At 67.2% G+C, this 55626-nt stretch carries 59 protein-coding genes, 1 tRNA gene and 1 pseudogene (1 of these 61 only partly in view); 30 read left to right on the forward strand and 31 right to left on the reverse strand.

Annotation, left to right across the window (positions count from 1 at the left end; genetic code table 11):
• Nucleotides 1-127: 127 nt before the first annotated feature.
• Nucleotides 128-271 (reverse strand): hypothetical protein, encoded by a 144-nt coding sequence (locus GWG54_RS12580; protein ID WP_008420527.1) that lies wholly within the window; start codon nt 269-271, stop codon nt 128-130.
• A gap of 108 nt (nt 272-379) precedes the next feature.
• Between GWG54_RS12580 and GWG54_RS12585 the strand changes: the two genes are divergently transcribed.
• Entirely contained in the window at nt 380-1363 is a 984-nt protein-coding gene (locus GWG54_RS12585; protein ID WP_312854287.1) for a DUF5787 family protein, read from the forward strand.
• A 181-nt stretch (nt 1364-1544) separates the two neighbouring features.
• On the forward strand, nt 1545-2816 hold the full coding sequence (locus GWG54_RS12590) for an NRAMP family divalent metal transporter (protein WP_167938106.1): 1272 nt from the start codon (nt 1545-1547) through the stop codon (nt 2814-2816).
• 10 nt (nt 2817-2826) lie between these two features.
• Here the strand turns inward: GWG54_RS12590 and GWG54_RS12595 are convergent, their stop codons facing one another.
• From GWG54_RS12595 to GWG54_RS12630, 8 genes are all read right to left on the reverse strand, one after another.
• On the reverse strand, nt 2827-4029 hold the full coding sequence (locus tag GWG54_RS12595) for a M20 family metallopeptidase (protein WP_167938107.1): 1203 nt from the start codon (nt 4027-4029) through the stop codon (nt 2827-2829).
• 2 nt (nt 4030-4031) lie between these two features.
• Nucleotides 4032-5477, reverse strand: coding sequence for an APC family permease (locus tag GWG54_RS12600; RefSeq protein WP_167938108.1), 1446 nt, complete (start codon nt 5475-5477; stop codon nt 4032-4034).
• An 81-nt stretch (nt 5478-5558) separates the two neighbouring features.
• Complete coding sequence (locus GWG54_RS12605) at nt 5559-6287, reverse strand: helix-turn-helix domain-containing protein (protein ID WP_209438426.1); 729 nt, start codon at nt 6285-6287, stop codon at nt 5559-5561.
• Nucleotides 6288-6334: 47 nt separating this feature from the next.
• Entirely contained in the window at nt 6335-7159 is an 825-nt protein-coding gene (locus GWG54_RS12610; RefSeq protein WP_167938109.1) for an MBL fold metallo-hydrolase, read from the reverse strand.
• Between the two features lie 69 nt (nt 7160-7228).
• Entirely contained in the window at nt 7229-7552 is a 324-nt protein-coding gene (locus GWG54_RS12615; protein WP_167938110.1) for a hypothetical protein, read from the reverse strand.
• Nucleotides 7553-8015: 463 nt separating this feature from the next.
• Nucleotides 8016-8435: a DUF2237 family protein gene (locus GWG54_RS12620; RefSeq protein WP_167938111.1), complete on the reverse strand. Its 420-nt coding sequence runs from the start codon at nt 8433-8435 to the stop codon at nt 8016-8018.
• A gap of 56 nt (nt 8436-8491) precedes the next feature.
• A complete protein-coding gene (locus GWG54_RS12625; protein ID WP_167938112.1) occupies nt 8492-9280 on the reverse strand; it encodes a PHP domain-containing protein in 789 nt (262 codons plus the stop codon).
• 48 nt (nt 9281-9328) lie between these two features.
• Complete coding sequence (locus GWG54_RS12630; RefSeq protein WP_167938113.1) at nt 9329-10711, reverse strand: ATP-binding protein; 1383 nt, start codon at nt 10709-10711, stop codon at nt 9329-9331.
• Between the two features lie 110 nt (nt 10712-10821).
• On the opposite strand from GWG54_RS12630, the gene GWG54_RS12635 reads away from it, so the two are divergent.
• Both GWG54_RS12635 and GWG54_RS12640 read left to right on the forward strand, forming a co-directional pair.
• Complete coding sequence (locus GWG54_RS12635) at nt 10822-11190, forward strand: universal stress protein (protein WP_167938114.1); 369 nt, start codon at nt 10822-10824, stop codon at nt 11188-11190.
• Between the two features lie 2 nt (nt 11191-11192).
• Entirely contained in the window at nt 11193-11756 is a 564-nt protein-coding gene (locus tag GWG54_RS12640) for a GNAT family N-acetyltransferase (RefSeq protein ID WP_167938115.1), read from the forward strand.
• 20 nt (nt 11757-11776) lie between these two features.
• On the opposite strand, the gene GWG54_RS12645 is transcribed toward GWG54_RS12640, so the two are convergent.
• Nucleotides 11777-12235, reverse strand: a complete 459-nt coding sequence (locus GWG54_RS12645; RefSeq protein ID WP_167938116.1) for a universal stress protein — start codon at nt 12233-12235, stop codon at nt 11777-11779.
• 160 nt (nt 12236-12395) lie between these two features.
• Here GWG54_RS12645 and GWG54_RS12650 point away from each other — a divergent pair, with 160 nt between their 5' ends.
• Both GWG54_RS12650 and GWG54_RS12655 read left to right on the forward strand, forming a co-directional pair.
• Nucleotides 12396-12842, forward strand: a complete 447-nt coding sequence (locus tag GWG54_RS12650) for a universal stress protein (protein WP_167938117.1) — start codon at nt 12396-12398, stop codon at nt 12840-12842.
• 51 nt (nt 12843-12893) lie between these two features.
• Complete coding sequence (locus tag GWG54_RS12655; RefSeq protein ID WP_167938118.1) at nt 12894-14150, forward strand: DHH family phosphoesterase; 1257 nt, start codon at nt 12894-12896, stop codon at nt 14148-14150.
• 42 nt (nt 14151-14192) lie between these two features.
• Here the strand turns inward: GWG54_RS12655 and GWG54_RS12660 are convergent, their stop codons facing one another.
• The 3 genes from GWG54_RS12660 to GWG54_RS20875 all read right to left on the reverse strand — a co-directional run bounded on the left by GWG54_RS12660 (nt 14193) and on the right by GWG54_RS20875 (nt 16195).
• Nucleotides 14193-14891 carry a hypothetical protein gene (locus GWG54_RS12660; RefSeq protein ID WP_167938119.1) on the reverse strand — a complete coding sequence of 233 codons (699 nt, stop codon included), beginning with the start codon at nt 14889-14891 and terminating at the stop codon, nt 14193-14195.
• Nucleotides 14892-14941: 50 nt separating this feature from the next.
• Nucleotides 14942-15370, reverse strand: coding sequence for a DUF5807 family protein (locus tag GWG54_RS12665; protein WP_008420549.1), 429 nt, complete (start codon nt 15368-15370; stop codon nt 14942-14944).
• Nucleotides 15371-15811: 441 nt separating this feature from the next.
• Nucleotides 15812-16195: a hypothetical protein gene (locus GWG54_RS20875; protein ID WP_245242804.1), complete on the reverse strand. Its 384-nt coding sequence runs from the start codon at nt 16193-16195 to the stop codon at nt 15812-15814.
• Nucleotides 16196-16501: 306 nt separating this feature from the next.
• Between GWG54_RS20875 and GWG54_RS12680 the strand changes: the two genes are divergently transcribed.
• The 4 genes from GWG54_RS12680 to GWG54_RS12695 all read left to right on the forward strand — a co-directional run bounded on the left by GWG54_RS12680 (nt 16502) and on the right by GWG54_RS12695 (nt 21277).
• Nucleotides 16502-18172 (forward strand): type II/IV secretion system ATPase subunit, encoded by a 1671-nt coding sequence (locus GWG54_RS12680; protein ID WP_167938120.1) that lies wholly within the window; start codon nt 16502-16504, stop codon nt 18170-18172.
• A 1-nt stretch (nt 18173) separates the two neighbouring features.
• Nucleotides 18174-19940, forward strand: coding sequence for an archaellar assembly protein FlaJ (gene flaJ / locus GWG54_RS12685; protein ID WP_167938121.1), 1767 nt, complete (start codon nt 18174-18176; stop codon nt 19938-19940).
• Between the two features lie 65 nt (nt 19941-20005).
• A complete protein-coding gene (locus tag GWG54_RS12690) occupies nt 20006-20431 on the forward strand; it encodes a FlaD/FlaE family flagellar protein (RefSeq protein ID WP_167938122.1) in 426 nt (141 codons plus the stop codon).
• Between the two features lie 360 nt (nt 20432-20791).
• Complete coding sequence (locus GWG54_RS12695; RefSeq protein ID WP_167938123.1) at nt 20792-21277, forward strand: helix-turn-helix transcriptional regulator; 486 nt, start codon at nt 20792-20794, stop codon at nt 21275-21277.
• Between the two features lie 18 nt (nt 21278-21295).
• Here GWG54_RS12695 and GWG54_RS12700 read toward each other — a convergent pair whose 3' ends face one another.
• Both GWG54_RS12700 and GWG54_RS12705 read right to left on the reverse strand, forming a co-directional pair.
• Nucleotides 21296-21733, reverse strand: coding sequence for a hypothetical protein (locus GWG54_RS12700; protein WP_167938124.1), 438 nt, complete (start codon nt 21731-21733; stop codon nt 21296-21298).
• A gap of 27 nt (nt 21734-21760) precedes the next feature.
• Entirely contained in the window at nt 21761-22153 is a 393-nt protein-coding gene (locus GWG54_RS12705) for a 30S ribosomal protein S6e (protein ID WP_167938125.1), read from the reverse strand.
• A gap of 106 nt (nt 22154-22259) precedes the next feature.
• Between GWG54_RS12705 and GWG54_RS12710 the strand changes: the two genes are divergently transcribed.
• The gene (locus GWG54_RS12710; RefSeq protein WP_167938126.1) at nt 22260-22538 is read left to right on the forward strand and encodes a hypothetical protein; all 279 of its coding nucleotides are present in this window, start codon (nt 22260-22262) and stop codon (nt 22536-22538) included.
• 50 nt (nt 22539-22588) lie between these two features.
• Nucleotides 22589-23293, forward strand: coding sequence for a TetR/AcrR family transcriptional regulator (locus tag GWG54_RS12715; RefSeq protein ID WP_167938127.1), 705 nt, complete (start codon nt 22589-22591; stop codon nt 23291-23293).
• Between the two features lie 237 nt (nt 23294-23530).
• On the opposite strand, the gene GWG54_RS12725 is transcribed toward GWG54_RS12715, so the two are convergent.
• A complete protein-coding gene (locus tag GWG54_RS12725) occupies nt 23531-24265 on the reverse strand; it encodes a helix-turn-helix domain-containing protein (protein ID WP_167938128.1) in 735 nt (244 codons plus the stop codon).
• An 88-nt stretch (nt 24266-24353) separates the two neighbouring features.
• Here GWG54_RS12725 and GWG54_RS12730 point away from each other — a divergent pair, with 88 nt between their 5' ends.
• From GWG54_RS12730 to GWG54_RS12750, 5 genes and pseudogenes are all read left to right on the forward strand, one after another.
• Nucleotides 24354-25466: an MBL fold metallo-hydrolase gene (locus GWG54_RS12730; RefSeq protein ID WP_167938129.1), complete on the forward strand. Its 1113-nt coding sequence runs from the start codon at nt 24354-24356 to the stop codon at nt 25464-25466.
• Between the two features lie 3 nt (nt 25467-25469).
• A complete protein-coding gene (locus GWG54_RS12735; protein WP_167938130.1) occupies nt 25470-26759 on the forward strand; it encodes an MFS transporter in 1290 nt (429 codons plus the stop codon).
• Nucleotides 26760-27017: 258 nt separating this feature from the next.
• Nucleotides 27018-27185 (forward strand): annotated as a pseudogene (locus tag GWG54_RS20880) (MBL fold metallo-hydrolase); the annotation flags it as partial.
• Nucleotides 27186-27354: 169 nt separating this feature from the next.
• On the forward strand, nt 27355-27900 hold the full coding sequence (locus GWG54_RS12745; protein WP_167938131.1) for a hypothetical protein: 546 nt from the start codon (nt 27355-27357) through the stop codon (nt 27898-27900).
• A gap of 3 nt (nt 27901-27903) precedes the next feature.
• Nucleotides 27904-28413, forward strand: coding sequence for a hypothetical protein (locus GWG54_RS12750; protein WP_167938132.1), 510 nt, complete (start codon nt 27904-27906; stop codon nt 28411-28413).
• A gap of 141 nt (nt 28414-28554) precedes the next feature.
• Here the strand turns inward: GWG54_RS12750 and GWG54_RS12755 are convergent, their stop codons facing one another.
• Nucleotides 28555-29064, reverse strand: coding sequence for a plasmid pRiA4b ORF-3 family protein (locus GWG54_RS12755; protein ID WP_167938133.1), 510 nt, complete (start codon nt 29062-29064; stop codon nt 28555-28557).
• Between the two features lie 103 nt (nt 29065-29167).
• On the opposite strand from GWG54_RS12755, the gene GWG54_RS12760 reads away from it, so the two are divergent.
• The 6 genes from GWG54_RS12760 to GWG54_RS12785 all read left to right on the forward strand — a co-directional run bounded on the left by GWG54_RS12760 (nt 29168) and on the right by GWG54_RS12785 (nt 35874).
• Nucleotides 29168-30397: an MBL fold metallo-hydrolase gene (locus GWG54_RS12760; protein ID WP_167938134.1), complete on the forward strand. Its 1230-nt coding sequence runs from the start codon at nt 29168-29170 to the stop codon at nt 30395-30397.
• A gap of 79 nt (nt 30398-30476) precedes the next feature.
• A complete protein-coding gene (locus GWG54_RS12765) occupies nt 30477-31025 on the forward strand; it encodes a flavodoxin domain-containing protein (protein ID WP_167938135.1) in 549 nt (182 codons plus the stop codon).
• A 167-nt stretch (nt 31026-31192) separates the two neighbouring features.
• The gene (locus GWG54_RS12770) at nt 31193-31597 is read left to right on the forward strand and encodes a hypothetical protein (protein ID WP_167938136.1); all 405 of its coding nucleotides are present in this window, start codon (nt 31193-31195) and stop codon (nt 31595-31597) included.
• Between the two features lie 31 nt (nt 31598-31628).
• Nucleotides 31629-32756, forward strand: a complete 1128-nt coding sequence (gene solA, locus GWG54_RS12775) for an N-methyl-L-tryptophan oxidase (RefSeq protein ID WP_167938137.1) — start codon at nt 31629-31631, stop codon at nt 32754-32756.
• 93 nt (nt 32757-32849) lie between these two features.
• Nucleotides 32850-34286 (forward strand): amidase, encoded by a 1437-nt coding sequence (locus tag GWG54_RS12780; protein ID WP_167938138.1) that lies wholly within the window; start codon nt 32850-32852, stop codon nt 34284-34286.
• 247 nt (nt 34287-34533) lie between these two features.
• Complete coding sequence (locus tag GWG54_RS12785) at nt 34534-35874, forward strand: RNA-guided endonuclease TnpB family protein (RefSeq protein ID WP_167938139.1); 1341 nt, start codon at nt 34534-34536, stop codon at nt 35872-35874.
• Nucleotides 35875-35926: 52 nt separating this feature from the next.
• Here GWG54_RS12785 and GWG54_RS12790 read toward each other — a convergent pair whose 3' ends face one another.
• Entirely contained in the window at nt 35927-36847 is a 921-nt protein-coding gene (locus tag GWG54_RS12790) for an LLM class oxidoreductase (RefSeq protein WP_167938140.1), read from the reverse strand.
• A gap of 137 nt (nt 36848-36984) precedes the next feature.
• On the reverse strand, nt 36985-38940 hold the full coding sequence (locus tag GWG54_RS12795; RefSeq protein ID WP_167938141.1) for an aconitate hydratase: 1956 nt from the start codon (nt 38938-38940) through the stop codon (nt 36985-36987).
• A 253-nt stretch (nt 38941-39193) separates the two neighbouring features.
• Between GWG54_RS12795 and GWG54_RS12800 the strand changes: the two genes are divergently transcribed.
• From GWG54_RS12800 to GWG54_RS12825, 6 genes are all read left to right on the forward strand, one after another.
• A complete protein-coding gene (locus tag GWG54_RS12800) occupies nt 39194-39676 on the forward strand; it encodes a deoxyuridine 5'-triphosphate nucleotidohydrolase (protein WP_167938142.1) in 483 nt (160 codons plus the stop codon).
• Nucleotides 39677-39839: 163 nt separating this feature from the next.
• Nucleotides 39840-40304, forward strand: a complete 465-nt coding sequence (locus GWG54_RS12805) for a copper resistance protein CopD (protein ID WP_167938143.1) — start codon at nt 39840-39842, stop codon at nt 40302-40304.
• An 82-nt stretch (nt 40305-40386) separates the two neighbouring features.
• Nucleotides 40387-40818, forward strand: coding sequence for a hypothetical protein (locus tag GWG54_RS12810; protein WP_167938164.1), 432 nt, complete (start codon nt 40387-40389; stop codon nt 40816-40818).
• A 121-nt stretch (nt 40819-40939) separates the two neighbouring features.
• Nucleotides 40940-41839 carry a phosphogluconate dehydrogenase (NAD(+)-dependent, decarboxylating) gene (gene gnd, locus GWG54_RS12815; protein WP_167938144.1) on the forward strand — a complete coding sequence of 300 codons (900 nt, stop codon included), beginning with the start codon at nt 40940-40942 and terminating at the stop codon, nt 41837-41839.
• A gap of 104 nt (nt 41840-41943) precedes the next feature.
• On the forward strand, nt 41944-42258 hold the full coding sequence (locus GWG54_RS21180; RefSeq protein WP_167938145.1) for a HalOD1 output domain-containing protein: 315 nt from the start codon (nt 41944-41946) through the stop codon (nt 42256-42258).
• A 69-nt stretch (nt 42259-42327) separates the two neighbouring features.
• A tRNA-Arg gene (locus GWG54_RS12825) sits at nt 42328-42400 on the forward strand.
• Nucleotides 42401-42529: 129 nt separating this feature from the next.
• Here GWG54_RS12825 and GWG54_RS12830 read toward each other — a convergent pair.
• The 3 genes from GWG54_RS12830 to GWG54_RS12840 form a co-directional block, all read right to left on the reverse strand.
• Nucleotides 42530-44299: a Na+/H+ antiporter NhaC family protein gene (locus tag GWG54_RS12830; RefSeq protein WP_209438427.1), complete on the reverse strand. Its 1770-nt coding sequence runs from the start codon at nt 44297-44299 to the stop codon at nt 42530-42532.
• A gap of 301 nt (nt 44300-44600) precedes the next feature.
• The gene (locus tag GWG54_RS12835) at nt 44601-45842 is read right to left on the reverse strand and encodes a hypothetical protein (protein ID WP_167938146.1); all 1242 of its coding nucleotides are present in this window, start codon (nt 45840-45842) and stop codon (nt 44601-44603) included.
• 78 nt (nt 45843-45920) lie between these two features.
• Nucleotides 45921-46109 (reverse strand): hypothetical protein, encoded by a 189-nt coding sequence (locus tag GWG54_RS12840; RefSeq protein ID WP_167938147.1) that lies wholly within the window; start codon nt 46107-46109, stop codon nt 45921-45923.
• Between the two features lie 86 nt (nt 46110-46195).
• Here GWG54_RS12840 and GWG54_RS12845 point away from each other — a divergent pair, with 86 nt between their 5' ends.
• Complete coding sequence (locus tag GWG54_RS12845; protein WP_167938148.1) at nt 46196-46573, forward strand: DCC1-like thiol-disulfide oxidoreductase family protein; 378 nt, start codon at nt 46196-46198, stop codon at nt 46571-46573.
• A gap of 39 nt (nt 46574-46612) precedes the next feature.
• Here the strand turns inward: GWG54_RS12845 and GWG54_RS12850 are convergent, their stop codons facing one another.
• The 9 genes from GWG54_RS12850 to GWG54_RS12890 all read right to left on the reverse strand — a co-directional run.
• Nucleotides 46613-46786, reverse strand: coding sequence for a hypothetical protein (locus GWG54_RS12850; protein ID WP_167938149.1), 174 nt, complete (start codon nt 46784-46786; stop codon nt 46613-46615).
• Entirely contained in the window at nt 46783-47052 is a 270-nt protein-coding gene (locus GWG54_RS12855; RefSeq protein WP_167938150.1) for a hypothetical protein, read from the reverse strand. The genes GWG54_RS12850 and GWG54_RS12855 overlap by 4 nt, the downstream gene beginning before the upstream one ends.
• Before the next feature lie 170 nt (nt 47053-47222).
• Nucleotides 47223-48686, reverse strand: coding sequence for a lipase maturation factor family protein (locus GWG54_RS12860; RefSeq protein ID WP_167938151.1), 1464 nt, complete (start codon nt 48684-48686; stop codon nt 47223-47225).
• 53 nt (nt 48687-48739) lie between these two features.
• A complete protein-coding gene (locus tag GWG54_RS12865) occupies nt 48740-49165 on the reverse strand; it encodes a response regulator (RefSeq protein WP_167938152.1) in 426 nt (141 codons plus the stop codon).
• A 218-nt stretch (nt 49166-49383) separates the two neighbouring features.
• Nucleotides 49384-50025, reverse strand: coding sequence for a helix-turn-helix domain-containing protein (locus GWG54_RS12870; RefSeq protein WP_167938153.1), 642 nt, complete (start codon nt 50023-50025; stop codon nt 49384-49386).
• Between the two features lie 97 nt (nt 50026-50122).
• Nucleotides 50123-51733 carry an acetolactate synthase large subunit gene (locus GWG54_RS12875; RefSeq protein ID WP_209438428.1) on the reverse strand — a complete coding sequence of 537 codons (1611 nt, stop codon included), beginning with the start codon at nt 51731-51733 and terminating at the stop codon, nt 50123-50125.
• 25 nt (nt 51734-51758) lie between these two features.
• Entirely contained in the window at nt 51759-53156 is a 1398-nt protein-coding gene (locus GWG54_RS12880; RefSeq protein WP_167938155.1) for an NAD-dependent succinate-semialdehyde dehydrogenase, read from the reverse strand.
• A gap of 96 nt (nt 53157-53252) precedes the next feature.
• Nucleotides 53253-54407, reverse strand: a complete 1155-nt coding sequence (locus GWG54_RS12885) for a M50 family metallopeptidase (RefSeq protein WP_167938156.1) — start codon at nt 54405-54407, stop codon at nt 53253-53255.
• 64 nt (nt 54408-54471) lie between these two features.
• Nucleotides 54472-55626, reverse strand: the final stretch of a protein-coding gene (locus GWG54_RS12890) for a cation-translocating P-type ATPase (RefSeq protein ID WP_167938157.1). The gene runs 1320 nt beyond the window's last position; 1155 of the gene's 2475 nt are visible here — the last part of the coding sequence; its start codon lies beyond the right edge, outside the window; its stop codon occupies nt 54472-54474.

Below are 55626 nucleotides of genomic sequence, written 5' to 3' on the forward strand. Positions count from 1 at the left end.
ATGTTAATGGTTTCAAACTCAGATGTGCTATTGACTGTGGACGGAGGAGTCAATTGTTGGATTCATCCCCGCGCTAAAGCACGGGGCTTTCTCCTTGCCCTTCTGTAACGAGACTGCGGAGCGACGATCAGAACTCGTAGTGTGCGATCTCCCCGGAGCCGCAGCCGGAACACGCCTCGGCGTCGGCGGTCAGCTCCCGTCCACAGTTTCGGCACTCGTAGCGCGTCGTTTCGCCGCGGCCTCGAACACCCAGTGCATCGAGTACCCCCATACACCGCCCGGCTTCGATCCGGAGGGTGATTAATCCTGTTGTTTGGACTGACACTGTATCGCACCGAACCGACCGATCCGACCCCTTTTCTTTCCGTCGGCCGTCGTTGTGTCCGTGAGCGAGTTCGCGTTCGAACTCGAGCTGTGTGCCGCCCTCGAGGCCCGGAGCGATCGGCTCTACGCCCGCCAGCTCGGCGCGGGCGTCGCCGATCCGGGCGGTCGCGTCCTCGACGTCGTCGGCGTCGAGCCCGGCCCCGCCTTCGCGGACCGAGCGGCGATCACGGCCGAGTCGATCCCGGCGGCGGCGATCGACTCCCGCGTCGGCCCCGGCCGCGCGCGGTACTGGAAGGACGCCTTCGACTGCCACCCGAAGCGGGCCCGGCGAGCGACCGAGCGCGCGCTCGAGGTCGGCTTCTTCGAGCGCGAGCGCCGAAACGGACGGGACTACGTCCGGCAAGTCGCCCGGTATCCCGACTGGTACGGTCGCCTCCTCGGGATCGAGAACAAGCCCGATCTCGGCCGACCGGGTGATCTCGAGAGCCAGCTTCGAACCGACGTCAGCCTCGGCGTCGTCGACGGGGTCGTGCTGGCGACGGAGAGCTACGTAACCGGCGCCCACCGCAATCGGATCCCCGAGGAGGTCGGCATCTGGCGCGTCCACCGCGAGGACGGAGCGGTCCGCGAGATCGACGTGCTCCGGGAGCCGACGCCGCTGGCGGTCGCCGACCCCGGCGTGGAGCCCCTCGAGTCCCACCCCGGCCGAACCGACGTCGCGATCGCCTCGCCCGGGGCGAAGGCCCGCACCCGTCGCCGGATTGCCGAACGGGCCTACGGCAAGGGGTGGCGAACCTACGGGCTGCCCGACTGTGCGCGCTGTCGAGCCGACGACTCGAGCGGCGCGACGCTGCCGTACTGCGAGTGGGCGGATCGGGTCGTCGACGCCGAAAGCGACTGCGGGGCCGGCTGTCCCGGCTACGATCCCGCGCCGGCACCCGACGTCGACCTCGAGGCCGAACGGGATCGGCGGACCGACTGGATCGCCGATCCGGACGGGAAACGGCGAGCGCAATCGGGGTTAGAGCGGTTCAGCTAGACGAGAACCCCCGCGTTCACAAACCCCTCAGTTTCGGGTTTTCGGGCGCTGTTCCCATGGTGGGCTGGAACCTGAAACGCTGGCCCTTTTCCGTCCGGAGTCGCTATATTTGATTGAATTCGCAGTACTATCTCTGTAGGTTGATCGAACCGCCCGCAGATAACGACGGGAAATTTAATTCATGGGTACAACTGAAAGCTTTACGAGGAGAATTGGACAGGAAATATCGGAGGCGGTGAGCGAATACGGGCTGGCGTTCGTCATGGTCGCCAGTTACTTCGGCTCGGGCTCGGTGTACATCGCGAGCCAGGCCGGCCTCATGCACGGGTACACGCTGCTGTGGGCCGTCGTCGGCGCGGTGTTGCTCGGCGTGATGGCCCAGGACATGAGCGCGCGACTCGGCATTCACGGCAAGCCGCTCATGATATTCGTCCGCGAGAAAGTCGGAACGAAACTCGCGACGCTGATCGCCGTCTTCCTCTCGATCGGCTGTGTCGCCTGGACGCTCGGGCTCGTCGCCGCCGTCGGCGCCGGGGTCTCCTTCGTCACCGGCGGGGCCATCGCCTGGCAGCCAGTCGCCGTCGTCGCGACCCTGGTCGCCATCGGCGTCGGCCTGTTGAACTACCAGAAGATCGAACAGCTGATGATCGCGATGATGCTCTCGGTGATGTTGCTGTACCTCGTCGTCGCCGGTCCGAGCAATCCGGACCTCGGCGCCGTCGCGCTCGGGTTCGTCCCCACCTCGGACTCCCTCGGCGCGCTCGCGATCGCGGCCGGTCTGCTCGGCACGACCGCGCTGTGGCCCAACTTCTTCCTCGAGTCGATCCTCGTCGAGGAGAAGGGCTGGACCGACGAGAGCGACGTCTCCGACGCGCGTCGCGATCTGCTCGTCGGCTTTACCGTCGGCGGAATTACCACGGTCGCGATCCTGGTCGTCTCGGCTGCGGTGTTACAGCCGATGGGATTCACCGAGCTCGAATCGTTCATCACGCCCGGCGAGGCCCTCGTGGAGGTGCTGGGCACCTGGGCGATGGTGCTGTTCATCGCCGGCGTCACCGCCGCAGCGTTCAACAGCATCATCCCGATCATGTGGACGCCGGCGTACATCATCCCGCAGGCGATGGACATCGACGTCGATCAGGGCAGTCGCCTGTTCAAGCTCGTCTTCGTCGGACTGACCGCCACGGGATTCGCGTCGCCGATCGTCAGCAGCGTTCTGAACCTGTCGGTCGTCGACATGGTCATCCTCTTCCCGACGTACAACGGGATCTTCGGGCTCCCGCTGGCCGCGCTGTTGCTGTTCTGGGCCGTCAACGACCGCGAGACGATGGGCGAGTACCGCAACACGACCCTGCTGAACGTGGTCAACGCCACGCTCGTGTTGCTGGCGCTCGGACTGGCGCTCTCGTCGGTGCAGGACTTCCTCGGCCTGTTCTTCGGCGGCGGGTTCTAGCCTCGCCCGCTCACCCGAGGTAGTCCGACGCGGCCGTGACGAGGATGCGAGCCACGTCGACGACCTCGTCGGCGTAGACGAACTCGCCGGCCCCGTGGACGTTCTCCCCGTCCGGGCCGAGGATCACCGTCGGCAGCCCCGCGCGGTGGCCGAAGTAGTTGAAATCGCCGACGCTCGAGAAGTAGCCGATCGCGGGGCTCGTTCCAGTGACCGACTCCGCGCCCGCCTCGAGCGAGCGAACCAGCGGATGATCCTCGTCGGTGGTGTACGGACCGTAGTAGACGTCCGACGCGGGCGCCTCGCGGAAGCCGATTTCGACCTCGGAGTCGAGCTCGAGCCCGTCGGCGACGCGCTCGGCGTCCTCGAGGACGTCGTCGGGCCCCTCGCCCGGAACGACGTGGCGGTCGACGAGCAGGCGACACGCATCGGGAACCGACAGCGTCTCGCCCCCACCTTCGATCGACAGCGGGCAGACCGATCCCGCGCCGAGCTTCGGGTGGGTGCCGACGTCCATCTCCGCCAGCGCGGCCGCCAACCGCCCGGCGTCGACGACGGCGTTCGTTCCCTCGTGGGGCTTCGAACCGTGGGCAGCCCGTCCGCGGACGGCGATGTCGTAGAGGAATCGCCCGCGAGCGCCGAGCAGGAGCGCCGGATTCTCGAGGTCGGACTGGGCCAGGACGGGACCGGGCTCGGTGACGATCGCGGCGTCGCAGTCGTCGACCACCCCGTCCCGGAGCAGCTGGTTCGCGCCGAGCCCGTAGGGGCCTTCCTCGTCGACGACCGCCGTAAACAACACGTCGCCCCGCAGGTCGGCGTCGGCCAGCGCCCGGACGGCGACCATCGCCGCCGCGAGCCCGCCTTTCATGTCGCAGGCGCCCTGTCCGTAACACCGACCGTCCTCGAGGCGCCCCGACAGCGGGTCCTCGTCCCAACCGTCGACGATCTCGACCGTGTCGACGTGGGCGTTCAACAGCAGCGTCGGCGCGTCCGGATCGGATCCCTCGAGGCGCGCGAGGACGTTGTTCCCCTCGTAACCGGTGAGTTCCGGCTCCGAGACGGGATGGTACTCGGGCTCGAGGCCCGCCTCGGCGAGCCAGTCGTAGACGAACGCGACGATTTCGTCCTCCTCGAAGTAGGGGCTCTCGATTCGGACCAGCTGCTGCAGCAGTTCGATCGTCGCGTCGGGGTCGATTGCGTCGGGTGTTCCAGTCATGGTTAGTCGTCCGCCGGCTCGCGGCTGTCGGGAACGGTCGACTCGTCGGTGGCCCCGTGACCGCCGCGGATGTTCGGGTCGTACTCGTCGGTGGGGACCCCGGGCAGGGTGTCGAGGATCGAGCCGACGTCGGCGTCGGCCCGTCGGCCGAGGTACCAGTAGAGACCGAAGATCCCGAGTCCGATCGCGAGCCACGGCACGAAGACGGGCAGCGACTCGACGTAGGCCTGGGAGAGCAAGACGAGACAGCCGCCGAGGCCGATCAGCCCCGGGACGAACAGCAGCGCGCCCGGATCGAACGCCGCCTTCGATCGCAGCGTCGGCTTCCGGAGGTAGACGTACATCGCGGTCAGCGACGTCGCGCCGTAGGCGACCAGGTAGCTGAACGTCGAGATCGCGATCACCTGGTCGAGCCCGCTCGTCCAGAAGGTGAGCCCCGTCGAGACCACGAACAGCGTCAGCAGCGACCAGTGGGGCGTCCGCCAGCGGTCGTTGACCGCCGAGAACCGCGCCGGGAACACCTCGTCCCACCCCCAGCAGTAGGGGAGCTTGATGCCCGCGGCCATCACGGCGTGGACGCTCGAGGCGGTCGCGAGCAACCCGCCGAAGCCGACGACGGCGGTCGCGTTCAGCGGCAGGAACGTCTCGGCGGCGGTCGACAGCGGACGCTCGGAGTTCGCGAGGACGGTGTAGTCGCCGACGACGCCGTAGATGACCGCGGCGGTCCACATGTACAGCGCGATCAGGATCAGCGTCCCGCCGACCATCGCCAGCGGGAGGTTCCGGGAGGGATTTTTCACCTCCGCGCCGATCTCGCCGGCGACGGCGATCCCGATGTAGGCGTAAAACAGCGGCACCGTGGCGGCGAGCGCGCCGTCGAACCCGCCCGTGAAGAAGGGCGTGTAGTTCGCCGGCTCGACGGTGAACGAGCCCGGAACCACGAGCACCAGGATCGAGACGAGAAGCAGGACGAAGATCGCGTTCTGCGAGACGCTGTACCGGCGAATGCCGAGCATGTTGACCAGAAACAGCACTGCGATCAGCCCGGCGCCCGCGACGCGCGGATCGACCCCGGCGTAGAACACCTGCAGGTAGTTTCCGAATCCGATGGCCAGCACGGCGACCGCGGCCATGTACCCCAGCCACAGCGACCACGTTGCGACGAACCCGCCCAGACGATTTCTGAACGCCCGCGAGACGTACGAGTACGTCGATCCCGCTGCGGGGAAGATCGTCGCGAGCCAGCTGTAGTTGATCGCGATAGCCATCGCGACCAGTCCCGAGAGCGCGATCAGGAGGATCACGCTCGGCCCGGTCGTCGAACTGGCCGTGCCGATCGTCACGAACAGCCCGGCGCCGAGCGTCCCCGCGACGACGGTCGCGATCGCGGCGAACGGGCCGACGTCGCGCGAGAGGCTCCGTCCGGACTTCGAGTCGTCGCCTGTCATGCCACCGAATGGCACTGAGTTCGACTTATGCCCCCTCCCTAGATACCGCGGGTCGTCGCACCTACCGTGTCGGGGGACGGCTCACTCGGGGGGATCGAGCAGCTTCGCCTCCGCCTTCCGGAGGTGTTCCAGGAACGTCGACTCCGCGACGCCCAGTTCCGCGGCGAGCTCCGCGGCCGTCACCTCGCGGGGCCAGCGGTAGTAGTGGCGCCGGCGCGCGAGCTCGAACACCTCCCGCTGGCGCTCCGAGAGTCGATCAGTCCGGAACATCCCGTCGGCGACGTCGTCGCGAAGCGCCGTCATCGACTCGACGACGACGTCCGCCGACTCCGCCTCGCGGACCTCGTCCAACCGCTCCGCGACCGTCGTTCGGTCCTCGTAGGTCACGACCGTCCAGTGCTCGCGCCCGTCGGCGATGCGGACGGGTTCGTTGGGGATGAAACCCCGCGAGACCAGCGCGTCGTTGATGCTGTTCGCGAGGTCGTACTGGACGATGAGCCCCGTCGTCGCGTTCGCTCGCCCGGGCGTGGCCGCCTCGGTCGCGTGGTGTCGATCCACCGTCCAGACCGCGTTGACGAGCGGGGAGGCGTCGATCGCCGCGAGCAACTCCTCGAGTTCGGCGGTCGACCGGGCGTAGGCCGTGAACCGACCGGTCGCGGTCTCGTCGATTCGGTGGACGCCGTGACCGAGCAATCCCCCGGACTCGGCCGCCGTGACCTCGAGCGTCCAGCACTGGGGGTGCCAGATGTCGAGCTGTAGCCGCGAGCCGACGTCGGCGTCGGAGCGCTCGGTGGTGTCCGGTGACGGCAATATACTCCCGTCGTTGGCGCGCGAGCGGGATAAACCTGCCCCGGCGTTTAGAGGACGTACGTCTCGCCGTCGACCGCCAGGGGTTCCTCGAACGCCTCGTCGGCGGGGTAGTAGTGCGCGAGGTGGACGAGCCGAGTTCGGTCGGCCTCGAGTTCGTCGGCCAGCGCCAGCGCCCCCTCGCGGGTCATGTGTTTCGAGCCGAAGGTGTAGGGGGTTCCGTCGGGCCCCTCGTGGCGACCGCCTGCGGGGTGGGAGTTACACAGGTGAGCCGGGACGATCGCGTCGGCCAGCAGGAGGTCGGGATCCGCGAGGACATTCCGGGAACGGTCGGGAACGGCGTAGTTCGTATCGCCCGTGATCGAGAGCTTCGCACCCGTCTCGGGGTCTTCGATCGCGAGACCGTAACAGACCAGCGGCGGGTGCTCGACGGGAACCAGCGTCACGTCGAGCCCGCAGATCCGGATCGGCTCGAGCGGCGTCGTCGGCCGAACCGAGATCGTGTTCAGGTAGTGGTAGTCGTCGGCGACGGTCTCCGCGACGCTCTTTCCGGTCCGCGGGTCGGTCTCGTCGGCCGCGTACACCTCGAGCGAGTCGAACACCCGGAAGGCGTTGCCCAGGCCGTCGAGGTGGTCGAAGTGGATGTGGGTGACGACGCCGGCGTCGGGCAGCGGCACCTCCTCGCGGAGGAACTGGGCGCGAAAGTCGGGGCTGAAGTCGACTAGCAGCGACTCGTCGGTGCGCTCGTTCTCGACGTGGACCGAGAAGCGAGTGCGCTCGAGGCCGCGCTCCCGTGCGAGCCGGCAGGTCTCGCAGTCACAGCCCACCGTCGGCGTCCCGGTCGTGTCGCCGGTGCCGAGCAGGGTGACGCGCATCCCTACCGGGCCTCCCCGGGCGCGGCGCCGGTACGGTCGCGGCCCGCGCCCGGATCGGGTCTTCGCGGCCTACACATACACCTCCCCTTCGGCGAACGCCCGCTCGACGAACTCGTGGTCCTGGCGCTCCTCGTAGCGCTCGGCCGGAAGCACGTGCACCTCGAGGACGGTGCCGTGCTCGAGGCCGACCTCGCGGGCCAGCGCCTCGAGTTCGCGTTCGGGCTCGAGATCCTCGAGTACCAGTAGCAGCTCCGCCTCGCCGTGGACGCCCCGCTCGTCGCCGCGGACGGCGCTGCCGAACGCGACGAGGTGACGGATCGACTCGCCGTACTCGGCCTGCGCCCGCCGGGCGAACGCGTCGGCGGCGTCCGTCCGATTCGATCCATCGGTCATCTACCGGCCATTCGGAGCCGTCGTATAAAGGGCGTTCCCCGACCCGTCGCCAGTTCGGTCGGTTCCTCGAGTCGTCTCGCTCCCGTCGGAATTCGGGGCTCGTGTCATCTCCGAGTGCGAGTGGAACGTCCGGTGCTGTGTCTGCAGTGCCGATCAACCGCTGCTGGGTGGGACTGAAAGGGGCCAGGGGCTTTCGTGGTACTCTCTACGGAAGCAGGTCTGCTCGCACGAACACAGGGGCTCACCACGCCCTCCCCAGCCGATTTACTCACTCCCTGCGATCGTTCGCTCATCCCTCGCACAGTATCGTCGACTGTCCTCACTGGCGTTCGGACAGTCGACAGCGCACGCCACCGCAACGAAGGGAGGTCAATCTCTAGTGAGACGTAGTCTGCCTAGACGTAACGGGTATCCGGAGCGAAGTTACCCTCGAAAACAGGGAGACAGTAGAACGTGTCGCCGATCAGTTCGCCGAGTCCGAGACCGAATCGGAACCCGACTCCGACGGGTCGTCGTCCCGCGGATCGTACTCGTGTTCGCGGAGCAGATCCGGCTCGACGTCCCGGAGGACGGCCTCGTGGGTCGCCTCGAGTACCACCGGGGGCGCACAGCCCTCCTCCTCGGCCTCGAGCCAGCGTCCCAGACAGAGACACCAGCGGTCGCCGGGCTCGAGCCCGGGAAACTCGAGTTCGGGACGAGGGGTCGTGAGATCGTTGCCACGGGCCTTGCTGAACTGTAAGAACTCCTCGGTGAGGACGGCACAGAGCTCGTGACGGCCCCGGTCACCCTCGACGCGCCGACAGCAGCCGTCCCGCAGGAAGCCGGTGGTCGGGTCGGTGCTACAGGGCTCGAGCTCGGTGCCGAACACGTTCTGGTCGGTCATGTCGAACTCGTCGGACGGCGAGCGGAAAAGCGTGGTGTCGCCGACCTCGAGCCCGATTATCTCGCGTGGGACTCCAGGCTCGGTGGGCTCACTGGCTCGAGGTCCCGCTCGGTGAGGAACTCCTCGAGGAACGCCGTTCGCTCGCCGATCTCGTCCGGAGCGTGGGAGTCGGTGCCGAGGGTCACTGCGACGTCGTACTCCCGCAGCGACTCGAGGAACTCCGGATCGGGGTGGACGAGCGGGTCCTCGCGGGTCGCCCGCCCGGCGTTGATCTCGGGGACCGTCCGGGAGTCGGCGAACGCCCGCGCGACCCGCTCGTAGTGGTCGACCGTCGTCCGTCCCTGTAGCGGGGGTGTGCGCTCGATCAGGTCGAGGTGGGCCGCGACGTCGAACAGCTCCGAGTCGATCAGCGCTACGAGTCGATCGATGTAGTCGTCGACGACGTCGTCCCGTCTGGATTCGGACAGGTCCTCGAAGTTCGAGGCGACCTGGACGTTCTCGTCCTCGACGGCGTGGACGCTACCGATCGTATACTGGAAGTTCGCCTCCTCGAGGAAGGCCGCGATTTCGGGCTCGTCGCGGGGGTCGTAGTCCATCTCGACGGCGTCGTAGACGTCGACCGCGGCTCGTTCGCGGACCTGCTCGATCGCGTCACGTCGGCGCTCGTAGGTGAGATCGAGATTGAACCCGTAGCGGTTGCGGGTGGCGTTCGCCTCCGTTCGCGAACTGATCGTACAGTGGTCGGTCAGCCCGATCCCCTCGAGACACGCCTCCTCGGCGGCTCGGACCATCCCCGGCAGAAAGGAGCCGTCGGAGTAGTTGGTGTGGGCGTGGAAGTCGTACACACCGGTTCGAGGACGCCCGAACAGTTGGCCGTTGCGCTCTCGGTCGGGTCAGTGGTCGTGGTCGTGATCGTGACCGTCGCCGCCGCCGACGTCGCCGCCCGCGACGAGGGCGTCGTGGTCGCCGTCGATCATGTCCATATTCTTCAGGTTGTCCCGCTCCTCGAACTCCTCGACGGCGTTGAGCAGGTCGTCCTGGGTCAGCGCGGTCCGGTCTTCGGTCAACGCCTCGAGGACGGCCTCCCGGAGCACCATCCGGAGGTCGCTGCCGGTCATTCCCTCGGTAACCTCGGCGACGAGTTCGGGATCGAACTCGTCGATGCGCATCTGTCGGGTGATCACCCGCAGGATGTCGGCCCGCATGTCGTAGTCGGGCTTGGGGAAGTTGACGATCTCGTCGAACCGACGCCAGGCCGCGGCGTCTAACTGGTCGGGGTGGTTCGTCGCCCCGATCAGGAGCACGTCGTCCTGGATCAGCGAGATGTTGTCGATGCTCTTGAGCAGGGTATTCACTGCGCGCTTCAGGGCGGCGTGTTCGTCGCTGCGCCGCGTTTTGGCGACGAAGTCGAACTCGTCGATGAAGAGGATACACGGCGAGAGTCGCTTCGCGACCTCGAAGGTCTTGTCGACGTTTTTGGCCGTCTCGCCGAGGTACTGGGAGGTGATCATCGAGAGTTTGACCTCGACGAAGGGGAGATCCATGTCCTGGGCCAGCGCCTGTGCGGTCGAGGTCTTGCCCGTCCCCGGGGGGCCGACGAACAGCAGCTTCCCGATCTCGCGCAGGCCGATCTCCGCGAGGTAGTCGCGGTGTTCGATCGCCTTCGCGATCTTGTCGATCTCGGCCTCCTGGTCGGCGGTCAACACGAGGTCGTCGAGGGTGACGTCGACCTCCTCGGGCGCTCGGACGTCGACGAGATCGAGCATCTCCTCGTCTTCCTCCTCGTCGAAGTACTCCTCGAGCAGGCCGTCGATCCAGACCCGATCGGCCTGGATCGGCCGGTTTCGCTCGCGGGCCTCCTCGTGGGTGGCGTCGACGTCGTGCTCGTCGGCCTCGGCGAAGTGTTTCGCGAGCGTCGGGTTCTCGAGCAGGCGCTCGTCGTCGACCCGTTCGAGGTACCACTGCTCGGCCATCCCCTCCTCGGTGAGACTGATCGTCCCGGAGAACTCGTCGCGGTCGGTAAACATCAGCCCGGAGACCGCCTCCCAGGGGCGGTCGACCCCCGTCGCCTCGCGTGCGGTGCTGTTCGTCGCCGAGAGGGGCCGAGTGATCCCCCCGCGGGTACGGTCGTCCTCGCCGTCGCCGTCGTCGCTCCCGCCCGTCCAGAACACCCGTCGGTACGACGGCGGGAGATCGTTCTCGTCCAGCGTCCTGTCGTCGGAGTAGACGCTCGTCGTGAGCACGAACTCGACGACATCGAGCGCTGCGTCACTCATTCGGTCAACGTATTCTCCACGCGCCCTTAACGTCGTCGTCACGCGGCCGGCGTCCGGGGCGCGAAGCGGGCGGCACAACGGTTTTCGTCCACTAGCTCACACACGTAGCCATGAACGTGTTGCTGGGTCTCGCCGGAAGCGACGAATCGATCACGGCGCTGCGCCGCACCATCGACCGGACGAGCGAGATCGGCGACGATCTCACGGTCGCCGTCCTCGAGAAGGCCGACACGGAGCGCTCCCAGGAGGAGATGTACCGCCAGGCCGAGAAGCTGCTCTCGGAAGCCGACGTCGACGCCGAGCTCGAACGGCTCGAGGGCGATCCGGGCGCCTCGCTGGTCGACTACGCCGAACAGGGCGAGTTCGACCAGCTGGTCATCGGCGGGGGCACGATCAGCCCGATGGGGAAGATCCAGCTCGGATCGCTCACCGAGTTCGTCCTGCTGAACGCTCCGACGACGGTCAAGCTGGTGCGATAACGATGCCCGATCGAGTGTATCCCGACGCGACGTCGGGACCGTTCCCCGCCCCGCCGACGACCGACACCGACCAGTCGGACCGTGAGATCGAGTACCGTGCCGTCGAGGAGTTCGCCGGCGAGGCCCTCGAGGACACCGTCGAGATGTACGTCGAGTTCGATCCGACCGATCGCGCCCAGGGGATCCCGCCGACGGGCGAGGAACGGATCCGCAACTGGCTCGAGGCGATCGCCGAGAGCAGCGTCAACGTCGTCGCCCGCCACGGCGAGGACGTCGTCGGCCACGCCGTGCTCGTCCCCGACGTCGACGATCCCTCCGCGGTCGGCGACGTCGGCGAGATCGAGTGGGAACTGGCGATCTTCGTCCTGCAGGCCTACCAGGAGTCCGGCATCGGCACCCAGCTGCTCAAACACCTGCTGGGCCACGCCGACGAGCTGGGCATCCGGCACGTCTGGCTGACCGTCGAGCGCTGGAACACGCCGGCGATCGCGCTGTACGAACGGGTTGGGTTCGAGCCCACCGGGACGGAGAGCTTCGAGCAGGAGATGGGGATCCTGCTCGAGTAGCCGGCTGCAACCGCGCGGAGCTACACCGAGAGAACGGGCTGGCTCGCGTAGGAAAGGACGTACTCCGCGGCCTTCTCGAGTACTTCCGCCGGTGCGCCGGTCACGGGTTCGCGGGGCAGCACGATGAAATCGGCGTCGACGGCGTCGGCGGTGTCGAGGACGACGTTTCCGGGGTGACGGGTCTTTCGCGTCGTCGAGAACCCGTGGTCGACCGACGTCGACAGCGAAACGTCGGCGTCCGCGGCGATCCGACCGACGTCGTCGAGAAACCCCTGCGTGCTGTCGGCGACCTCGTCCTCCTTGACCGTGCCGGCGTCGAGCCCGCGGACGACGCCCCGCCCGAGCACGAACACCGCGTGCACGGATGCGTCGTACCGGTCGGCGACGGCGACGGCGTACTCGACGGCGGTCGCAGATTCCTCGCTCCCGTCGACCGGCGCGAGAACCGTGTCGACGGTAAACGACTCTCTGGCGTCCATACGCTCGAGTGTGTGTTCCGGCGTCAAAAAGACTCCCCCACCGATCCCGTCGCCGACGGCGACCTCGCCGAGCTCACCCGGGTTCGGTCGCCCCGTCGAACGAGCCCGAGCGCGCCACGCCAACGGGAGCGTTTAAGCCGCGGCGACCGTACGTGGGGGTATGTTCGAGACGGTCGTCATCGCCACGGACGGCTCCGACAGCGTCAACCGCGCGGTCGACGTCGCGCTCGACCTGGCCGAGAAGTTCGACGCCGAGATCCACGTCCTCTCGGTGATCGACGCCAGCGAGGTCGACGCCTCGCCCGAACAGCTCCGCGAGGAGCTGCGCACCGCCCTCGAGACGACCGCCGACGCCGCGCTCGCGTCCGTCGAGGATCGAACCGACGACGACGTGACGACCGCCGTCAGGGAGGGCCGACCCGCCGGGGAGATCTGCGAGTACGCCCGGGCGGTCGACGCCGACGTCGTCGCCACCGGAACCCGCGGTCGCCACGGCGAGAACCGCCTGCTGCTCGGCAGCGTCGCCGAACGCGTCGTCCGCCGCTCGCCGGCGCCCGTGATGACGGTCCGCCAGCTCGAGACGACCGACGAGGCCGCGGCGAGCTGATCGGGGTCGTCGATCGGCGGTTACTTCCCGCCAGCCCGTCCAGTGGTAGGTATGTACGACGAGCTCATCGACAGCGCCGACTTGCCGACCGCTCGCAAGTCGGTGCTTCCCGGAACCGGCTTCTTCCTCCCCGACGACCTCGAGGAGGATCTGGAGGACGAGCAGACCAAGGCGGCCCTCGAGGGCGCCGAGGTCGCGGTCGTCGCCGATCCGGACGCCGACGGGCTGGCCTGCGTCGCCCTGCTTCGGGAGGCCTACGGCGACGTTCGGAACGTTCCCGAGCGCGACGGGACGGCGGACGACGCGGATGCCGAAACGGCCGACGACGCCCACGAGGAGAACCTCGCGCTCGCCGCGGGGGAGGCCGAGGACCCGCTCGAGGAGCCCGAACCCACGCCCCACGAGGTCGCGCTCGTTCCAGCCAGCCCCCACGACGTCGAGGACGCGCTGGCGCGGGTCGCCGAGTACGGCGACGAGGGGATCGACCTGTTCGTCTGTGACCTCTGTCCCGACAAGTACGACTACGTCGAGGACGAGCTCGCGGCGGCGCTCGAGACGGCCGAACGGGTCTCGTGGTACGACCACCACCAGTGGGGCGACGAGGTCGCCGCGGCGGTTCGGGACGCGGGGGTCGACCTCGTCGTCGGGGACTCCGACGAGGAGTGTTCGGCCGACGTCGTCTTCCGCTCGCTCGAGTACGAGTTCTCCCCGATGTACGAGGAGCTGGCGGCCGTGACGCGGGACCACGACCTCTGGCTGCGCGAGGACCCGCGCAGCGACGATCTGGCGGACTACGCCTACTGGACCGATCCCGCCGAGTACGTCGAGGTCGTTCGGGAGTACGGCGTCGACCTGCCCGAGTGGGTCGGGGAGTTTCTGACCGAGCGTCGCGTCGAGAAGGAGGCGCTGATCGAGCAGGCCGTCGGGCGCGCGGAGTTCCGCGAGATCGAGGGCTACACGGTCGGGATCACCTACGGGCGCTGCTCGCAAAACGAGGTCGCCGAGGCGATGCGCGAACGGGGCGCCGACGCCTCGATCGTCGTCAAACCCGCGGGGTCGGCGTCGATCCGGGGGACCGACGAGTTCGAGCGCTGCCACGAGGTCGCGGGACAAGTCAACGGCGGGGGCCACCCGAAGGCCGCGGGCTGCAAACCGGACATCTACGACGACATGCTCGACTACGCGATGCACTGGACCTCGCGGGGCGCGGTCGCCAAGCAGGTGTTGCTGGACGCGTTCCGCGACGTCGCCGAATCGACGGAAGAAACGCCAGAGACGACCGACGACGCGGACGAGGAGTCGGCGTAGGAAGAGCAGATCGCCGTCAGTTCGTACGTCGTCGGTTCGCTGTTACTGCTGTGAGAGGACGTAGGCCCGGACGAGCTGCAGGACGTGGACGAACACCCCGGCGACGGCGACGTAGACGCCGATCGTCTGCAGGCCGACCGAGGCGTTGCGGTTGTCCCGAACCTGCCAGATCTCGTAGCCGAGTCGGAGGATAAAGCCGAGGAAGATCAGCGCGAAGCCGACCAGCAACAGCTCCGAGAGGACGAACGAGCCGACGAGGATCGCGACGATTCCGCCGAGGAACCCGTAGATGGAGAACCGCCCCCAGTGTTCGAACGTGATCGAGCGGGCGTAGACGTACCCCGAGATCAGGGCCAGCAGGACCGCGGTGACGATCGCCGTCGCGCCGAGGATCGTGACCCGCGTCTCCGCGGGCAGGAACGCGATGACGCCGGCGCCGAAGGCCGCGAACGCGACCTGGAGGATCCCCATTCCAACGAACGCCGTGCCCGTACTCCCGTTCTCGACGCCGCGCTCGGCGATCAGATCGCCGATCGTGATCGCCGCACCGTAGACGAGGACGCCGACGATCGGCACGGAGAACACGAGCCGGTTCACCTCCGCTATCGGCGTCGTCGCGAAGGCGTACATCAGCGCGACCGTGATCGCCATCAGGCCGCTCGCGCCGCCGATAACCGCCACCTCGCGGCGCGACAGTCCGAAGCCCCGGTCGGTCTCACGGCGGGTCTCGTAGGAACTCATCGGGCTCGAGTAGTCGGGCCGTCAGCAAAAGGCTGCTCCCCGCTCGGCGCCTACGAGTCCTCGACGTTCCAGCGGTCCGAGTAGGCCGTCCCGCAGGAACACTGCGCGTAGGCGTGGACGACCGCGCCCTCGGCGTAGATCCCGCCCACGTCCTCGTTCTGTTCCTCCGCGAAGGCGAACACGAACTGGGGCTCGTGGTCGCCGTCCGCGTCGGCGTCGGGACACTCTCCGCTGGTGAGGTCGTCGCCGATCTCGCTTTCGCGTTGCATCGCGGTCTTGGCGAAGCTCATCGCGTCGGTGTCGGTCGCGGCCTTGAATGCGTTACGGCCGCTCTCGCCGTCGACGATCATCACGATGCCGTCCTCGACGGGATCGCCGAACTTCTCGAGGCGGTCGTCCGCGACGTAGGAATCCGCCAGGAACAGCGCGACGTCGTCGGGGCGCTCCCCGGCCAGGAACTCCTCGCGTGGATCACTCATACCGCGCTATCGTCGCTCGAGCGGGAAAAAGGACGCGTCATCCCCTCGAGTCGAGGTCGGCGTGTTCGAGCATCAGCCCCAGGGTCTCCTCGGGCGGGCGGTCGTCGTCCAGCCGAGTGGCGTACCAGGCCAACAGCTCCGCGAACACCTCGCGGACGTCGCTCGAGGCCGCGCGGTAGCGCGCGAGTTCGCCGTCGACCTTCAGCGCGATCTCGACCGCGTGGGGCTCGGGGGGCGTCGGCGATGCCCTCGCCGACCGACTGACTCGAGCGATCGGTTCCGCCGCGACCGTCGGGTAGCGCCGTTCCCGACCGCTCGCCGTCGTCCTCCGAGCGCACCAGAAAGCGGTTCTCGCCCAGTTCGTCGACCGAGTCGTGCTCGAGCGAGAGCTCCTCGGGGGCGAGCCCGCCCTCGTCGCGTGGGGAGTCCTCGCTCATACGGTCAGTCGCTCTCGTTCTCGAGGCCGTCGTCGGTCGCGTTGGCGGTCCCGTTCGCGTCGGTCTCGTTGCCGACCGCCTCGACGTCGTCCTCGTAGACCTTGGTGTTCATGATGTTGCTCCAGAGGGTCACCCGATCCATGTCGATCCCCTGCCCGCTCTCGTTGCCGCCCGTTCCGTTGTCCGCGCTGGCGTTCGTCGTTTCGTTTGCGACCGACCCGTCGCTCGCGGTCTCGTTGCCCTCGGCGTCGAACCGCGTGACCCACTCGGTGTCGATCCCCCAGCCCAGCGCCTGGCCGTCGAAGGGGTTCGCGACCTCGCTGTAGAGGAACTCGACCGCCGAGCCCCGCCGGATCAACGCCCGCTTGTACACCTCGTAGATCACCATGATCTCCTCGTCCGAGGCCTCGACGTCCTCGGCCTCGGACTCGTAGGTCAGGTACAGTTCGTCCTCCTCGCGGGCGAGTTCCTCGACCGCGATCCCGTTGTCCTCGAGGAAGTAGTAGAACTCTTCGGGAGAGCCCTCTCGAGGTTCGGACGGTTCCTCCGGCTGAATCTGCCCGGACTGGCCGAGCAGCGACCCGAGACAGCCCGCGGTTCCGACGGTGGCGGTCGCTGCGGCTGTAGCCAGAAGGCGGCGTCTCGAGCGTCACCCCGTTCCCACACCGTGTGACAGCGGGCTGAGAGCTGCACCGTGGCTCGAGGCCGGCTCGAGGACGACCTCGCCGCCCTGGCCGACGACCACCCCCACCTGCGCGAGCACCTCGAGTCCTTCTCCGCCGAGTACGGCGAGTACCCGATCCTGATCGACGAGCCCGATCGGGAGTGGGAGTCGCCCCGACCGAACGTCGTCTACACCCCTCAAGAACCGATCTTCTGTCACGTCCACGGCGATATGGGTATCTCGACGACGTACTACTGCGTCGAACCGGTCCTCGACGACGGCGACGGTGAGCTGTACGGCAGGATCCGTCGGCGGATCCTCGACAAGAGCGTCACGCGGCCGGCGCCGACCGACAGCGAGGAGTTCGAGGAGCACATCGACGCGCTGCTGGACGAGGTCGTCGAGGTCGGCGCCGGGAGGACCGAGGAGTCGACCGGGCTGCTCGACGCCTTCGGGACCAGCACGATCGCGGTCACCGAGGAGCAGTTCTCCCGGCTTCGCTACCAGCTCCAGCGCGACATCGTCGGACTCGGGCCGCTGGAGCCGGTGATGACCGATCCGGCGAACGAGGACATCCACGTCATCGGGCCAGACCAGTGTTATCTGGATCACGGCACCTACGGGATGATTGAGGCGACCGTCGACTTCGGCGCGCCCGCGGAGTTCGAGCAGTGGCTGCGCAACATGGGCGAGCGAATGGACCACCCGGTTAGCGACTCCGATCCGGTGATCGACGCGACCCTGCCCGACGGCTCCCGGATAAATATCATCTACTCCGACGACGTCTCGGTGCAGGGACCGTCGCTGACGATCCGCCAGGGCGAGGAGATCCCGCTGTCGATCCTCCAGATCACGAAGTGGGGAACGCTCAGCCCGGAGCTGGCGGCCTATCTCTGGCTCTGTCTCGAGAACGAGCAGACGGTGTTCGTCGTCGGCGAGACCGCCTCGGGGAAGACGACGACGCTGAACGCAGCGCTCTCGTTTATCCCGCGGGACGCAAAGATCTACACCGCCGAAGACACCGCGGAAGTCGTCCCGCCCCACGACACCTGGCAACAGCTCCTGACCCGGGAGGGGTCGGGCGACGAGAGCGCCGACGTCGACATGTTCGATCTGGTCGCGGCCGCGCTTCGCTCGCGGCCGGACTACATTGTCGTGGGTGAGGTCCGGGGCGCCGAGGGGCAGATGGCGTTCCAGGCCGCTCAGACCGGCCACCCCGTCATGCTGACCTTCCACGCCAGCGACATCGTCTCGATGATCCAGCGCTTTACCGGGAGTCCGATAAACGTCCCGGAGACGTTCATGGACAACTGCGACGTCGCGCTGTTCCAGAACCGGGTCAAGCAGGGCGACGACGTCCTCCGGCGGGTCACCTCGGTTCAGGAGATCGAGGGCTACTCCGACTACGAGGGTGGGGTCGTCACCCGGCAGGCCTTTCGCTGGGATCCCAGGGACGACGTCGTCTCGTTTACGGGCCGGAACAACTCCTACGTCCTCGAGGAACAGATCGCAACGCTGCTGGGCTACCAGGACACCCGCCGGATCTACGACGAACTCGACCGCCGCGCGGAGATCGTCCGCCAGCTGATCGACGCCGACGTACTGGGCTACCACGAGGTCAACCGCGCGATCGCGGACTTCCAGCGCGACGGCCTCCAGGGACTGCCGATCCGGATCAGGGGGCTCGATCAGTTCGCGTAGCATGTCCTCGGAGACCCGCTCGTCGCCGGAGCTGACCGCCCGTTCCGCGCTTCGCGAGCTCGGAACCGCCTACGAGCGAATGGAGATGTCGACCGACCGGTATCTCCTGTTCGTCGTCGGCCCCGCGGTCGGGTTCCTCCTCGCGACGCCCCTGCTCGCGCTACTGGCGGGTCTCCCGTCGCTGCTTGCCGCTCCGCTCGTCCTGATCGGGCTGCTCGCGGTCGTCGTCGCGGTCAGCTACCCGAAGCTGCTCCAGGATCGCAAGCGAAAGCGAATCCGCCAGCGGTTCCACCTCTTTCTGACGCACATCACGGTGTTGTCGATGACGAACGTCAACCGCGTCGAGATCTTTCGCATCCTCGCCGCCGAGGAGGAGTACGACGCCCTGGCCGACGAGATGGGCCACCTCGTCGCGATAGTCGACACCTGGAACATGAGCCTCGACGACGCCTGCCGGATGCGGGCCAAACAGACCGCGAGCCCGCTGCTGTCGGACTTCCTCGAGCGCCTCGCGTACACGGTCGGGGGCGGCCAGCGAATCAGCGAGTTCCTGATCGACGAGCAGGACACGATCATCCAGCAGTTCGTCACCCGCTACGAGGCCGACCTGGCGAAACTCGACGTGATGAAGGAGCTGTACATGTCGATGATACTGTCGGTCGCGTTCGTCCTCGTGTTCACGATCGTGCTGCCGATCCTCGTCGGCGCGAACCCGACGCTGCTGATCGCCGGCACGATCGTCATGTTCCTGATCGTCCAGCTCGGGTTCGTCTACGCGATCCACCTCATCGCCCCCGCCGATCCGGTCTGGTACATCGAGGGCACCGCGGGCGCGGGACCGACGAGCGGGATGCGAACCGCGCTGGCGATCGGCTGCGGACTCAGCCTCGCGCTGGTACTCGCCGTCGCCGTCGCCCTGCTCGGGTTCGTCCCGGTACCGGACGCGGACGTTCCGCTGTCGATCCTGTTCGCGGTTCCGGTGACGCCCCTGTTGTACCCCGGCTGGAAGATGCGCCGCGAGGAACGGAAGGTGAAGACCCGGGACGGAGAGTTCCCGAGCTTCGTGCGGACGCTCGGCGCCGTCGAGAGCGTCAAACAGACCTCGACGAGCAGCGTCCTCTCGAGCCTGCGACACAAGGACTTCGGCGCGCTGACGGAGAACATTCACGCGCTGTACAAGCGCCTCAACATGCGAATCGACGGGATCCGTTCCTGGCGGCTGTTCGCCGCGGAGACCGGGTCGTACCTGATCCAGAAGTTCGGCGACATGTATGTCGTCGGCCGGCAGATGGGGGGCGACCCGAAGCTGCTCGGCCAGATCATCAGCACGAACTACAATCAGGTGCTGAAGGTCCGCGAGCAGCGACAGCAGGCGACGATGACGCTTATCGGCGTGCTGTACGGGATCACCGCGGCCAGCGTCTTCGCCTTCTTCATCGGGCTCGAGGTCGTCGACATCATGATGGATATCACGGCCGAGATGGAACTCGGAAACGCCGCCGACGCCGGCAGCGACGTCGCCGGCGGCCCCGCACCCGGCGACTTCACCGACGGACTGCTCCACACCGAGCAGTACGATATCCGCGCCATCGAGTACCTGTTGACTGGGACGATCCTGCTGAACGCGGCGCTGTCGGCGGCGATCGTTCGGCTTACCGACCGAGGCCACCCCGTCAGCGGACTGGTGCATTTCGTCCTGCTGACCTGGCTCGGCACGGTCGTCGCCGCCGTGACCCAGTACCTCGTCGAGTTCGTCGTCGCGGTCTGAGGATTCATCGTTCGTAACGGAACGAACATTCATGCGAACTTAGGTTCGAAAACCGATAGATACCGATGACAGACTCGACTTCCCACCTCGAGACGCTCGATCGCTCGACCGACCGAACGGACGCGACGATTCGGTGGGTCCGATTTCTCACCGATCGGTTCGGGACCACGGGCGCGCTCAACTGTCTGCGTTACTACGAGGAACTGGGTTGGATCGGTCCGCAGGTCCGCGAACGACTCGTCTCCTACGTCCGGGGGATGTCGCACGACGACGGAGAACGCCGGGCGGCCGACGCGCCGTCGGCGCTCGAGTCCCTCGGCGGAACGGTCTTCGACGCTCACGCGCGAAGCCTCACCTACGTCGCGCGGATCAACGGCGAGAGCCTGGCCGACGAGGCGCTGGTCGGGCGGATGGCGAACCAGCGGATCGAACGCCGATTCGACGGCGCCGAGCGACCGAACGAGCTCGCCGGCCTCGCCGAAGAACCGTAGTGTCGATTCCGCCTGGCGTCCGAACCGATCCCGTCGGGTGTACGTTCACGAAAACGTAGCTGTTCGCACATCCAGAAGTCAGCCTATTTCGTTAGACCGGATTATTTCCCCGAATAACCGTGTTACACGCCAGACCCCGGTTTCGTTTCCCCTAAACATATTAATTCTTGATTGTAAAGTATACTGGTATTTATTATGCTTCGATACTAGGGAATAGTAGTCGGATGGGTTACGCACCGATCGACCGACGCGAACGGAAGCGTCGCCACGGCGACCGCTCCTCGCGGATGACGCCGGCCGGCCGGCGCGCGCGCCGGCGCGGGCGACGCCGGCCCCGCCGCGACACCACCGTGGCTGCAAATGGGGAAACACAATCCCTCCCTCGCCGCCCCGGTCGCCGGCCCCCCCGGGACCCGCGCCGGAAGCGTTCGTCCTCTCGAAGCCGTCGACGCGGAGCCGACCGAACACGAACTCGAGGAACTGCTCGAACGGATACCCGACGCGCTCGCGACCGAGGAGGTCGCGTTCGACGAGTCGCTGGTCAAGGGAAACCTCGAGGAACTGCTGTTGGTTCTCGTCTCCGCTCGCGGGTCGACACACGGGAAGGAGCTGCTCGCGGACCTGAGCGATCTGTTCGACGCGCAGCTCAGCCCGGGAACGGTGTATCCGTGCCTCCACGACCTCGAGGACCGGGACGTCCTCGAGATGCACGCGAAGGTCCGGACCAAGGAGTACGCCGTCGTCGACGATGAGTACGTCCGCGCGACCCTCGAGCGGACGATGCGACAGCACCTGGCGTTCGGACTGTTACTGAAACGGTTTCTCTCCGAGCGACCGGAGTCGTAGCGGTCGGAGCCCGTTCCATCACTCCGGGTCCAGCCCGCTCGCGATGTCGCTCAGGCTGTCGCTCGGCGGTTCTCGGGCGTCGTAGAAGTTCGTCTCGCCGGGTTCGCGGAGCCCGTAGAGAAAGTCGGATTCGACGACGTCGATCAGCACCGACCCCCCCGAACGGATGCCGTGGTCGTCGATCCACTCCTCGAGGCGATCGGCTCCCTCGCCCGGGTTCCGGGCGAGCTCCGGGGTATCGTAGACGCCGGGAACGGAGAGTTCCTCGCCCGTGAGCGCGCGCTCGACGCGGGCGAACCGTTCGGTGCCGTCGAGGTCGATTCGGACGACCTCGTCGGGGACGAACGCGTCGCGGTCCTCGGCCGGAACCTCGAGTTTGCTTCCCGTCGCGGTCTCCGTACGCGTCGAGCGGACGGTCCGAACCGACGGATGATCGCTCGAGACTCTGTCTGCCATCGGTGAGTAGAGAAAACGGCGGGGTCGTTACTCGTCGTCGTCGCCCAGCAGCTCGTCGATATCGCTGCTACCGGACTCGACGACCGAGGCGTTGATCTGTGCGACGGCGTCGGAGACCTCGCTGCCGCGAACGGTGACGCGTCGACGCTCGCCGTCCCGGGTGGGCTTGTAGCCGACCTGGCGGCCCTTCATCAGGACCTCCTCGAGGTTTGGCCCGGCGACGTCGGGGTTGAGCGGTCGGCCGGCCTCGTCGGAACCGCCGGTGATCTCGAGGGTGTAGCCGTCGAGACCGACGGCGCCGCCGTCGACTTCCTCGCCGATCGACTTGCCGATGAACCGGTTCGCGTCCTGATCGTCCGCTTCGAGCTGGTAGGTCGACCCGGAGTCCGGATCGCCAACGACGACTGTGAAACTCGCCATGCCCGGTGAAAAACGGCGCGCGCTCAAAAACACATCGAAACACGGCCTCGGATGAGCGCCCGAACGGAGCCGTCGCCGTTTAACGGCTCCGGCGCGTACGTCCCCCGTGAGCGTCGATCCCGACCGACTCGAAGGTCGCCTGCGCGAGGCGTTCGGCGGTACGAGCGGCGGCGCCCGCGTCGTCGCCCGCCAGGCCGCCGACCTCGCCGACGACGGGCGCTACCGGGACGATACCGGCATCCCGCTAACCGACGACGTCGTCGTCGACGAACTCGCGGACGCGCCCGACGGTGGCCCGCCCGAGCGATGGAACTGGTGGATGGGGTCGCTCGAGATCGCCTTCGGCGGCTACGAGCCCTTCGGGGTGCGACGGTACCGTCCGTAGCGGCGTCGAACCGAAACCCCCTTTGCCGGTACTGACTAACTAGTCAGTTAGTGACCGATCCGGACGTTCGCGCATCGATCATGCGCGCGACCTACGAGGCGCTGTGCGAACACGGCTACACCGCGCTGACGGCCCAGGATATCGCCGACAGGACCGACAAGAGCAAGTCGCTGCTGTTCTACCACTACGACTCCAAGGAGGACCTGTTGGCGGATTTCCTCGAGTATCTCTTCGAGCGCTTCGAGGAGCGGGCCGCCGAGACGCGAGCGCTCCCGCCGGTCGAACGGCTGGCGGCGTTCGTCGACTGGTTCCTCTACGGCCCCGGAGAAGACGATCGGCAGTCGTTTCACGTCGCGATGCTCGAGTTGCGCACGCAGGCGCCGTACAACGACCGGTTCCGCGAGAAGCTCCGCAAGAGCGACGACCAGCTTCGCGAGATCCTCGAGGAGATCCTCCGGGACGGTCTCGAGGCCGACGAGTTCCGGGAACACGATCCCGAGGAGACCGCGGCGCTGTTGATCGCGGCCTTCGACGGGGCGCGGATCCGCCAGCTGACGAGCGGGCGCGACGCGTACTTACGGCAGGTCCGCGCGGCGACCGCGACGTGGGTGTTCGACGACCTCCTCGCGGAGGGCGCGTCGTTTCCGGCTGATCGCGACCCGAGTACGCTGCCAGGGATCGACCAGCAGCACCGACTCGCCGGCGATCTCGGCGACGACGACCGACCCGACAGCGACGAGCGCGATTGCGAGTGAGCGATCTGCTCCCGTCTGCGAGTGTGTGACAGTATCGTCCTCCACGGGGTTATTCGCAAGGACACGCAAAACGGCGGGACCCTCTTCGCCTGTGGAACCTGCCTCGACTCTCGTGAGATCGCCCCCGACGACCTCAGACTCCGTTCGACGAATGGGTGACTGCCTTCGCATCGTCGAAGGCGCCGACGAAGTGCTGACCGTCGGCTACCGCTACGACGGAGTTGGCACGTAGCGTGGTCAGTCGGCGTTCTGTTCGGGTGTTCGCGGTTGCTCGACGTACAGCGGGTCTTCCGTGGAAGTCGCCGTCACCAACCGTAAGAACTCGCCCGCGTTCGTGAGGAGTTTGTTCTCAGCTTTCCGGAGGTGCTCCTCGTACGTCGATCGGGCTACGGAGGTCCGCTCGGCCAAGTCGCGTAGCGACGTCTTCCGGGGCTGTTCGTAGTACCCGCTCTCGAGGGCCAACCGAAGCGCCGCCAGCTGTCGCTCGGTGAGATCCTCGAAGAGTTGATCGACGGGCGCTAACATGCTGTGCGGGATCTGCTGTTCCTCGATGGCGGTCTTCGAGAGGACGTCGATGTCCCGATCGGATTCGAGGTCCCGAATCAGCGCTCGAACATCATCCTCGTCGAACGCGATCACCGAGTAGTGCTCCCAGCCCTGTCGGTGGATCGTCGGCGGCTGGTACAGGCAGTTGTACTCCTCGAACCGGTCGATGATCGACCCTTCCAGCGAACAGAGACACGACTGCGTGACGACGTGCAGCCCGGAGTCGTCGACCGAGCGGTGCAGAATCGTTCCCAGACTGTCTATCTCCTCGAGCAACTCGTCCGTCGGGGTTTCCGAGGACGTGATCTCGAGCACTTGGCAGTCGCTCAAGTACCACTCGCGTATCGTGAGGTCCGGGTGCCGTTCCGAAATCTCCCGATAGGGACACTCGTGTTTTACCCGGAACGAGGCCTCGTACAGACTCATACGCACTATTCGATCTCTATCCCAATATCCGTGCCGGTCATGACCGGCACTACCCATATGCAGAGACGCCTCTTATCAGGGGACACTGATGCCAGAACTGAATCCGGACGAACTCGGTGCACGACTACGGGCCGACGAGGACGACGTTCTCGTCCTCGACATTCGGCACCAAGCGGACTACGACGAGTGGCATATCCCGGACAGCGTCAACGTCGACGTCTACGACGAACTACAGGACGATCCGGAGATGGCAGGAGATGTCCTCGAAGACCTGCCCGAAGAGAAAGAGATCGTCACCGTCTGCGCCGCGGGAGTCGTCTCGCAGACGGCGACGGACGTCCTGCGAGAGATGGGCTACGACGCCGCGACGCTCACCGACGGGATGAACGGGTGGAGCCGCGTCCATCGAAGCGCTTCCGTCCAGGCCGACCTCGACGGGACGCTCGTTCAGGTCGCCCGACCCGGGAAGGGCTGTCTCTCGCACGTCCTGATTTCGGACGGCGAGGCCGCCGTATTCGATCCCTCCCACTACCTCGACGAGTACGATGCGATCCTGGAGGAGCACGACGCCGACCTCGTCGGCGTCTTCGACACGCACGCGCACGCTGACCACGTCTCCGGCGGCGCGGAACTCGCCGAGCGTCACGACGTTCCGTACTACCTCCATCCGAAGGACGCGCTCGCGATCGACGCTACCCCGGTTGAAGACGAAGCGACGATCGAAGTCGGGAACGTTGACGTCGACGTAATCCACACGCCGGGACACAGCGAGGGCAGCGTCTCGTTCGATCTCGAGGGCGAGGCCCTGCTCACGGGCGATACGCTCTTCCACGAGAGCGTCGGCCGCGTCGAACTCGGCGTCGAAGCCGGGATCGAAGAGTCCGACGTCGAAGCCAACGCCGCAACGCTCTACGAGAGCCTCCAGCGCCTGCTGGATCGGCCGGACGACGCCGTCGTCCTCCCAGCACACGATCCCGGCTCACCAGAGCCACCAGTGACTGCGACGCTCGGTGACGTCAAAGCGCAAAACGCGGATCTCAACCGTGACCGCGAGGAGTTCATCGAGACGCTCGCCTCGGACATCCCGGACCATCCGCCGAACTTCGAGCGCGTCAAGCGCACGAACGTCGGACAGGAGGACGTCCCCGACGAGGAACTGTCCGAGCTCGAACTAGGTCCCAACCGCTGTGCAGCCGAGTAATCGATGAGCGGACAAACTGACTTGAAACAGGGCATTCGCGAACACCTCGGACAGTTCTCGCTGCACGTCCTGCTGGTGTTCGCGACGGGGCTGACGATCGGCTCTGAGCGCACGGTCGTCCCCGTGCTGGGCGAGGAAGTGCTCGGCGTCGAGTCGTTTTTCGTCATCGGCTCGTTCGTCGTCTCCTTCGGCTTCGTCAAGGCGCTGCTCAACCTCTATGCCGGCAAGTGGGGCGAGGAGTACGGCCGCAAACCGGTGCTCGTTCTCGGCTGGCTCACCGCCCTGCCGATCCCGGTGATTCTCATCTATGCGCCGAGCTGGAGCTGGATCACCGTCGGGAACATCCTGCTGGGGATCAACCAGGCACTGACCTGGAGCATGGCGATCAACGCCAAGATCGACCTCGCGGGTCCCGACCAGCGCGGGCTCGCCGTCGGTATCGACGAGGCCTTCGGCTACACCGGCGTCGCCGCGGGCGCGTGGATCACCGGGGTCATCGCCGGCCAGACCAGTCTCCGGCCCGAGCCGTTCTACTTCCTCGCGGCCGTCGTGGTGCTGGCGTTCCTCATCTCGATCTTCCTCATCAAGGAGACGGTCCAGCTCGCGCAACTGGAGGGCGACGACGACCACCACGACGCGAACCTCCCGTTCAACGAGGTGCTGAAGCGGGCGACCTACGGCGACAAGACGCTGTTCGCGGCGGCCCAAGCCGGCCACATCGAGAACTTCGTGGACACGCTGTTCTGGATCGCTGTCCCGCTGTATCTCACGAGTCAGGGCCTCGCGATCGAGGCCGTCGGCGTCGTCGTCGGCGTTCACAGCGCGATGTACTTCCTCCAGATCGGGACCGGCGGTCTCGCTGACCGCATCGGTCGCCGGCCGCCGGTCGTCGTGGGAATGTTCATCGCCGGTGTCGGCGTCCTCGGGATGGTATTCGTCGAGAGCTACCTCCCGTGGGCCGTCCTGGCCGGCGTCTCCGGTCTGGGGATGGCGCTGCTCTACCCGAACCTGATGACGGTCCCGAGCGACGCGGCTCACCCGACGTGGCGGTCGGCAGGCATGGGCGTCTACCGGATGTGGCGTGACTCGGGCTACGGCGTCGGCGCGATCCTGATCGGCCTCACGATGCAGTTCGTGAACACCGAAGCTGCGTTCTACATGACTGCAATCCTAATGTTCATCTCGGGGGCAGTCGTGTTCCTGTGGATGGAAGAGACCCATCCCGACTTCGGTACCCACGAACCCCCAGCACCTGCTCAAGAAGCCCCGAGACAAGTCACGTCCGAAGATTGAATTACACTACTTTGTGACCTCCCACCCTACCGCTCGCCTGACGGCGCGCTTGAGGGGAGCGTGAGACCGAAGGTCTCACGGACCACGCGAACGGGCGCTTCACGCCCGTGAGCAGATGGGGATTCCTGCTTCGAGGCGATTTGATGCTGACTGTCGTGAGAGTGGGGACCGAACGACGCGACGCCACCGGAGACGGTCTCGAGACCCTCGTTTCGGTCAACCGATGGCGTCAACGGCATGGACAGCTACGTACCGACGATGGATATTCGGTTTCTGGGCGGTGCGGGAGAAGTCGGCCGGAGCGCGATCCTGGTCACCGATTGCCTCCCGCTCGACTACGGGGCGAAGTCGGGAACCCCGCCGCAGTTCCCGGGCGACGCCGCTCCCGACGCGATCGTGGCAAGCCACGGCCACCTCGAAAACGTATCGCCGAGCAGAACACGGCGGTTATAACGACGAGTGGGATGTCTGGAAACGAAGACCCGCTAGCGGTCGCCGGTTGACGAAGGGCATTCAATATAAATAGGTCACTATATTCTGACCGAGGCCAAATTATAATAGATCCTGTCCCGTACCTCAACACAGGTGACAAATCATGGACTCGTGGACTGAAGGACTCAGTACCCGGGAGCGCGTCCGAAAGATCGCGCTCACGCTCACCCGACCTCGGTCAGTCAACTGGATCAAGAACGAAGCAGACGTCGCGTCGTGGGACACCACGAAAGACGAACTCGAGCGACTCGTCGAGTACGGGCAGCTCAAGCGCGTCGAAGACGACAGCGGGATCGAGACGCAGTACCGGTACGGCCCCGACTATCGGCGGCGCTATCTCGACCGCGTGGAAGAACTCGCGGCCGAACATACCAAAGACGAGCTGCGGAACGAAGTCGCAGAGATACAGGAGCAGATCGAAGCGTGGCAGGACACCTACGGCGTGAACTCTCTGAACGAACTGGAAGAGTCCGTGACTGACGCGGACCTGTCGAGCGACGAGATTCGGGAGCGAAACACGGTCATCCGCCGGTGGGAGCGCTCCCAAGAAACGAAGCGTCTCGTCGACCACGCGCTCTCCCTGTACGACGATCTCGAAAGCGTCACCGGTCCCGAGTCCGACCCGCGACCGAGCGAGGCGGCGCAGTAATCGATGGCGTCGCTGTTCGTCTTCCTCGCTCACCGGAGTTTACTCGACCAGCACGCCGCTCACGGTGAGATCCAAACGTGGCTGAGAAACCAGGGCGGGTGCCGCGACGTCCGATACGCGCCGAGTTCGATCCGACGACACGAGGTTTACGCGACGGTCGATCCCGAGGTTCTATTGGGAAAGCCGTATCCCTCGGAGACGGCCGAACTTCGCGTCGAGTTCGAGTTTCCGGACGACGCCGAGTACGATCACTACGAGATTCAGTGGATCGATGGGGAACGGAACTACTCGTTCGGATGGCACCAGGACGAAACCCATCCCGACCTCGGGAAGTGTCACTTCCGGCTCGACTTTCGTGACGAAACAGTTGCTCGGAAACCAGCCGTGTTCCACGACAGCCATCCGGTGAACGTCCTTGAACAGCGGCTCTCGCTCGTCCCGTCGATTCTCGAGTTGGTGGCGTGGGAGAACGACCGACCGGGGCTCTCTCAGTGGCCGTCCAAGGACGTGTGACAGCTATTTCCGGTTGACGAAGGAAATTAGTCAGAACAGGAGATCCAATCTCGAGGGAGCTTGCTATGGAGATCGGTATCGGAAGCGTCACTGATCGCTTGTTCTGCGAGGAGCCGACGCTCGCCGAGCACGACAGCACCGTCACCGACCGGGGTCGTACTGCTCGATACCATCGCCTCGCGCCTCGTCGATCTCGGGGGTCGTATCGTCGATTCGATCGCCGATGATCTCCTTGAGAATCGCGTAGAAGCGCCACTCGTCGCCGTAGTCGTACAGTTGACATCCTCCCCGCCCTAAAGGGCGGGGCTTTCTCCTTGCACCTCCGTAACAGATCCGGTCGCGGTCGTCGAGCCCCAACTGCTCGACCATGTCGCCGACTGTGGTCTCGCCCGCGTTGTGCGTTTCCTCGTCGAATCTCATCGGCTCGCTGCTCGACATCTCTTCGAACTCCTGTGGACACTGATACTTCACGTCGCTACGCCAGTAGTCTTCGTCGGTGCCGATGAACCAGAGGTGTCCCCGGTCGAGCCCTAGTGCGGTGTTGATCGTCGTCTGGAACTCCTCGAGCGTGCGGTCCGATCCGACGACAACGTCTCGCCACAGCGACGTCGGGTCCGGATCGAACTTGACGCGGAAACGGTAGGCCGTCATCCTCGTTTCGTTCTCTCACCACCAACGATAGTGAGCGTTCGGCTCCTAACCGAGGCGAGACGATTCGACGTTGTCAAACGACACGAGCGACTACCGGTCGCTAATGGATATTCGGTTTCTGGGCGGTGCAGGAGAAGTCGGCCGGAGCGCGATTCTGGTCAACGATCGCCTCCTGCTCGACTACGGGACGAAGTCGGGGACCCCGCCGCAGTTCCCGGGCGACGCCGATCCCGACGCGGTCGTGGCAAGCCACGGCCACCTCGACCACGTCGGCGTGATTCCCTCGCTGCTCAGCGGCGACGCTCGCCCGTCGATCCACTGGACGCCGCCGACGCGCGAGTTCGCACTGACGCTCGCTCGAGACACGCTGAAGTTACACGGCGGGACCACGCGGTGTCCCTTTACCGAAACGGACGTCCAGCGAGTCACGCAGGTCTCGAGGACGCACGGCTACCGGGAGTCGTTCGAGGCCGCGGGTCACGAGGTGACGTTCTACAACGCGGGCCACATCCCGGGATCTGCGCACGTCCTCGTCGACGACGGGGAGACTAGACTGCTCTACACCGGGGACTTCCACACCGAGGACCAGCAGTTAGTGTCCGCTACGACCGCCCGCCCCGATGCCGACGTGGTGATCTGCGAGAGTACGTACTCGGACGTCGAACGTGGGGACCGATCCGCTACCGCGGACCGGTTCGTCGAAAGCGTCGAGCGGACGCTGTGGGACGGTGGGACGGTCGTGATTCCCGCGTTCGCGATCGGGCGAACCCAGGAGATGCTGCTGCTCTGCGAGCGACACGACATTTCCTGCTACGTCGACGGGATGGGGAAACGAATCACGGAGATGTTGATTCACCATCCCGAATTTCTCCGCGACGCAGACGCGTTTCGACGAGCGAAGTCTCACGCACGGTTCGTCACAGGACGCGACGGCCAACGCAAACGTATCGCCGAGCAGAACACGGCGGTTATAACGACGAGCGGGATGCTCCACGGCGGCCCCGCGATGACCTACGTTCCCGCTGTCCGCTCCCATCCGACCAACAAGATCACCCTGACGGGCCACCAGGTCGAGGGAACGCCCGGCCGCGAGCTCTACGAGACCGGGAGCGCGGTCATCGACGGGCGCTCGATGCGGGTCAGCGCGCAGGTCGAGCAGTACGACTTCTCCGCGCATGCGGATCGGGCGGGACTCCTCGAGTTTCTTGAGGACTACGCCGACGCCCGGGTGCTCGTCGATCACGGCGATCGCTGCGAGGCCTTCGCCGCCGAACTCCGCGAGGACGGGTTCGACGCGACAGCCCCGGCCCTCGGCGATCGGATCGCGCTCTGAGCGGAACCTCCTGGGGTCTTGATGGGGCTGGGCGTGGGTGGTCGCGTATGTTCGTTCGCACCGATCGGGGTGACCGCTGATGGCGCGGGCGCTCGTCTGCTACGGGACCGGCGAGGGCCAGACCGCGGCCGTCGCCGAGCGCGTGGCCGACGTCCTCGAGAAGGCGGGTCACGACCCGACGCTGGTTCACCTCGCCCACTCGCCGGCCGACCTGGAGCCCGACACCTACGACGGGATCGTCGTCGGCGCCTCGATCCACCGCGGCAGCCACCAGGCGTACGTCGAGACGTTCGTCCGGGAGCACTGCGAGACCCTGAACCGTCGCCCCTCGGCCTTTTTCTCGGTCAGTCTGACAGCGGCCCACGACGACCCCGAGGACCGCGCGCCCGCGGCGGCCCTGCTCGAGGCGTTCCTCGAGGAGACGGGGTGGAAACCCGACGGGACGCTCGCCGTCGCGGGGGCGCTCAAGTACAGCGAGTACGGCCTGCTCGAGCGGTTCGTGATGCGCCGGATCGCCGGACGAGCGGGCGGGGATACCGACACCTCGCGGGACTACGAGTACACCGACTGGGAGGCCGTCGAGTCGTTCGCCCGGGAGTTCGCCGCGTTGCTTCGGAGCGACGCCTGAGGGGCGCTCGGCGACGTCTCGAGACGCGTCGTTCCTCGAGGTCGACGGTCGTCGACGCCGAGGGCGCCACGATCGGAACCGGCGCGGTAGCCCGGGGCGGCTTCCGGAACCGGCACCCGTTGCCGTTCCTGAAACGGCTTTTCCGATCGTCGCCGTCGGGACGACGAATGAGTCCCGACTCCGATCCGGACGACCTCGAGTTGAGCGACCTCGAGGAGGACGCCCTGCACGACCTCCAGCTCGGTATCGAGTACGTCCACCGGGCGTACGGCGATCTCCTCCGGTTCCACCACGAGCTGGGTCACGCGATGGACCGCCTCGGCGACGCCGAGGACCAGCTGCGCGAGGCCGGCCACGAGGAGTGGGCAGACGGCCTGCGCGACGAGCACCTGCCGGCGGGGGCGGTCAGCGACCGCTGGACCTACGAGCTCGTCGAGGAGTTCTCGACGGACTTCCTCGAGGACGTCGACGCCTTCGAGGACGAGGTCCGCGACGGGCTGGCCGACGGACTGCGCCACGTGGCGGAACGCCGCCAGCAGCGTCGGATCCGCGAACGTGCCCGCCGGGAGTAGCGTTTTCGTACCCCTCCCCGTAGACGCCCCCATGAGCGATCGGTACGACGCCATCGTCCTCGGGGTGGGCGGGGTCGGCAGCGCCGCGACCGCCCACCTCGCGGCCCGCGGAGCCGACGTGCTGGGTCTCGAGCGGTACGACATCCCGCACGGCTACGGCTCCTCGCACGGCCGCTCCAGGATGTTTCGGCTCGCCTACGCCGAGGACCCCGCTTACGTCCCCCTCGCGAAACGCGCCGCCGAGCTGTGGGCCGATCTCGAGGACGGGAGCGGTCGCCAGCTGTTCTACCGGACGGGATCGGTCGACGCCGGACCCGCGGACGGCGAGGTCGTGACGGGGTCGCGACGTTCCTGCGAAGAACACGGCCTCGAGTACGAGGACCTCTCGAGTGCCGAGCTGACAGAGCGCTACCCCGGCTACCGGCTGCCGGAGGGGTACGAGGCGATCTACCAGCCCGACGGGGGCTTCCTCGAGCCCGAGGCCTGCACCGTCGCCCACGTCGAGCGCGCCCACGGGGCGGGGGCGACGATCCGGGCTCGAGAACGGGTCGTCGACTGGCGCCCGACGAGCGACGGCGTCCGCGTCGAGACCGACCACGACGGCTACGAGGCCGACCGCCTCGTCGTCACCGCGGGCGCGTGGGCCGGACGGTTCGTCGACGCCCTCGAGTCGGTGCTCGTTCCCGAACGGCAGGTGCTGGCGTGGTTCCAGCCGACCGAGCCCGATCACTTCGACCGCGAGCGGTTCCCGGTCTGGAACATCGAGGTCCCGGAGGGACGCTACTACGGGTTCCCGGTCCACGACGTTCCCGGGTTCAAGCTCGGGCGGTACAACCACCGCGAGGAGACCGTCGACCCCGACGCCTTCGAGCGCGAGCCGACCCAGACCGACGAGCGACTCCTCCGCGAGTTCGCCGAACGGTACTTCCCCGACGGCGCGGGGCCGACGGTGGGACTTCGGACCTGCCTCTTTACGAACACGCCCGACGACGACTTCGTCCTCGATACGCTCTCCGAGGAGCCGCGAGTAGTCGTCGGCGCCGGCTTCTCCGGCCACGGCTTCAAGTTCGCCAGCGTCCTCGGCGAGATCCTCGCCGACCTCGCACTCGAGGGCGAGACCGACCACCCGATCGAGCCGTTCGCGATCGACCGGTTCTGATGGCGCCACCGGACGCCCCTCGAGCCGTCGCGGTTCGTTCGCGGTTGAAGCCGCCGGACCCACGCTTATCCCTCCGTTCGTGTGACGGTCACTATGGGCGGAGATAGCACGCAGTTTTCCGCGGCCGGGATCGCGAGGCGCGTCAGGGACGGCGAGCGCTCCCCCGTCGACGTCGTCGACGACCACCTCGAGCGGATCCGCGAGCGAAACGAACGGACGAACGCGTTCGTGACCGTCGCCGAGGAGTCCGCTCGCGAGGCGGCCCGCGACGCCGAGCGCGCGATCGACGAGGGCGAACCGCTCGGCCCGCTTCACGGCGTTCCCGTCGCCGTCAAGGACATCGACGACGCCGCGGGGATCGAGACGACGTCCGGCTCGCTGCTGCTCGAGGATCGGGTCGCCGACGCCGATACGGCGTACGTCGCCCGCCTGAAGGCGGCGGGTGCGATCGTCGTCGGCAAGACCAACGCGCCCGAGTTCGGCGTGGGGACGACGACGGACAACCGCGTCATCGGCCCGACGAGTACGCCCTTCGACCTCGAGCGCACCGCCGGCGGTTCCTCGGGCGGAGCGGGGGCGGCGCTCGCCGATCGCCTCGTCCCGCTGGCGCCCGGGTCGGACACTGGCGGTTCGATTCGCATCCCGGCCAGTGCCTGCGGCGTCTACGGCCTCAAGCCCACGTACGGACTGGTACCGAACGTCGATCGCCCCAACGCCTTCGCGAGCCACACGCCGTTTTACCACGTCGGGCCGATGACCCGCACCGTCGAGGACGCCGCGCTCGCGCTTTCGGCGATGGCCGGGACCCACCGCGACGACCCCCACTCCGTACCCGCGACCGACGACTACCTCGCGGCCGTCGACCGCCCGATCGACGACTTGCGGATCGCCTACAGCCCCGACCTGGGGGTCTACCCGCTCGAGCCCGCAGTTCGGGAGACGATCGACGACGCCGTCGGCGCCCTCGAGCGGGCCGGCGCGACCGTCGAGGAGGTCGACCCGGAGTTCGGACACGACCGCGAGGAGATCCTCGAGGCGTTCTACGCGATGGCGACGGTCCGCTGGCAGGCGACCCTCGACGACCTCGAGGCGGCGGGATACGATCCACGCGGCGAGGACCGCGACCGACTCCACGACGCCTTCGTCGAGACCGTCGTGGACGCGACGCCGCCGACCGTCCGAAAGCTCACGCGAGCCGACGTCGTCCGATCGCGGATCTTCGACGGCCTGCAGGACCGATTCGAGGAGTTCGATCTGATCGCGTCGGCGACGCTCGCGACGACGCCGTTTCCCCACGGCGAGGCCCCGACGACGATCGACGGCGTCGACGTCAGTCCGCGTCGGGGCTGGGTGCTCACCCAGCCGTACAACCTCACTGGCCACCCCGCCGCGTCGGTCCCCGCGGGGTTCGTCGACGGCCTGCCCGTCGGGCTCCAGCTCGCCGGGGCACGGTTCGGCGACGCCGACGTCCTCGCAGCCAGCGCGGCCCTCGAGCGACGGCGGCCGTGGCGCGATCGGTATCCGGCGTGAGCGTCCGCGAGAGAGACGGCGACCTACCTTTGATAGCGAGAGAGTCCCGCCCTTCCTGTGAGTAACGAGTGTTCCGACATTCGTTGTCGGAACCGAGGAGCGAACAGGGCGGGCGTGAATCGAATCAGTTTCGGTGGCAAACCACTACCAGACTGCCAGGCCTGGGTCTCCACCAGTCGGTATCAGGTTCACTTTCACCCCGGATGGCTGGCCTTCAACACGAGTCAGTTCAAACATCAAAATGGGAATGAAGCGTACCAACATGTTCACAGTGCGACCGCTCTCCGATAGCGGAGAGCAGCTGCTCCGGGACCTGTTGGACGCTTCTGCCGCTCTCTGGAACCAAACCAACTACGAACGCCTCATGCGGTACAACGACGAGGACGGGTATGGCGGCGAGGACGTATGGGACGCCGATACAGGCCAACTTGAAGGCAGGTACAAAGGCGTTCTCGGTGCGTCTACCGCCCAACAGGTGATTCGGAAGAACTCAGAAGCGTGGCGAGGCTTCTTCCGACTCAAAGAGCAGTACTACGATGATTCGGATACGTCGGTCACTGAACACCCCGAGCCGCCGGGCTTCCGTGGCAACGAAGACGACGGGCGGCAACTCAAGACCGTCATTCGCAACACCTCGTACACCGTCGAGTGGGGCGACCGTTCCCGGCTTGAGATACTGGTCGGAAGTGAATTGAAAGACAGATACGACCACACCGGGCGTCTCCGGCTGGAAATCGCTGGTGACCCGAACTGGCCTGACTACGAGAAACAGGGTCGGTTGGACTTGTGGTACGACAAGATTGACGACACGTTCAGAGCTTCGCAACCCGTGACTGTTTCTGACGATGCATGGGACACTCCACTGGCTTCCGAAAAAGCCGCTCTGGACATCGGTGCGAACAATCTCGTCGCCTGTACCACCACGACCGGTCAGCAATATCTGTATGAGGGCCGCGACCTGTTCCAGCGATTCCGCGACACTACACGCCACATTGCCGAGTTGCAGTCGAAACTCGGAGATGGCCGATACAGTAGCGAACGTATTCGGCGACGGTATCGGAAACGGACCCGTCGCCGCGACCACGCACAAGAGGCGTTGTGTCGTGATCTGCTAGACCGACTGTACGCCGAAGGCGTTGATACCGTGTATATCGGCAGGTTAACCGACGTGCTGGAGACACACTGGTCGGTTGAAACCAACGCCAAGACACACAACTTCTGGGCGTTCAGGCAGTTTACCGAACGACTGGCGTGTACAGTCGAGGAATATGGAATCTCGGTTGAGGTTCGGTCGGAAGCATGGACCAGTCAAGAATGCCCGCAGTGTGGGTCCACAGACCGAACGACGCGCCACCAGGACACACTCATCTGTCCGTGTGGGTTCGAGGGCCACGCCGACCTCACGGCGTCAGAGACGTTTTTGGAGCGGCAGACAGATCAAGCAGTCAGGCCGATGGCACGGCCCGTGCGGTTCGAGTGGGACGACCATGACTGGTCAGAGTTACCACGCTCTCATCGTCCCAAAAATCAGCGCACAGACCCGAGTACCGTCCACTTCGACGGGAATGTTGCCTCTAGAGGCTCTTAGACCGACTGAAACTCTCACGGAGGAAACCCCGGCGTTCACGCCAGGGAGGATGTCATAGCTCGGCGAGGATCTCGTCGGCGAACCGCTCGAACGCTCGCTCCCTGTCCTCGTTCTGCAACCCGATGATCGCGTGATCGAGGCCGTAGGACTCGAGCCGACGGAAGTAGTCGCGATACCACTCGACACCGGCCCGGTAGCCCAGGTGCAGTGGCTCGGGTTCTGCCGTCGGATCGTCAGCGAGTTCGACCCGGACCGCGATCGCGAACGGTTTGTCCGCAGTCGCCTCGCGCCACTGTGCGATGTAGCTCTCGAGGGTCGACTCGGGCAGGTGGTAGAACAGCCAGCCGTCGCCGTGCGCGGCGATCCACTCGTCGGTCTGTCGGGAGTTCCCGGTCGGCAGCAGGGGGATCGTCCCCGCCGTCGGCTTCGGGACGACGTCCAGTTCGCCCTCGAGGCTGCCCCACCGATCCTCGAGCTCGGGGTAGTCCTCCGTCCAGACCGTTCGCAGGGCCGCGACGCTCTCGCGGAACAGCTCGCCCCGATTTTCGCGGTCGACGCCGAAAGCCGGGTACTCCGGGTCGCGGTCGCCGGAGGCGACCCCCATCACGAGTCGGCCGTCGGAGAGGCGATCGACCGTCGCGGCCGACTTCGCGACGTGTAACGGGTGACGGAGCGGGAGGACGACGCTCGAGGTGCCCAGCGCGATCTCGTCGGTATGAGCGGCGACGTGGGAGAGCCACGGCCAGGTGTCGAACGTCTGGCCCGCGTCGCCGAACTTCGGCCAGAACGTGGGGACGTCCCGCGCCCAGAGCCCGTCGAACCCTAGCTCCTCGGCGAGGGTCGCGAGTTCGATCTCCGCCTCGTGATCGGGCGTCGAGCGGTTCGCCCCGGTCAGGGGAAAGCCCGCGCCGAAGGTCAGCCCCTCGCGGTCGAACAGCCGTCGGTAGCCTGCGTTCGCGTGCTCGGCGGACATTCGCTCGAGCTATCGGCCGCGGCCACAAGACGCTGTTCGTTCTCGAGCGTCGCCCGGACGTCCGTCGCTCGAGCGTGACGCGGGACTCTCGGCCGGTTCGTCGGCGAAAAAACTGAAGGTCGAAGCGTCGGTTGCGATCAGTCGTCGGCGGGTGCGGCGCCGCCTTCCTCGGCCTGGTCGCGGGTCCAGGAGAGCTTGCCGCCGGCCGCAAGGATCGAGCGCTCGCGCTCGGAGGCGTCGAGCGTCGCGGTGAACTCCTCGCCGTTGACGCGGACGGTGAACTCCTCCTGACCGGAGGTGACGGCGTCGTAGACGTCGTCGACGATCTCGATCTCGTCGCCCTGGTCGATCGACTCGTAGGTGTCCTCGTCGATCGTCAGCGGGACGATGCCGAAGTTGAAGAGGTTCGCGCGGTGGATCCGGGCGAAGCTCTGTGCGAGGACGCCCTCGATGCCCAGATACATCGGGCAGAGCGCGGCGTGTTCGCGCGAGGAGCCCTGACCGTAGTTCTCGCCGGCGACGAGGAAGCCGCCGTCGGCCTCGAGCGCGCGCTCGGCGAAGGTGTCGTCGACGCGGGAGAGGGTAAACTCGCTCAGCTTGGGGACGTTCGACCGGTACATCAGGATGTCCTGGGTCGCGGGGATGATGTGGTCGGTCGTGATGTTGTCCTCCATCTTGAGCAGGGCCTCACCGGAGATGTCGGAGCCGAGCTCGTCGCGGATCGGGACGTCGCCGATGTTCGGGCCCTTGATGAGCTCGTCGTCGACGGCCTCGTCGGGACTGATGAGGTCCGTCTTCGAGCCGTCGTATTCGTCGGGGAGCTCGACGCCGGGCGCCTCGACGTCGTCGAGGTTGCGCGGGTCGGTGATCTCGCCCTCGAGCGCCGCGGCGGCGGCGACCTCCGGCGAGCAGAGGTAGACGTTGTCGTCCTCGATGCCCGAGCGCCCCTCGAAGTTGCGGTTGAACGTGCGCAGCGAGACCGAATCGGAGGCGGGAACGTGACCGATGCCGATACAGGCACCGCAGGTCGCCTCGGAGAAGTTGACGCCGGCGGCCATCATCTCCGCGACCCAGCCCTCGCGGGCGAGCATCTCGGAGGCCTGCTTGGAGCCGGGCGCGACGATCGTCTCGGTCTCCATCGAGGTCTGCTGTCCCTCGAGCATCTTCGCGACAGGGAGGATGTCCTCGTAGCCGCCGTTCGTACAGGAGCCGACGATGACCTGATTGACGTCCTCGCCTTCGACCTCGCTGACCGGAACGACGTTGTCCGGCATCGAGGGCTGGGCGATCAGCGGCTCGAGGTCGGAGAGGTCGACGACGATCTCGTCGTCGTACTCGGCGTCGTCGTCGGGCTGGAGCTCGGTGTACTCGTCGCCGCGGCCGACGCGCTCGAGGTAGTCCTCGGTCTGCTCGTCGGTCGGGAAGATTGACGTCGTCGCGCCGAGTTCGGTTCCCATGTTGGTGATCGTCATCCGCTCGGGCGCGGTGAGCGTCTCGACGCCCGGCCCGGTGTACTCGAGGATCTTGCCGACGCCGCCTTTCACGGAGAGACGACGGAGCAGCTCGAGGATGACGTCCTTCGCGGTGGCCCACTCGGGGAGCTCACCCTCGAGGCGGACGTTGACGACCTCGGGCATCTCGATGTAGTAGGGCGCGCCACCCATCGCGACGGTGACGTCGATCCCGCCGGCGCCGATCGCGAGCTCGCCGAGGCCGCCGGGCGTCGGCGTGTGGCTGTCGGAGCCGAGCAGCGTCTTGCCGGGGGCCGCGAAGTTCTCGCGGTGGACGTTGTGGCAGATACCGTTGCCGGGTCGAGAGAAGTGAGCGCCATATTTACCGGCCGCAGAGCGCAGGAAGCGGTGGTCGTCCGTGTTCTTGAAGTCGAACTGGTAAGTCTGGTGATCGCAGTACTGCGCGGCGATCTCGGTCTGGACCTCGTCCAGCCCCATCGCCTCGAACTGCAGCCACACCATCGTCCCGGTCGTGTCCTGGGTGAGCACCTGGTCGATCTCGATCCCGATCTCCTCGCCGGTCTCGAGCTCGCCCTCGACGAGGTGGTCGTCGAGAATCTTTTCGGTGAGAGTCTGTCCCATAGCATCCGGATTTCGGCTTTCCGGCTTGATAAATCCAGCGTGTTTCTATCGGGAACGACCGTGTCATTTCCGGGCATTCGACGGGGTTTCGCGTAAGTATTGCCTCGCCACTGAACGTTCGTCAGTTCGCGGGCGTCGCCGAAGCGTTCGCCGTCGCGTTCGCCCCACAGCCCCCGCGCGCGTGCCCCGTAACGCCCTGTCACGGCCGGTTCGAACGGATACCCTTTTTTCAGCTCCGGAGCGTACCGACGCTATGTTCCGCTCCGGCGCCTTCGTCGCGGAGTACGTCTCCCCGACGACCGACGACCAGATCCAGCCCAACGGCGTCGACCTCACCCTCGACGTCGTCTTCGAACAGCTCGAGCCCGGTCGAATCGGCCGGGACGGCAAACAGATCGGCGACCGCGTCGCCCGGCCGCTTGAGGAGTTAGAACAGAAGACGCCCGACACCTACTACCTCCCCGAGGGTGCCTACGTCGCCCGCTACGGCGAGCGCATCGAGATCCCGGAGGGCCACGTCGGTTTCGTCTATCCGCGCTCGTCGCTGCTGCGCAACTCCTGTATGCTCAACACCGCCGTCTGGGACGCCGGCTACGAGGGACGCGGCGAGGGACTGTTACAGGTCCACCACGACGTCGAGATCGCACGCGACGCCCGCATCGCCCAGCTCGTCCTCGCCGAGGCTGACCACGAGGGCGCCTACGATGGCAGCTACCAGGGCGAGAACCTCGAGTAGTCGCGACACGCCCGCGGCTCCCCGAGGACGGACCGTCCCGGTCGCGGGGTCGGGCTCGCGGTCCCGCGCGGTTCCGTCCTCGCTCGCCGTCATCGGGGTTCCGGAGCCGCTCGAACCATCCGCGAGTCGGAACGCTGATACCATCCCTCGCTAACCCATCGGTATGGTCGATGTGTTCCTCGCCCAGACGACGCATCTCGTCTTCGCCGCGCTCTGGGCCGGCAGCGTCTTCTACGTCGCGTTCGTCGTTCTGCCGCTAGCTCGGGACGGCGCGTTCAACTCGACGAAGCCGCTCGAGGCCGTCTCGAGCAGGCTGAAGCTCATCTCCCGCGTGAGCGCGCTGGCGCTGTTCGTCTCCGGCAGCCACCTCGCGGGGACCCAGTACACCGCCGAGGGACTGTTCAACACGATCAACGGGCAGTTGGTGCTCGCGATGGTCGCCCTCTGGCTCGTCTTCGCGGCGATCGTCGAGATTGCCGCGAAACGATTCGAGTCGGGGCTCAACGGGAAGAAGCTCCGGGAGCCGGCGGTCGAGGCGCTCCCGCTGTACCGAGCGGGGGCGGCCGTCGGCGTCCTTCTGCTGGTCGTCGGCGGTGCGATCACGTCCAACGCTGCCGCGCTCGTCTGACCGACCTGTACTTTCTTGCTAGATATATTTGAAAAGAAGATTGTTACGAAAGATACTTAGTTAGCTATTGAGAGGTATGTCTATGATGTTCAGGGGCAAAGGAGTGGCCCTCTCGCTGCTCGCAGTCGGGACGGCCGCGGCCGCCGGGTACGTTCTCCAGTCGGACCGCTCGCAGACCGAACCGGGGCGCTCGAAGGCGAATCTCGGCGCGAGGATCGCCGACGAGGTTCCGACGGGCGCGACCGTTATCGACGCGTCGGCGCCCCGGCTCGCCGGAATCCCGGGCGCGCGAACGGCCCTCGAGCGGGCGGTGCGCAACGATGCCCGCGAGGAGTGGGAACACGTCACCCTCGAGCGCGACGGCGCCTGGTCGGTCGTCGACACGATCAGGGACTCGCTGCCGTACTACGAGGCCGACCGCGGCGAGTACAACGGCGTCTACGTCGAACACGACGGGCGGATCGTCGTGCTCGACGCGATCGGGTGGGCCCGCCTCGAGGAACCGCTCCACTGATCGCCGCGACCGCCTTGCGTTTTCCGCGGCGATCGCGGATCGGCTCGTCCCCGCCTCCGACCGTCCGGAGCGGTCGCGACGAACCGCAACCCCTACCACCCAGCCCCGCCCATCCCCGCTCGTGCAACTGGGCGTTATCGGACTCGGACGGATGGGACAGATCGTCGTCGGTCGTGCACTCGAGGCGGGCCACGACGTGGTCGCCTTCGACCTCGACCCGGAGGCGGTCGCGACCGCGGCCGACGCGGGTGCGGAACCGGCCGACTCGGTGTCGGACCTGGCGGACCGACTCGGCGAGGAAAAGCGGATCTGGCTGATGGTCCCCGCTGGCGAGGCCGTCGACGCGACCCTCGAGGACCTCGACTCCCACCTCGGGAGCGAGGACGTCGTCGTCGACGGCGGCAACTCCCACTTCGAGGACTCGGTGCGCCGCGCGGAGGCCTGCTCGGCGGCCTACCTCGACTGTGGCACCTCCGGCGGCCCGGCGGGCGCCGAACTCGGCTTCTCGCTGATGGTCGGCGGCCCCGAGTGGGCCTACGAGGAGTTCGCACCCGTCTTCGACGCCGTCGCGACCGGTCCCGACGGCCATGAGCGAATGGGCGCCGCGGGATCGGGCCACTACGTCAAGATGGTCCACAACGGCGTCGAGTACGCGCTGATGCAGGCCTACGGCGAGGGATTCGAGCTGCTCCACGAGGGGCAGTACGACCTCGACCTCGAGGGCGTGGCCTCGGTCTGGAACAATGGGGCGGTGATCCGTTCCTGGCTGCTCGAGCTCTGCGAGGAGGCCTTCCGCGAGGAGGGCACCGACCTGGGAACCGTCGCCGACCGCGTCGAGGGCGGCTCGACGGGAACCTGGACGGTCCAGGAGGCCCTCGAGCAGGAGGTGCCGCTGCCGCTGATCTACACCGCCCTCTCCGAGCGATTCGGTTCACGGGCCGACGACGGACGGTTCTCCCGACGCCTGGCGAGCCGGCTGCGGTACGGGTTCGGTCGCCACGAGGTCCCGCGACGGGAGTGACCGACACGGCGACGCTCTCCGTCACGAGACGTCAATGTTCCCTGTCATCTCGACGTCGAAATATTGGGTCATCTTCTTTACTCCCGCTCCGTTCACCGCTAGTAGTGACCTCCCAACGACCGACGACGAGCGTGGCCGCAACCGAGGATCGACGAACGAGTACAGCGGTCGTCCAACTGGTCGCTCGCGTCGACGAGGTCGACCCCGTCGCGCTCGAGCCCCTCTACGATACGATCGACCCCGACACGCTGGATTCGATCTGCGACCCCGACTCCGGATTTCAGTCGCTGTCGTTCCGGTACGAGGGCTGGTTGGTCGGTATCGCCGCCACCGAAGGCGGCCTCGAGATCGAACTCTCGGAACCCGCCTCGCCCGACGGCGCGGTCGCCGACGCACCCGATGCCGAGTCCTCGCTGTAGTCGGACTCGAGGCGCGAGTCGACACGAAGAGCAACCGTTATACGATCGGTATCAGTAATTCGGTGTAGAGGGCGTGTAGCTCAGTGGACAGAGTTCTTGGTTCCGGACCAAGATGTCGCGGGTTCAAATCCCGTCGCGCCCGTCGTTCTGCCGCGAGCAAACTCGCGAGCGGCAGCGACGGAAAACGGAATTTGGCGTCTCGCTCGAGTCGCTTCGTTCCTCGAAACGGTGGCGTTCGCGGCCTCCCTCACCTCGAGCCCGCCCGACGGTCTCACGTTGCCAGCGTCGCGAACGCGAAGACCAGCGAGAGGTAGCCCAGAGCCACGAGCACCGCGGTTACGGGGAGCACGTCGAGATGGTCGTACGATCCGTTCGTGGTCGCTTCGGCGCGCTCGTCGTCCCGTCCGAGCGCCTCAACGTCGATCTCCCCGTCGTCGATCGCTCGAGCGGTGGGCATAACCTCGGGGAGGTTCTTGCGGCGGGCGTCGACCTTGTTCAGGGCAAGGACCGCGACGGCGGTGAGGACGAACGAAAGCGGTAGCAGGACGCTCGCGGCGGTGACGCCGACGGCGTACAGCAACAGCGCGACGACGGTGACGCCGGCCGCGGTCATCGCGAACGGAAACTGCGTGTTCACGTGATCGATGTGGTCCGAACCGGAGAAGATCGAGGACATGACGGTCGTGTCGCTGATCGGCGAGACGTGGTCGCCCCAGATCGCCCCGCCGAACAGCGCGCCCGTGAGGACGGGAAGGATCGAGAGGCCGACCAGTTCGTACCCCAGCGGGATCATCAGCGGCGTCACGATCGCCATCGTCCCCCAGGACGTCCCGGTCGTGAACGCGATGAACATCGACGCCCCGAAGATCAACAGTGGAAGGAGCGAACCGGGAATCCCGCTGCCGATCATCACGTCGACGATGAACTCGGCGGTGCCGACCTGCTCGGCGGCGTGGCCGATCCCCCACGCGAGGACGATGATCGCGGCTGCGATCATCATCGTCTTGAACCCGTCGATGACGACGTCGCTCGCCTCCTCGAGATCCATCGTCCCGAACCCGAGGGCGCCGGCCATGCCCACAGCGGTGAACGCGAACGCGCCGTAGAGCAGTCCGAGCGCGACGTCGGTCTCCTGGAACGCGGTCGCGATGTCGACGCCGGGCTCGGAGCCGCCGCCGAGCCACCACATCGAGACGAGGCCGACGACCAAAAGCGTCAGGATTGGGGCGAAGAAGTTGACCAGCGTCGGGTTCCGCTCGCTGGGCTCGCCCACGTCGGTGGTGACGTCCGAAAGCGGCGTGGCGTCCTCGCGGAGCGATTTCTTCTCGGTCCGCGAGCGCCACTCGGCATCGAGCATCGGGCCGTAGAACCGTTGGGTGATCGAGATGAACCCGACCATGAAAAACGCCATCAGACAGTAGATGTTCCACGGGATGCTCTGCAGGAAGAGCCCGAACGCGGTGATTCCCACCTCGTCGGCGGTGAACTGGGCCGCCTCGAAGCCGACGATGATCATCGACACCTGGTACCCGATCCAGTTCGAGACCGGGCCGAACGTCGTGACCGGCGAGGTCGTCGAGTCCAGCACGTACGCGTGCATCTCGCGGGAGCTGTCGTTCTCCTCGGAGAGCTCCCGCGTCGCGTTTCCGGTGACGATCGTGCTGGTGTACGAATCGAAGAAGATGAACACGCCGATGAGCCAGGTGAGAACCTGCGAATCCCGGGCCGTATTCACGCGGTGTCCGATCCGGTTCTGGAGCGCGATGATCCCGCCGGACTTGTAGATGAACGCGGCGCCGGCGCCCATGAACATGATCAGCAGCAGGAACTTGGTGTTGAACGGCGTTCGGACGACCTCGACGAGCCAGTCCATCGAGAGCGCCGTCGCCGAAACGGGGTTCCAGTCGGCGACCATCAGCGCGCCGATCCAGATCCCGGCGAACAGCGATACCAGCACCTGTCGCGTGTACATCGCGAGTGCGATCGCGAGCAGCGGCGGCGCCAGCGACAGTGCGCCGATCGGTAACGATTCGTACGACATACGATCGGAATATTCCGCTATTTCCTTTCAAACCTTCCATATAGTGGGAATTTCACAAACGGTTTGGCTACGTTCGCGCCGCCGTCGACGAGCTCCCTCGAGCCCGGCGGTCGTCGAGTGACGGGCCAAGCTTCAATCCGCTCGAGAGCCTGGTTCGGGTGCCATGAGCGAGAGCAACTCCGACGACGAGAACGAACGGCTCCCCGAAGACGGGGGACGACAGGACGAAACCGACGCCGAGCCCGACGAGGAGGACGACTCGGAGGAGTCGTAAGCGCCTCGAGCGCTCCCGGCTCGGAGCTCAGACCGACTCGCGAAGCGCCCAGACGTCGACGGTCGGCTCGAGGCGGTGCGGCTCGCGGCCGCGTTCGGTGAGGATGCCGACGTGGTACAGCATCGTCTTCAGCTGGAACACCGTCGGCGCGTGGTAGGCGTCGCCGTCCTCGAGGGGCGCCCGGCGGAGTTCGCCCTCGTCCGTCAGCGCGCGCCGCCGGACGGCCTCGTCGCCGCGGACGAACAGCTCCACGGCGAAGGACGGGTGGAGCTCGTGGAGGTACTCGACGAACTCGACGAGCGACGGCTCCCGGTTCCCGTCCCGGTGGAGCGCCTGCAGCTCCGTGACGAGCAGCTCCGTCGCCGGGTACGCGAAGACGATCCGGCGGGCGAGTTGCCCCCACGACGGCGCCAACTCGACGAACCGTTTCCGGGAACGGTACCACTCGGCGAACGCCGCGAGGGCGCCCTCGGCCGTCCCGTAGTTGCGCTTCGCGAAGCGGACGACCTCCCGCCCGAGGGAAGTGAGCTCGATCCCACCCGGGGCGTCCTCGATCAGTCCCAGGAACGCGGCCCCCTGCCGAGCGTCGGCGACGGCGCCGACGACGTCGTACCTCGAGAGCAAAGTCCCGGTGTCGCCGTCGGCATAGTGGGCGATCGGATACCCCAGGTAGTTCTTCGGGTGGTTGAGTCCGAACGATCGGTCTGTGACCCCCTGGGCGCTCGCCTGGAACCGGATCGCTCTCGCCTCCGTCGTCGTCCGCGTTCCGACGACCCGCGGGGCCTCGAGCGTCGCCACCGAACCGTCGGCTTCGATCCCGAGGACGCCGACGTTCAGCTCCCGGGCCAGGGTTCGGTCGGTCTCGGAGACCGCGGGTGCGGGCGCGGCGAGGTAGGCGGCGTTGGCCTCGCCGAGGCGGTCGTACGCCTGGACGATTCCTCGCCGGGCGTCGACGCCGTCGCTCGCGTACCCCTTCGCCTCGACGGCGACCAGCGGGGGCTCGTCGCCGAGCCGTTCGACGGCGACCAGTTCGCGGTCGAGCCGGCCGACACCGACGAGGTCCGGGTAGCCGCCGCCGATCCGGACGTGGTTAAAGGGGGCGAGGCGCTCGCGAACCGTGGGGGCGACGGCGCGGTCGGGGCGCCACTCCTCCCGGGCGAACTGCGTGTCCGCGACCGCGTAAGCGGGGGCGTCCTCGTCCGGAAAGAGTCGTCCCTTCGCGCGGGCCAGCACCTCGGGTTCGGTCAGCGATCCGGCCGCACTGCTCATGGTCTCGCGTCGGCCGTCGCCGACAAGAACGTTCCGGCCGGGAGACAGTCCGAGAGCGCGATAGGAGGGCGAGGACGGCTATGCGTCCCGTCCGAGCCCGACCTCGAGTTCGCTCGCGATCCCGACGCTCAACCCGCCCGTTCCGAGGACCGCCAGCGCGAGGCCCGCGATTCGGAGCGCGCTCCAGGTTTCGAAAAGCGCGAGCAGCCAGAGGCCGGCCACGAGGGCGAGCCCGCCCGCGACGACGACCCCGACGAACCGCTCCATACGGGGGAATCGGGCGCCCGCGTCAAGTATTTCGGGGCCCGGCGGCCGAGGAGCTAAGTGCGCCGGTCTCGAAGCCGCTCGAGAGGATGACCGAACCGACGCTCGTCTTCGACGACGACTGCGGCTTCTGTACGTGGTGGGCGGAGTTCTTCGACGAACGGACCGACGTCCGCGTCGTCGGCTTCAGCGACCTGACGCCGGAGCTGCGCGAGCGGCTACCCGAAGACTACGAGGAGTGTTCCCACTTCGTGACCGACGACGAGGTCCGCTCCTGTGGCGCCTCGATCGAGGCGGGGCTCGCACGGATCGACGACGTCGGCGCGGTTCGGGAGGCGATCGAGTTCCTCCGGAACTTCGAGGACTACGAGCGCGTCCGCGAGAGCGGGTACCGATGGGTGGCGGACAACCGCGACTTCTGGGGGCAGCTCGTCTCGAAGACCCCGCCGGTTCGGCGAGAGGAGTAGCGAACCGCCGCGAGCGCGGCGCCTCGTGCTCCCCACCCGTCAGGCGGATTCCGACCCCGGACGGCGCTCCGGCGGCGTCTCGTTCTCCGGGGTGCTCGAGCTCTCGGGGTTGTGGCGCCGCGTTCGGCGAAGCGCCCGGAGCGTCACCGCGACCGATACCAGGTAGCTCCCGGCACCGACGAGCAGGATGCTCGCGCTCGGCAGTTCGATCATCGACGGCCCGTCCCCCCGGCCGCGTCGGCGAGCGTCGGGAGCCGCTCGATCGATCCCGGGACGTTCCGGTTTCCCTCACCGTCCTCGATGTACTCGACGTCGGTCTCGAGGCGGTAGTACGTCGTCGTCTCGTCGAACGCCATCCGTCGACTCGGCTCCGCCCGCACACACCGGAGCCACGTCCCGTTGTCCATCTCGAGCATCGTCAGTTCGTCGACCGCGATCTCCCGCCCGTCCGTCAGTCCGACGGTAATCGTCTCGCTCATGTTACCACAGATGGAAGTAAAGATAATTGTTATGTAGTGATTTTCGGACGTTATGCGGTGGTTATCGATCCGAGGAACGAGTCTGTCGAACGGTGGTCCGCGGCCTCGCGAGCGACGCCACCCGTTAACGCGACGTTTCGAGGGACGGTGCTTCGAGATTCGAGCGCCGTCTACGGTCGGGCGCCGCGACGGCGCAGTTCCTCGAGGGACGCCGGGCCGACGTAGGTGCCGACCCGTTCCCGGTGCCACCACGCCCCCGTCTCGGCGCGTTCCTCGGGGGTCGTAAACCGGTAGCGGTACCGGAGCACCCGGATCCGTTCGGGGGATCGATCCGTCCCCGCGAAGGGGTCCTCGGCCAGCAGCGAACGGGTGGCCTCGTCCTCCTCGAGCAGTCGGTGAACGAACCGCAGGACCCACGGGCTGCGACGCGGCGTCGGCGACATCGCCGCGAACCAGAGCTGCCAGTCCAGCCGCAGGTGGTAGGGTGCGATCTGGGGCGGTCGTCGCCCGGGGTCGGTCGGTTTCCCTTTGAAACGGTAGGTCTCCCACGCCGCGTCCTCGGCGCCGCGCTCGTCGGTCGTTCCCTGGATCACGAGCTCGTAGCGCTCGCGCGTGACTGAACCGAACGCGCCGTAGGTGTTGACCAGGTGCAACGGGTCGAACGCGGTGTTCATCGCCTGCCGTTCGGAGAGCATGTTCCGAACTGGAGAGACGCTCAACGCGAGGACGAGTGCCGCCACGACGACGGCCGCGCCCTCGAGGTAGATCGGCGTCGCGGTCGTCGCGGGCGCCGCCACCGGGAGCAACGCCTCGAGGACGCCGTCGCTGAAGGTAGCGATCGCCAGCACGATCGTCAGCGCGTTCAGCCAGGCGAAGTTACCCGTTACCAGCAGCCAGCCCTGAAAGCCGATCGTCGCCGCGCCTGCGAGCGCCGCGGCGGGCTGGGGCGCGAAGTAGAGAAACGGTACCGCCAGCTCGAGGACGTGGTTGCCAAGCGTCTCGAGGCGGTGGAAGCGCTTCGAGCGGTGGTGAGCGAACCAGCTTACGGGGTTGGGGATGGGCTGGGTCTCGTAGTGGTAGTCCAGACAGGAGAGGTCGCGCCAGCAGTCGTCGCCGCGGATCTTGATCAACCCCGCACCGAACATGTTGCGAAAGAGCACCCACGCGAGCAGGAGGAAGACGACCGCTGGCGGCGCGGTCGAACCGGCACCCAGAAAGATCGCCAGAAACCCCGTCTCGAGCAGCATCGACTCCCAGCCGTAGCCGTAGAAGAGCTGGCCGGCGTTGACAAAGGAGAGGTACAGCAGCCACAGCGTCGCCCACAGCGCCATCGAGACGGGCGTCGCGTAGCCGTCGGGCAGCCCGTAGGGAACCGCCAACAGCGCGAACGCCGACAGCGCGACCCCGGTCCAGGCGGCGATCCCGATCGCACGGTCGCTGGGCGCGAGGTAGAACAGGCTCGGCCGTTCCCGGAACTCGGCGGCCTCGAGGTACCGCTCGAGAGGGAGCAGACCGTTCTCGCCGGCGAGCGGCCGAAACTGGAACGCGGCGACGAGGAAAGCCAGCAGATACAGCAGGGCCAGCCCCCGCTGGAAGAGGACGCGAACGAGCCAGAACTCCTCGCCGTGGAACACGGTCGGCCCTGAGCGCGCGAGCGCCCAAAGGGATACCGCCGGAACGGGCCGGCCTACTGCGGGGGAAGCCGGACGCGGTCGAACCAGAACGTCTCGAGGCTTCCGATCATCGAGACGAGGTCGTCGGGCGCGATCGGTTTCGTCAGGTAGGCGTTGGCGGCGCGGCGGTACGACGCCGCGACGTCCTCGTCGTCGTCGGAACTCGTCAGCACGATCACCGGGAGCTGCCGGAGTTCGGGCGACGCTCTGATCCGCTCGAGGACGGTCCCGCCGTCGATCCCGGGCAGGTTGAGATCCAGCAGGACGAGGTCGGGGAGCGCGTCCTCTCGAGCCCGTCGCTCGAGGAACGCCATAGCGTCCTCGCCGGTCGTCACCGCGCGGAGGGTGTGGTCGCCGTCGGTCGCCGCGAACGCCTCCCGCGTGAGCCGGACGTCGCCGGGGTTGTCCTCGACCAGCAGGACCTCTCGAGAGGGGATCATCGCCGTCCTCGGGCGAGCCGTCGCCCGTTCCCGTCCGCCGTCGTCCGCCCCGCTTCAGCGTTCGCTCCGCCCGTCGATCGCAACCGCCGGCCCCCTTCTCGGCTCGAACGTACGGAGAAAACGAAATCGGATCCGTCTGCCATTACCGGAATCCGGCCCTTCGAACGGTTGAGTGCGTTGCTGCGTAGGCAGGGTCCTTTTATACCGAGTGCCTCGCGTCAGTCGATCATCGTGTCGCCGACGAGTCGCCGGAGCCCGCGCTGTAACCGCGAGGACAGCGACTGTCGGGTGATCTCGAGCTCGTCGGCGAGATCCGCCTGCGAGGCCCGTCGCGGCGAGTCGAAGTACCCCCGCTCGTAGGCCAGGACCAGCGCCTCGCGCTGGGCGGGCGTGAGGGCGTCGTCCCCGTTCGCCCGCGGCGGCGAGAGCGGTCGAAGTCGCGTGAGCTCAATCGGGATCGCCGCCTCGAGGCAGGCCGACTGGAAGTCGGCGATCGCCTCCCGGTCGTCGCCGCGGATCTCGAAGGACCAGCGTCGCCTCGTTCCGACCGCTGAGACGAGAACGACCGCTGACTCCAGCAGGACCGTCAGGAGGTTCTCCCGGTCGGGAGTCCACTCGACCCGAACCAGCGCGTCCTCGCCGACGGTTTCGACGACGTCGAACGCCCGGAGAGCCGGATGCGAGACCGCCGCCGGGTCGAACGACTCAAGGTTCGGATCGCGCAGCCAGAAGTAGGGGATCGTCTCCCCGTTCGTCGGGACGATCCGATCGAGTTGGACCGTCGCGTCGGGGAGTTCCTCGAACACGCACGCCAGCGGAAATCGCTCCCCCGACACGTCGAACGCGGCCTCGAGCGCCATAATTCTCCCATACTTTCGCTGTAGTAAAGCCTAGGGTCGGCAGGAGAAACCCCGACGTCGAGATCGGCGACCGACGCGACCGCCGCCTGGCATCCGATTACGCCTCGAGTGGAACCTCGATCAGCGAGAGGTCGTCGGACGGCACCGCCTCCCGGAACGCCCGATCGATCTCGTTCCACGTCTCGGGGCGGTACGCCTCGATCCCGAAGCTCTCGGCGAACGCGACCAGGTCCGGGTTCGAGAGCTCCGTCCCGGTGTGCTCGCCGCGGTGTTCGACCTGCTTCTCCGAGATGAGCCCGTAGTCGTCGTCGACGAAGACGACGATCGTAAAGCCGCAGTCGAGCCTGGTCGCGGTCTCGATCTCGGCGGCGTTCATCAGGAAGCCGCCGTCGCCGGTGGCCGCGACGACGTTCGCGTCGGTCGCGAGGTCGGCCGCGAGCGCGCCCGGAACGGCGATCCCCATGCTCGCCAGCCCGTTCGAGACGACGCAGGTGTTGGGCTCGTAGGTCGGGTACGACTGCGCGATAGCCATCTTGTGGCTGCCGACGTCCGAGACGAGGACGTCCTCGTCGGCCGTCGCCTCCCGGAGCAGCGGGAGGGCGTTGCGGACCGTCACCGGGTCGTCGTTCTCGGGGGGTCGCGTAACCGCCTCGAGGATCCGGTCGTGGGCGTCGCGACACCACAGCGAGCACGATTCCGGGGGCAGTCGGTCGCCGATCGCCTCCAGGGCCGCGCCGACGTCGGCGACGATCTCGACGTCGGGGTTGTAGTGGCGGTAGACCTCCGCGGGCTCGTGGTCGACGTGCACGACCCGCTTCTCGAGGTCGGGGTTCCACCCCTCGGGGTCGTGCTCGGCGATGTCGTAACCGACGGCGATCACGCAGTCGGCCCGCTCGACCGCCCGGGCGGCCTCGTCGTCGGGGCCGGAATCGAGGGTCAACAGCGAGGCGGGCTCGCGGTCGGAGATCGCGCCCTTCCCCATGTAGGTCGCGACGACGGGCAGCTCGAGGCGGTCGACGAGCGCGCGGATTCCGTCGGCAGCCCGAGTGCGGACCGCGCCGTTGCCCGCCAGCAGGAGCGGTCGTTCGGCCTCTGCGAGCAGCGTCGCGGCCCGCTCGACCGAGGCGTCGTCGGGGTCGGGACGGCGCACGTCGCCGCGGGCGGGGATCGGTTCGGCGTCGATCTCCTCGCCCGCGACGTCCTCGGGGAACTCGAGGTGGGTCGCGCCCGGTTTCTCGAGCTCGGCGAGCTTGAACGCCTTGCGGACCGACTCGGGGACGATCTCGGGCTCGGCGATCTGGGCGTTCCACTCGACGATCGGTTCGAAGACATCGACGATGTCCAGCGCCTGGTGGCTCTCCTTGTGGAGCCGTTCGCGCCCGCCCTGGCCGGTGATCGCGACGACGGGGCTCTTGTCGAGCTGGGCGTCGGCGACGCCCGTTATCAGGTTCGTCGCGCCGGGGCCCAGCGTCGAGAGACAGACCCCGGCGTCGCCGGTGAGTCGCCCGTAGACGTCGGCCATGAACGCCGCGCCCTGCTCGTGGCGAGTCGGGACGAACTCGATCGAGGAGTCCCGAAGCGAGAAGAGCAGGTCCTCGACCTCCTCGCCCGGGAGCCCGAAGACGTACTCGACGCCCTCGGTCTCGAGGCAGTCGACGAGTAGATCGGATGCTGTTGGCACGGCTCTCTCGACTCGCCCGGGATGCATGAGTGTGGTACCTTCGTGGGACGGCCTACTCCGTGTCGGGAACGTCGTCGTCCGCGCCGGCCGACTGGACCCAGACGGTCTTGCGGTTGACGAACTCGTGGATCCCTTCCTCGGCGAGCTCGCGGCCGTACCCCGAGGCCTTCACGCCGCCGAAGGGCAGGCGCGGATCGGACTTGACGAGCTCGTTGACGAACACGCAGCCGGCCTCGACCTCGCGGGCGAGTCGCTCCCCGCGCTCGAGGTCCTCGGTCCAGACCGACCCTCCGAGTCCGTAGCGGGTGTCGTTGGCGAGCTCGATCGCCTCGTCCTCGTCCTCGACCCGGAAGACGGCCGCGGCCGGGCCGAACACCTCCTCGTCGGCCGCGGGGCTGTCCCGCGGGGGCTCCGAGAGCACCGTCGGCGGGTAGTAGTACCCCTCCCGCTCGAGGGGCTCGCCGCCGCACTCGAGGGTCGCACCCGCCTCGACGCTTTCCTCGACCTGCTCGTGGAGGTCCTCCATGAGGTCCTCGCGGGCCTGGGGACCGATGTCGGTGTCCGACTCGAGGGGATCGCCGATCTCGAGGGCTTCCATCTCCGAGACGAACCGATCGAGGAACTCGTCGTAGACCTCGTCGACGACGATGAAGCGCTTGGCGGCGATACACGACTGCCCGGAGTTGATCGTCCGGGCGGTCGCCGCGGTCTCGGCCGCGGCATCGAGGTCGGCGTCCTCGAGCACGACGAACGGGTCGCTCCCGCCCAGCTCGAGGACGTGTTTCTTCAGCTCGCTCCCGGACTGCTCGGCGACGGCGCGGCCGGCGCCCTCGCTGCCGGTGAGGGTCACCGCATCGAGGCGGTCGTCGGCGATCACGTCCTCGATCGCGTCCGAACCGGCCAAAAGCGTCGAGAACACGCCCTCGGGATACCCCGCGTCCTCGAAGATCTCCTCGATCGCGAGCGCGCAGCCGGGGACGTTCGAGGCGTGTTTGAGCAGGCCGACGTTGCCCGCGGTCAGGTGGGGCGCGGCGAACCGAAACACCTGCCAGAACGGGAAGTTCCAGGGCATCACCGCGAGGACGGACCCCAGGGGCTCGTAGGAGACGAACGTCCGCGAGTGGGACTCGCTGCCAAGGGTCTCGTCGGCGAGGAACTCGTCGGCGCGCTCGGCGTAGAAGTCACAGACCCACGCGCACTTCTCGAGTTCCGAGCGGGATTCCGCGATCGGTTTGCCCATCTCCTCGCTGATGAGTTCGGCATACTCGTCCTCGCGCTCCCGGAGGAGTTCGCCGGCTCGCTCGAGCAGCTGCTGGCGCTCGGTGATCGGGGTATCGGCCCACGGCTCGAACGCATCGTCGGCGGTCGCGAGGATCTCCTCGATGTCGCCCTCGTCGTGGTCGTCGTACGTTTCGAGTCGGTCGCCGGTCGCCGGGTTGTGACTTTCCATGCGTAGCTCGCCCTCGGTTGCCTTCGCCGGTACCACGAGCAGGCACCTCAAAGACTTACGCCCGGCAGTCGAACCGTCTCCGCGACGCGGCGACGCTCAGTGTTCGATCGAGCGTGGGGCGGCCGGCGCCGCCCGGCTCCCCTGTGCGACCTCGAGGGCAGTCATCAGGTCGGTCCGCGAGAGCAGGCCCGCCAGCGAGCCATCGGCGTCGACGACGAGGAGCCGGCCCACGTTCTCCTCCTGGAGCGTCCGCAACGCGGTCGTCGCCTCGGCGTCGAGGGGGATCGTCACCGGATCGGTCGACATCGCGTCCCGGACGACCCCGCCGGTATCGGGCGCACGCTCCTGTACGTCCTCGAGTGTGACGATGCCGACGAGCGATCCGTCCTCGAGGACGGGGTAGCCGGTGTGGCGCTCTCGCAGCATCCGATCCAGCAGCTCCGCGGTCGGCAGCTCCGTCGAAACCGTATCGAGTCCCGGCGCCGGGGTCATCAGCTCCGCGACGGTCAGCCCCTCGAAGGCGGTCTCGACGAAGATCTGCTGGGTCTCGCTCGAGGCGGCGATGTAGATGAAGAAGGCGATCGCGATCCAGAAGATGCTGAACGTGACGATGCCCGCGAACCCCAGCAGGATCGCGAACCACTTGCCGACCCCGGCGGCGATCCGGGTCGCCTCCAGCCGGGAGCGGTTGCGCGAGAGTAGCGCCCGGAGCACCCGGCCGCCGTCCATCGGGAATCCCGGCAGCATGTTGAAGATCGCCAGCACGACGTTGAGCACCGCCAGGTAGCCGAGCACGAACAGCACCGCCGACAGCTCGGCGGGCAGCGCGACGAAGCCGGCGTAACACAGGGCGCCGACCGCGACGCTGACGATCGGCCCCGCGATCGCGACGACGAGTTCCTTCTGCCACTCCTCGGGCATCTCGGTGAACTGCGCCAGCCCGCCCAGGAACCACAGCGTGATCGACTCCGTCTCGAGCCCGTAGCGGCGCGCGGCCATCGCGTGGCCCAGCTCGTGACAGAAGACGCTGACGAACAGCCCCAGCGCGGCCGTCAGACCGAGTAGCCACGGCGTCGCGCCCTCGGTTAGCGGACCGGGGTCGATCGCCCGCCCGAAGGTCGTGTTGAGCAGCTCGACGATCACCGCCGTCTGCACTCCGATGAGGTAGGCTAACAGCGGGACGACGAGGAGAAACGAGGCGCCGAGCTTGATCGGAATGCCGAACGCCGTGCCGATACGAACACTGGCCATACACCCACTACGTGCCAGAGCCTCTTGATGGGACCTCCTGTACGCGTCGTCTCACGAAGCGCCGTCAGCCGGACTCGAGCAGCGGCCGCGATGCGTTCGCGCCGATCACTCCGACGGTGACGACGAGTGCGCCCGCGGTGACCAGCGGACTCAACAGCCCCAGCGCCGCGGCCGGGATCGCGAGGCCGTTGTACGCGAGCGCCAGCGAGAGGTTCTGGCTCACGCGGTCGCCGGCGGCCCGGGCGATCGAGATCGCCCGTTCGACGCCGGCCAGGTCGTCCTCGAGGATCGCGAGGTCGGCGGCGTCGGCTGCGAGCGCGGTGCCGCCGCCGAGGGAAATCCCCAGGTCCGCCGCGGCCAGCGCCGGCGCGTCGTTGGTCCCGTCGCCGACCATCGCCACCCGTCGGTCGGCCCCTAGCCGTTCGATCGCCGCGGCCTTGCCCGCCGGCGGGACCTCCGCGAAGACGTCGACGTCGGCTCGACGCTCAAGGAACTCGCTGGCGGCCGCGTCGTCGCCGGTGAGGACGACGACCTCGACCCCGGTCTCCCGGAGCCGCGAGAGGCTCTCGAGCCACTCGGCGCGGGGCTCGTCGCCGACGACGACGAGGCCACTCGCCCGACCGTCGACGCCGACGAGGACGGGCAGCCGACCCCGCTCTCGAGCGGTCGCGGCCCGCGACGCCAGCCCCTCCTCGAGGGGCCACCCGCGCTCGCGGAACAGCTCCGGGTGGCCGACCACGACCCGCCGTCCGTCGACGACCCCCTCGACCCCGGTCTCGTGGCTCTCGAACTCCCGAACGGCCGGAAGGTCGCCCGCGCCGTCGTCGATCGCCCCACCGCCGGCGTCGGCCTCGTCGCCGTCGCCGCGAGCGAACGCGTTTCGGATCGCCGTCGCGGCGGGGTGGGTCGCCCGCTCCTCGAGCGCGCCCGCCGCCCGGAGCAGCTCGGGGGCGGCGTCGGCCTCGAGCACCCGCATCTCGCCGGTCGTCAGCGTCCCCGTCTTGTCGAAAACCACGACGTCGAGGGCCCGGAGCCGCTCGAAGACGGTCTCGTCGAAGACGACGACCCCCCGGTCGAGCGCCTCGTCGATACTCGTCGCGACCGAAAGCGGCGCCGCGAAGCCGAGCGCCCACGGGCTCGCGACGACGACGGTCGCGAGAACGGCGCTGACGGTCGCCGTCGCCGTCCAGCCGAGCGCGAGCGCGACCGCGCCGACCCC

The organism is Natronococcus sp. JC468 (assembly GCF_012163165.1).
Lineage (GTDB): Archaea > Halobacteriota > Halobacteria > Halobacteriales > Natrialbaceae > Natronococcus > Natronococcus jeotgali.

Bases quoted from the DNA above. Each gene is read 5' to 3' on its own strand.
- GWG54_RS12655 (WP_167938118.1), top strand. From the start codon at position 12,894: ATGTACGACGAGCTCATCGACAGCGCCGACTTGCCGACCGCTCGCAAG.
- GWG54_RS12840 (WP_167938147.1), bottom strand. From the start codon at position 46,109: ATGGAGCGGTTCGTCGGGGTCGTCGTCGCGGGCGGGCTCGCCCTCGTG.
- GWG54_RS12800 (WP_167938142.1), top strand. From the start codon at position 39,194: ATGTTCCGCTCCGGCGCCTTCGTCGCGGAGTACGTCTCCCCGACGACC.
- GWG54_RS12590 (WP_167938106.1), top strand. From the start codon at position 1,545: ATGGGTACAACTGAAAGCTTTACGAGGAGAATTGGACAGGAAATATCG.
- GWG54_RS12650 (WP_167938117.1), top strand. From the start codon at position 12,396: ATGTTCGAGACGGTCGTCATCGCCACGGACGGCTCCGACAGCGTCAAC.
- GWG54_RS12695 (WP_167938123.1), top strand. From the start codon at position 20,792: ATGGGGAAACACAATCCCTCCCTCGCCGCCCCGGTCGCCGGCCCCCCC.
- solA (WP_167938137.1), top strand. From the start codon at position 31,629: ATGAGCGATCGGTACGACGCCATCGTCCTCGGGGTGGGCGGGGTCGGC.
- GWG54_RS12755 (WP_167938133.1), bottom strand. From the start codon at position 29,064: ATGACGGCCTACCGTTTCCGCGTCAAGTTCGATCCGGACCCGACGTCG.
- GWG54_RS12745 (WP_167938131.1), top strand. From the start codon at position 27,355: ATGGACTCGTGGACTGAAGGACTCAGTACCCGGGAGCGCGTCCGAAAG.
- GWG54_RS12735 (WP_167938130.1), top strand. From the start codon at position 25,470: ATGAGCGGACAAACTGACTTGAAACAGGGCATTCGCGAACACCTCGGA.
- GWG54_RS12705 (WP_167938125.1), bottom strand. From the start codon at position 22,153: ATGGCGAGTTTCACAGTCGTCGTTGGCGATCCGGACTCCGGGTCGACC.
- GWG54_RS12635 (WP_167938114.1), top strand. From the start codon at position 10,822: ATGAACGTGTTGCTGGGTCTCGCCGGAAGCGACGAATCGATCACGGCG.
- GWG54_RS12865 (WP_167938152.1), bottom strand. From the start codon at position 49,165: ATGATCCCCTCTCGAGAGGTCCTGCTGGTCGAGGACAACCCCGGCGAC.
- GWG54_RS12855 (WP_167938150.1), bottom strand. From the start codon at position 47,052: ATGAGCGAGACGATTACCGTCGGACTGACGGACGGGCGGGAGATCGCG.
- GWG54_RS12615 (WP_167938110.1), bottom strand. From the start codon at position 7,552: ATGACCGATGGATCGAATCGGACGGACGCCGCCGACGCGTTCGCCCGG.
- GWG54_RS12785 (WP_167938139.1), top strand. From the start codon at position 34,534: ATGAAGCGTACCAACATGTTCACAGTGCGACCGCTCTCCGATAGCGGA.
- GWG54_RS12850 (WP_167938149.1), bottom strand. From the start codon at position 46,786: ATGATCGAACTGCCGAGCGCGAGCATCCTGCTCGTCGGTGCCGGGAGC.
- GWG54_RS12845 (WP_167938148.1), top strand. From the start codon at position 46,196: ATGACCGAACCGACGCTCGTCTTCGACGACGACTGCGGCTTCTGTACG.
- GWG54_RS12665 (WP_008420549.1), bottom strand. From the start codon at position 15,370: ATGAGTGATCCACGCGAGGAGTTCCTGGCCGGGGAGCGCCCCGACGAC.
- GWG54_RS12610 (WP_167938109.1), bottom strand. From the start codon at position 7,159: ATGCGCGTCACCCTGCTCGGCACCGGCGACACGACCGGGACGCCGACG.
- GWG54_RS12870 (WP_167938153.1), bottom strand. From the start codon at position 50,025: ATGGCGCTCGAGGCCGCGTTCGACGTGTCGGGGGAGCGATTTCCGCTG.
- GWG54_RS12595 (WP_167938107.1), bottom strand. From the start codon at position 4,029: ATGACTGGAACACCCGACGCAATCGACCCCGACGCGACGATCGAACTG.
- GWG54_RS12750 (WP_167938132.1), top strand. From the start codon at position 27,904: ATGGCGTCGCTGTTCGTCTTCCTCGCTCACCGGAGTTTACTCGACCAG.
- GWG54_RS12645 (WP_167938116.1), bottom strand. From the start codon at position 12,235: ATGGACGCCAGAGAGTCGTTTACCGTCGACACGGTTCTCGCGCCGGTC.
- GWG54_RS12730 (WP_167938129.1), top strand. From the start codon at position 24,354: ATGCCAGAACTGAATCCGGACGAACTCGGTGCACGACTACGGGCCGAC.
- GWG54_RS12770 (WP_167938136.1), top strand. From the start codon at position 31,193: ATGAGTCCCGACTCCGATCCGGACGACCTCGAGTTGAGCGACCTCGAG.
- GWG54_RS12640 (WP_167938115.1), top strand. From the start codon at position 11,193: ATGCCCGATCGAGTGTATCCCGACGCGACGTCGGGACCGTTCCCCGCC.
- GWG54_RS12630 (WP_167938113.1), bottom strand. From the start codon at position 10,711: ATGAGTGACGCAGCGCTCGATGTCGTCGAGTTCGTGCTCACGACGAGC.
- GWG54_RS12600 (WP_167938108.1), bottom strand. From the start codon at position 5,477: ATGACAGGCGACGACTCGAAGTCCGGACGGAGCCTCTCGCGCGACGTC.
- GWG54_RS12795 (WP_167938141.1), bottom strand. From the start codon at position 38,940: ATGGGACAGACTCTCACCGAAAAGATTCTCGACGACCACCTCGTCGAG.
- GWG54_RS20875 (WP_245242804.1), bottom strand. From the start codon at position 16,195: ATGGTGATCTACGAGGTGTACAAGCGGGCGTTGATCCGGCGGGGCTCG.
- GWG54_RS12880 (WP_167938155.1), bottom strand. From the start codon at position 53,156: ATGGAAAGTCACAACCCGGCGACCGGCGACCGACTCGAAACGTACGAC.
- GWG54_RS12810 (WP_167938164.1), top strand. From the start codon at position 40,387: ATGATGTTCAGGGGCAAAGGAGTGGCCCTCTCGCTGCTCGCAGTCGGG.
- GWG54_RS12660 (WP_167938119.1), bottom strand. From the start codon at position 14,891: ATGAGTTCCTACGAGACCCGCCGTGAGACCGACCGGGGCTTCGGACTG.
- GWG54_RS12790 (WP_167938140.1), bottom strand. From the start codon at position 36,847: ATGTCCGCCGAGCACGCGAACGCAGGCTACCGACGGCTGTTCGACCGC.
- GWG54_RS12765 (WP_167938135.1), top strand. From the start codon at position 30,477: ATGGCGCGGGCGCTCGTCTGCTACGGGACCGGCGAGGGCCAGACCGCG.
- GWG54_RS12620 (WP_167938111.1), bottom strand. From the start codon at position 8,435: ATGACCGACCAGAACGTGTTCGGCACCGAGCTCGAGCCCTGTAGCACC.
- GWG54_RS12835 (WP_167938146.1), bottom strand. From the start codon at position 45,842: ATGAGCAGTGCGGCCGGATCGCTGACCGAACCCGAGGTGCTGGCCCGC.
- GWG54_RS12690 (WP_167938122.1), top strand. From the start codon at position 20,006: ATGACAGACTCGACTTCCCACCTCGAGACGCTCGATCGCTCGACCGAC.
- GWG54_RS12885 (WP_167938156.1), bottom strand. From the start codon at position 54,407: ATGGCCAGTGTTCGTATCGGCACGGCGTTCGGCATTCCGATCAAGCTC.
- flaJ (WP_167938121.1), top strand. From the start codon at position 18,174: ATGTCCTCGGAGACCCGCTCGTCGCCGGAGCTGACCGCCCGTTCCGCG.
- GWG54_RS12580 (WP_008420527.1), bottom strand. From the start codon at position 271: ATGGGGGTACTCGATGCACTGGGTGTTCGAGGCCGCGGCGAAACGACG.
- GWG54_RS12760 (WP_167938134.1), top strand. From the start codon at position 29,168: ATGGATATTCGGTTTCTGGGCGGTGCAGGAGAAGTCGGCCGGAGCGCG.
- GWG54_RS12875 (WP_209438428.1), bottom strand. From the start codon at position 51,733: ATGCATCCCGGGCGAGTCGAGAGAGCCGTGCCAACAGCATCCGATCTA.
- GWG54_RS12700 (WP_167938124.1), bottom strand. From the start codon at position 21,733: ATGGCAGACAGAGTCTCGAGCGATCATCCGTCGGTTCGGACCGTCCGC.
- GWG54_RS12830 (WP_209438427.1), bottom strand. From the start codon at position 44,299: ATGTCGTACGAATCGTTACCGATCGGCGCACTGTCGCTGGCGCCGCCG.
- GWG54_RS12725 (WP_167938128.1), bottom strand. From the start codon at position 24,265: ATGAGTCTGTACGAGGCCTCGTTCCGGGTAAAACACGAGTGTCCCTAT.
- GWG54_RS12780 (WP_167938138.1), top strand. From the start codon at position 32,850: ATGGGCGGAGATAGCACGCAGTTTTCCGCGGCCGGGATCGCGAGGCGC.
- GWG54_RS12805 (WP_167938143.1), top strand. From the start codon at position 39,840: ATGGTCGATGTGTTCCTCGCCCAGACGACGCATCTCGTCTTCGCCGCG.